The sequence below is a fragment of the Maribacter sp. MS6 genome (assembly GCF_056839185.1).
Map to the genome: position 1 here is coordinate 518,877 of NZ_CM166389.1, position 57,671 is coordinate 576,547.

Below are 57,671 nucleotides of genomic sequence, written 5' to 3' on the forward strand. Positions count from 1 at the left end.
GAGCCCAAAACTCTTGTACCACTACATATTGGCTTTGTGAAACTCCACTAAACCTTCTATTGGGCGTTGTCTAATGACGCCTACAATCAAATCGTTTCGTTCTAATACGGTCACAAGTTCATCACGCAAGTAATGTGCAATACTTCCCACGAAATTAATTGGCACCTTAGTAGCCAATTCAAACTGCATTACGTAATTATTAATAAACTGCTGAAAACCCTTATCTATGACTCCTTTTGAATATGGATGCTCTTTATTCTCGATAAGAAAACGGGCAAACGTGGCCAAATAGGTATTGGGGTTAGGTTGTTTGTACAAGTTCTCTTTTATGTGGTCGGCTTCTAGATTATACTCTTTGGCAAACTTAATACCAAGGTCCTGTGGCATCTTGTGAAAATAATAATCCCGTATCAATTTACGTCCAAAAAAGTTGCCACTACCATCATCCATAGGTATGTAGCCTAGGGATGTTACTTTTTGAAAGAGTTGATGTCCGTCATAATAACTGCAGTTAGACCCAGTTCCTAAAATACAAACAATACCCTGCTTGCCAATTTTAGTAGTGGCAAAAATAGCGGCATAGGTATCCTCTTTTACTTCTGCTTTCGCATTCGGAAAGAAATCTTTAAATATATCTCTCAGGAATACTTTCATTCTAGCCGTTCCGCAACCAGCACCATAAAAATAAAGATGGGTAACATTTTCCCGGTTCTTGGATAGCTCAAAATTATTGGCCAATCGATCTTCTATAACTTCTTTGGTAAGCACCTCTGGACTAAGCCCTAGTGTCTGTGTTAAAAAAAGTTGGTTTCCCTTGTCGTCCAAGGCTATCCAATCGGATTTTGTGGCACCACTATCAACTATTAAAATCATACAGCTATCCATTTAAAAATAATCCTGAAAATAAAGAAAAATACCCTTACTTTCAGGAAAATTTATGTAAAACCTATCCTATTACCTATAAACTGTTTACATGCTGAATAAGATCTACCATTTTGTTGGAAAAACCTGCTTCGTTATCGTACCAGCAAATCAACTTGAAAAACTTAGAATTTAATTCGATACCTGCACCTGCGTCAAAAATACTAGTTCGTGCATCGCCAATAAAATCTTGTGAAACCAAGGCTTCCTCGGTATATCCAAGCACTCCGTTCAACTCCCCTTCAGAAGCATCTTTGAACGCTTTTTTAACCTCCTCGTAGGATGTTTCTTTTTCTAATCTTACCGTTAAATCTACCACCGAAACATCTGCTGTGGGAACTCTAAATGCCATACCGGTAAGCTTTCCTTTTAATTCAGGAATTACTTTGGTAACCGCAACTGCTGCTCCGGTTGATGCCGGTATAATATTCAACATAGCACTTCTACCACCTCTCCAGTCTTTTTTAGAGGGACCGTCAACGGTCATTTGTGTAGCCGTCGTAGCATGAACGGTTGTCATTAATGCCTCTTCGATACCGAAAGCGTCATTAAGAACTTTAGCCATTGGTGCCAAACAGTTCGTTGTACAAGAAGCATTCGAAACAATGGTATCAGAAGCTTTCACATCTTTATGGTTAACACCCATTACAAACATTGGCGCATCTTTGGAAGGCGCAGAAATCACTACCTTTTTAGCCCCGCCATCGATATGGTACTGTGCTGTTTCCAAAGTAGTAAAGATACCAGTACATTCTGCCACGGTGTCTGCTCCAACGGCATCCCATTTAATGTTTTTTGGATCTCTTTCCGCAGTAATACGTACTGTTTTGCCATTCACCACCAAATGACCGTCTTTTACCTCAACAGTCCCATCAAAATGTCCGTGAACGGAATCATATTTTAAAAGGTAGGCCAAGTGCTCTACATCCAACAAATCGTTGATGGCGACTACATCTACATCAGCACGTTTTACAGAGGTTCTAAAAACCAATCTACCAATTCTACCAAATCCGTTAATTCCTATCTTTAAGTTTGACATTTTATCTGTGTTTATAAATTAAAATTATGTTGTCATTATTTCTGAAACCCGAATGAGCTCCTTGTCTATTTTTGTGTGCCCTTTTATCGCCTTATTGATTGGGGTAAGGATTAGCTTATTATCCTGTACGCCTACCATTAGACTGGTTTTGCCCTCAAGAAGTGCCTCCACCGCTTTTACGCCCATTCTACTAGCTAGCACCCTGTCGTAGCATGACGGCGAACCACCACGCTGCATATGCCCAAGTACAGATACTCGAACATCATATATCGGAAGGTGCTCTTCCACATACTCAGCAAGTTCAAATACATTCTTTCCAGATTTATCACCTTCCGCTACGATAACAATACTAGAAGATTTACCAGATTGTTTACTTCTTTTTAAAGAATCCAACAAACGGTCCAAGCCTAAATTTTCCTCAGGTATTAAAATTTCTTCCGCACCGGCACCAACACCAGCGTTTAAAGCTATGTGACCTACATCTCTGCCCATAACCTCCACAAAGAATAGCCTGTTGTGAGAACTAGCCGTATCCCTTATTTTATCAATAGCCTCTACAACGGTATTCAAAGCCGTATCAAAACCTAGGGTAAACGTAGTCCCAAAAATATCGTTGTCTATCGTACCCGGAATTCCAATAACAGGAAAATTATATTCTTGATTAAAAATCATGGCACCCGTAAAACTACCATCACCACCAATAACTACAAAAGCATCAATACCCTCGGTAATTAATTGTGCATAGGCTCTTTTTCTGCCTTCAGGTGTCATAAATTCTTTACACCTAGCAGACTTTAACATGGTTCCACCTTTGTTGATTATGTTATTTACACTACGCGCATCCATGGGCTTAAAATCGCCTTCTATCATTCCTTGGTATCCTCTATAGATTCCTACACAATCCAATTTGAGATATGCACAAGTCCGAACTACCGATCTTATGGCTGCGTTCATACCCGGAGAATCTCCACCAGATGTAAGTACGCCGATTTTTTTAATTTCTGTAGACATTGAAAAATTTAAGCCAACGAAAGTACTAAAAGTTAGTAGAATAATGAAATTGAAAAGCAGGCAATTTCAATTCATTCAACAATAACGTTTTCGTTGTTATATTTTAACCAAAATGCAGCCTTAACCTATCATTTACTAACAATATCTTCGAAATAATAAGCTGTCCAAGGTATAAGAATTGACTTGTGATAAGCTTGCTTAAGTTACCCTTAATTGTATGCAACCTATCCAACAAGCTAGAGTGGATTACTACTTTTAGCTTCGGTTTTGTTAAAGATTTTCCTCAAAAGCTCACTGAATGTATTGAAATCTACTTCGTAGGAAAGTCCTGCGCCCTGTGTAGACCCTTGTTGGTCTGGCAAAAAGGCTTGGATTTCGCGTTGGCGACTAAAGAATTTTGCACTTAGCGTCCCTTCTTCATTTAGCAAGAGTTGAATCTCAAAATCACCGGCAACTAGGTTCTCACTAGAAGCTCCTACGGGAACCCCAACCTTGCCATTGAACAAAACACGGTCACTAATCTGGGTAGAAACTGTAAGTCCAATTCGGTTATCGGTCTCTATATCCGCGTTACGGTCCAAGATTCCTTGCTCATAAGAAAGGCCTACATTTAGTTTATCGTTACCACCACCTAAAATTGAGTTTAATATCCCTGAGGCACTTTGTATTAAGTTACCTGTAATCGCCTGTTGATTAATTCCGCTCTGATCATTTACAAAATTACCTTGCGCCAAAAGAAAAATAGCGTTCTTCTCCTCTACCGTTGGATCCTGCAATCTATACTCTAGCTCTGACTGCACAATAGAATTGGTTCCTGGAAATTCTATACCAAATTCTATGTTGGGACTTTGTAATTCTCCCGTCAACTTAATAACAACATCGGTAGGTATTCTTCGTGCAAAAGCTTGATTATCCAATAGAGGTGCCGGATTAGCATCAATGGAATAGATGGCTTCCATATTTACATCTGCTTCTAACGGTTTTTGGTCCCAGTTTATGGTTCCTCCAGGTTTTACCGCAAAAGTCTTATCTATTATACCCCCGAACTTATAATTAAATTCTCCGGTTACTACAACAAAATCTCCGTACATCTCGAACTTACCGTTGGTATTTATCTGTAAAAGTATAATCCCTACACCTGTACCCTTTAAAGAACTGCCCGTCTTTGTATCCGTGACAATTTCTACTTCGGCCTCTGGCGTAATATCTAAATCAAACTCTAGCTCTAAACCTTGATAGTCCTTTAAACTTCGTTGTTGATCAATATTGTTGATGCCATTTTTTTCAGTGAAATTTATAAAGGAATAGTCGCCAATACTAGTAACGTCACTTAATGGTATTTTAAGAGAGGTCCCTTCTGCTGTTTGTCCGTTAACCTTGATGTTTAATGCGGTTGTTGGACCATAAATGCGACCCGTACCGTTTAGATAGCCTTTACCATAGTACAAATCTCCCTCCTTAAAATCCGTATTCAAAATTAAAAAACGATCGTTCTTGGTATCTACATTTAGGTTTAAAACCCAATCTTTGAAGTAACTATGGCTTATAGTACCATCTAGATTAGCCTTTGTTCCTTTTGCAACATCCGTTAATGCAATATTTTGAAAATTAAAGGTTTGATCGCCAAGTAGCACCTTTGAGCGCATTCCAAAATCATAGTCCACATTTAAGTAAGGTACAGCTATTCCTGCATTATCCAAAGTGAGAACACCGTTAAAACTTGGATTGTCAACAGCACCCAAAATATCTACAGCACCATCCATACTGCCTCTTATACGATCTATTACACCTTCACCTAGGGGACTAAAGGGTTCTAAACTAAAATTACTGAACATAGCCCTTAAATCGGCTTTGGGTATCTTTCCTTTATTTTCGATAGCACCTACGACACTAAACTTTTCTATGTCTTTTTCAGTTAGTTGAGAGTTTACCTGAAACTCGGTTAGGTCCCTGTTTCCAACAATACTAATTGCCAAATCACCTAAACGGGTCTTATTGATTCCAAAATCAACAATATTTAAACTGGAAGACGGCAGGTAAATTCCATCTTTTTGCAAAATATTAAGGTTTCCGTTTACCTCTCCTTCCAACTTAAGGCTATCGATGACTGGAGTAATTTTATCCAAGGATACTATTTTAAACTGTAACTGTAAATCTTTATAGGTTGAATCCGCAATTTGACCTTGCAACCGTATTTGCTCGCGCTCCTCGTTATTCATTACAATTTCCTGAATAGTAATACTATCCAAGGAACGATTTAAAATCACCTTGTTTTTAGAGTTTCCGTCTTTGTTCAAAACCCATTTGTTGCCCTTAAAATTTACATCCGAAGTCTTTAAACCAATTACAGATTTATTATCCTCGTTAAACGTGTGATAAAAATTGAGATTATAACTATCGTTAAGCTCACTTCCTCCCTTAAACTCGGACCTAAAAAACAGGGTGTCTTTTAAGGTAGTGTTGATGAGGTTAAAATCTTTAAAATTATAATAAGGAGTGCTTAACTCCCCGACCGATACAAACGTATTGAATAGAGGGTTTTTGTTATCGATCTTTAGCTCAATATTATCGGCTTCGTTACCAAAAGCGGCGATACTTGGTGACTCAAAATTGAGCTTAAAATCACCTTCATCCGCTACTATTTTTCCTTTTATGAACGTATTGGGATCAAAGCGCACTTCCGGAAAGAAAATATCTACAATCTTATTGTAGATTTTAAAATTGAACGATAGGTTTTGACCACTAGAAATTTCGAATGGACGGAAATTCGTATAAATACTACCCACAGAGTTCTGAAGTAGTTTACCGAGTTCGTTTACTTTAAAATTCCCTTTCATAAAACCAGTTATTATATCTGGTGAATTTATATCTATGGAACGTGCACCTTCCTCATCAAAAGCGGAGGCTATGGAAAAGTCATCAAAGTAATAAATATCGTTTACGTTCTCATAACTGGTCTGGGTAAAGTTAATCTCCCCAACAATATTATCCAGTGTAGTACCCGTAATATCCATGGCGACCTTACCCTTAAAAATAGAAACACTATCATTGATAAAGTTTAAGGTTTTAAGATCAGCATAGGCCACATTTGCTTCAAAATTGAAATTATTCCGGTCTTTGCTAAAATCGGCCAACCCTTGGAAATCAAATCTAAAGTTCCTATCATTACTGGTAAGGGAACCATCGAATAGCTCATCTTTTAGAACCCCCGAAACCTTCAAATCTTTATACGCATATCTATTAAATTCAATGCTATACACTTGACCTGTAACCTCGGTATTTAATTTTTCCTGCACAAAACCCTTGCCCTCAACATTAAAATCCAAGGTGGTCTTTCCTACAGTTGAACTTGCCACAAAATCACCTAAATCAAAATCTATTAGGGATACAAAGCCTTTGTAGGTAGCATCGTCGATATTGTTAAAATTAGTCAAAACAACATCGGCGTAACTACTTCCAACCGCAGTATTGAGGTTCACCTTTGCATCTATGGATGAGTTGGTTATTATCGCATTACCCCTAATTGTAAATTGCCCAAGTTTGCTAAAAGAAGAAGGCAAGGAGTTCCCCACTAAATTAGGTAACAGTGCATTTAATTGGTAATAATTGCTGGTCACATTTTTCATTTTTGCGTCCAGCGCAAAAGGCTTTTGTTTGTTGAATAGATTCTTAAAATTAAAATCTCCACGTATCCCTGTATTATCAGAAAAAAGAAAAAGATCATTGGTATTTAAATCATTAAGCACGCCATTAATATTGGCGCTAAAGGTGGCTTGTTTTCCTTTTCCAAATTCGTTGTACAAAAGGTTTATTTCATCAAAAGCTACGGTAGACTCCTCAAAATTGGCCTCCAAGTTCACTTTGTTCAGAAAATCTATAAAATCTTCTCTATTATAGTTGAAGACAACATTCCCGTTGAGATTGGATAAGGGCGTTTTAATTTGCAAGGAATCAAAACGCATCTGTTCTTTGGTGTACTTAAAACGCGTAGCCATCTGTTCAACCTGAATACCTCGTTCGCTCAAAAAGGACATTTCCTGTATGTCGGTAGATACCTCCGGACCCAAAATCTGAAGGTCATTTCCGATGATATTTAAATTATTGAACAGTAGGGCCTGTTCATTTTCCAGATTCTCATCGATATATTGAAACTTACTCTCCTTAATATCTACCTTCGAGGAAGAAAAGAAAAATGGTGGAGCACCAGGCGCCCTGGGTTTTTTATTATCAAGCTTATCTACAAAAACATTTATGTTGGTGGTTCGCTCACCGGCATAGCTCTTTAATTTAAAATGAAGCTTATTGATATTAATATCCCCAAACTCCAGTCTTCCTTGCATCAAATTTCCCAAACTCAAAACAGAAGTTTTTAACTCATCTACGAAAAACAAGGTGTCTTTTTGGTAGTCTTCTATATAAATCCCTTTTAAGGAGGTATCCCAAGAAATTAAGGAAAACCGTAACCTGTCTATATTTATGTTGGTCCCAAATTCCGTATTCAGGGTTGTGGTTGCGTACTGGGCCAATCTGGTTTGAACCACCGGCAGGGAAAGGACCATGGTTCCCAAAATACATATCAACACCAGAACCAAGATCGTCCTGATCAGTATTTTCCTTAATTTTTTGATAGGGCTTTATGTTTTACCTTTGTCATTCAATTTTTATTCCAAACCCGTTGGATACCGAAACTAATTACATACTTGCCATAGAATCGTCTTGTGACGACACTTCTGCTGCCGTACTAAAGAACAATAGCGTGCTTAGTAATGTAGTCGCCAGTCAGAAAATACATGAAGAATATGGAGGGGTTGTACCGGAGCTTGCCTCCCGTGCACACCAGCAAAATATCGTTCCCGTAGTTGATCAAGCTTTAGCTAAAGCAAATATCGATAAAAAACAGTTATCAGCCATAGCATTTACACGCGGACCTGGTCTTTTGGGTTCACTTTTGGTAGGCACTTCTTTTGCAAAGTCCATAGCCCTTGGTCTCGATATTCCGCTAATAGCGGTAAATCATATGCAAGCGCATATTTTGGCCCATTTTATCAAAGATATTGATATGGCATCTCCTACGTTTCCTTTTTTAGCCTTGACCATTAGTGGAGGGCATACTCAGATTCTGAAGGTGAAGGATTATTTTAAGATGGAGTTACTAGGACAAACCCTGGACGATGCCGTAGGAGAAGCCTTTGACAAGAGTGCAAAAATACTTGGACTACCCTATCCTGGTGGTCCTTTATTAGATACCTATGCACAAAAAGGAAACCCACTTGCATTCGAATTTCCGATACCAAAAGTAAAAGATTTAGATTTTAGCTTTAGCGGCCTAAAGACAAGCATCCTATACTTTGTGCAGCGGAAAACTAAGGAAAATCCGGATTTTATAGCTGAAAATCTTACTGATATCTGTGCATCTATTCAGTACACAATCGTAACCATTTTAATGCGAAAGCTAAAAAAATCTGTTAAACAAACAGGAATAAAAACTGTTGCCATTGGTGGTGGTGTTTCCGCTAATTCCGGTATTAGAGAAGCTTTGTTGGATGCAGAAAAAGAATTAGGATGGAAGGTGCATATACCTAAATTTGAATACTGTACGGACAATGCCGCCATGATCGGTATTGTAGGATATCTAAAATTGAAAAAAGGATACTTTGCGGAACAAAATGTAAGCGCAAAGGCCAGATATAGTTTTTGAAGTAGCACAAAAATTAGCATTGCGCTTTTGCAGGTAGCAAAGTTACGATGTGATTGCTCATTTTAGCTACTATGTATCTGAAACCTGAACCTTAACCTTAACCTTAACCTTTAAAAAGAGAATACTATGCAGCTGTTTTATAATCAAGAATTAGGGAAAGAATCGAAACATTTTACCTTCGACAGTTTTGAAAGCAAACACATTGTAAAGGTATTGCGACGAAAAGTTGGTGACGAGCTGCAAATCACTAACGGAAAAGGGCTTTTTCTGTTTGCCACCATTAGAGATAACAACCCTAAAGCCTGTGCTATTGAAATTACGAAGTATAAAAAAATACACCCCACAAAACACCGATTACATATGGCTGTAGCGCCGACCAAAAATAACGATAGGTTTGAGTGGTTTTTGGAAAAGGCAACCGAAATAGGCGTGCATGAAATAACGCCAATCCTTTGCGAAAGGTCGGAACGGAAAACCATAAAATACGAACGTTACGACAAAGTAATTCAATCTGCCATGAAGCAGTCTTTCCAAGCCTATTTACCCAAGCTAAATCCGTTGACCACATTATCAGATTTTTTAAAAGAAGACACAGAGGGTATGCTGTTCATTGCCCATTGCGAAAATAGCGAAAAGTATGAGCTAAAGCGGACGCTTGCTCCAGACAAACCAACCACTATATTAATTGGGCCCGAAGGCGATTTTACCACAGAAGAAATTAAAAAGGCAAAAGCAAGAGGCTACCTACCCGTGTCTATGGGCAAAACCAGATTACGAACGGAAACTGCTGCTATCGTTGCCTGTACTACGGTTGCCCTGGCCAATAACGGATAGCCCTTCTCATTATCCAAAGAGTAGGATAAGTGGTTTGTTCAGCTTCCCCATTTTAAACAAATTAATAATCAAGCGCTCTGCTTTATGAGTAGACAGGTCTTTTTTAGCGATTCCAAAAAATAAATACTGGACCTATATCAACAATGCCAATGTTGCGCTACTTTTAACTATGTTATTGTGTAAATTTGGTTCTTAGCAAAACCTAGATATATGAATAGGCTTATAATCCTTTTACTTTTTTGTTCTTTTTCGGTCGTTTCTGAAATAACGGCACAAGAAGTAGGAATCCTAAAATACAATGGCGGTGGCGACTGGTATGCCAATCCTACCGCTATTCCCAACCTCATTCGGTTTTGTAACACCAATATTGGAACTCGTTTAAGCGAGAAACCAGCTACGGTAGAAGTGGCTAGTAGTGCCATGTTTCAATATCCGTTCGTACATATGACAGGACATGGCAATGTTGTATTTTCACCCGAAGAATTAGAGAATCTAAGAAGCTATTTACGGTCAGGCGGTTTTTTACATATCGATGACAACTATGGAATGAAACCCTACGTGACTCAACAACTAGAATCCCTTTTTCCAGAAATCTCATTGGAAGAAATTGGTGCAGACCATCCTATCTTTTCTCAAGAATATGAGTTTCCAAAAGGGCTTCCAAAGATACATGAACACGATGGACAACGACCACAGGCATTGGGTATTTTTCACGACCAACGTTTAGTACTTTTATTTACCTATGAATCAGATTTAGGCGATGGTTGGGAAGACCAAGCAGTGCATAACGATTCTGATGAAGTTAGACAACAAGCCTTAAAAATGGGAGCTAACATTATATCCTACGTCTTTAAAAACTAAATTATGACCTCCAAAACCATTTCTAACGGTATCCTAAGGGCTATAGGCATCCTCACTGGAATCCTGATTATCCTCTATTTTTTCTATATTATCCGATCTGTTTTGGCCTATTTGGCCATAGCTGCCGTTATTGCCTTAGTGGGTAGGCCCATTGTTTTTTTTCTTAGGGAACGTTTAAAACTTCCCAATATATTGGCCGTGGTCCTAGCCATGGTACTTATGATCGGGCTTTTAGCCAGTATTTTTGCGCTATTTGTGCCTTTAATCTCGGAGCAGAGCAAAAACCTATCCCTATTGAACATGGAAGAGCTACAAAAAAGCATCAATACGCTCTACAAGGAAATAACGGAATATGTTGGCGTATCCACTAATGTAGTAGGCAATGTAATTCAAGAAAGTCGACTAGAACAGAATATCTTAGAAGGCCTGAATTTAAACTTCATCCCAAATTTTCTAAACTCCTTTTTAGATGTGCTCAGTAGTTTGAGCATAGGCCTTTTTTCCATCCTGTTTATCTCGTTCTTTTTCCTAAAGGATAGTAAACTATTCCAAAACGGGTTATTGATTTTTGTTCCGAATACTAGAGAAAAGGGTACCGTAAATTCTATCAATAAGATAAACGGCCTACTCTCCCGTTATTTTGTTGGATTATTACTACAAATATTCATACTTTTTATCATCTATACCATTGTGCTATTAATAGTTGGGATTGAAAACGCAATTGTCATTGCCTTTTTATGTGCCCTTTTCAACATTATCCCATACATAGGGCCTATTATTGGAGGTGTACTGATGATTCTACTAACAATGACGAGTAATTTGGGTATGGATTTTAGTACGGTTATCCTCCCGAAAGCTGGCTATGTGTTAATAGGTCTTACTATTGGACAGCTCGTGGATAATTTCTTTTCACAGCCCTTTATTTTTTCCAACAGTGTAAAATCGCATCCACTAGAAATTTTCTTGGTCATTATTATTGCAGGTCTATTATTCGGGGTGGTAGGTATGATTATAGCGGTTCCGGGATACACCGCCATTAAGGTAATTCTAAAGGAATTTTTGGCCGACAACAAGATTGTAAAATCCCTGACCAAAAATCTATAAAACAAAAATGAACGATGCTATTTTGCATACCGATGTACAAAAATTCATTAACACAAACCTTAACATCGATATCCCAACATTGCTGTTTCAGAAATCTTCTTTTGAGGATGTTTCCTCAAAAGAACTGGCGGAGCAAATAGAAGCAAAATACAAGTGCAAAAACAAATTACCTACCTGGTTTTCAACAGAAAATATCTATTACCCAAACAAGCTAAATATCTCGCAAACATCATCCGAAATGGCTGCCGGCTACAAGGCCCGTATGGTAACGGGTAGCTCCCTAGCGGACATTACCGCCGGCTTAGGAGTAGACAGCTATTCCTTTAGCAAAAAAATAGAGCGCGTTTACCATGTTGAAAAAGATGAAAATCTATCTAAAATCGCCGACCATAATTTTAAGCAAATAGGGGTATCCAATATTAATTTTGTTTCTAGTGATGGAATTGATTTTATAAGGGAAACCAAAGAAAAATTTGATTGGATTTTTGTTGATCCATCACGGAGGACAAATACAAATAAAAAAGTGTTTTATCTAACGGAATGTGAGCCTGATGTCACGAAACATCTAGACCTACTTTTTACAAAAACCCAAAATATCCTAATCAAAACAGGACCACTTTTAGATTTGAACGCAGGATTAAAACAACTAAAGCATATAAAAGAAATACATATCGTTTCGATTGAAAACGAGGTAAAAGAAGTATTATGGATTCTAAAGGAGGGTTTCACAAAAGAACCGATAATAAAGTCGGTAAATATGAGGAGTGATAGCGAGCATCGTTTCGATTTTCATCTTTCCGAAGAAAGGCTAGCAGCGCCCAAAATTTCACAACCTCAAAACTACCTCTATGAACCAAATGCAGCATTGCTAAAATCAGGTGCTTTTAAACTGATCAGTTGCAGATTATCCGTTTACAAATTACACACCCATTCCCATTTGTACACCTCTGAAACACTGCAAGATTTTCCGGGAAGACGTTTTGAAATCAAACAAGTGTTAAATTATAATAAAAAAGAGGTAAAGAGAATAGGGCTAACAAAGGCAAATATTACCACCCGAAACTTTCCGGATAGCGTTGCCGTAATCCGAAAAAAACTCAAAATAAAAGAAGGAGGAACGGACTATCTGTTTTTTACCAAAAATATGGAGGATAAACCTATAATTATTCATTGTCTTAAGTAAAGCTAACTTACCCAAATCCTAGCACCTTAAAGGATTCGGCTTGTATAATTTTTATTGATCTAAAGCATGCACTTATGATGGCTAAGATTTGGACAAACTAATACAGTACTATGCGCCTATTATTTTGTGAAAATCACAACCAACCCTTAAGAAATCAAATGATATTAGTTGCTATGATAATAAAAACTTCTTAAACATGGTAGCCACCATGGCTTTTATAACTACCTTAGTTGTTACACAGAGAGAAACTCACACTTTAGACACATACGATTATGAAAATTTTTATAATGTTGGTATTTCTTGGAATTGGTTCCTTCCAAAGTAATGCTCAAAAAGAGACACCAAGAATACAATGGGTGAATGGTACCGTATTAAATTCTGAACAGGAACCCGTAAAACGTGCTATCATATATCTAGATTCAGTAAAAACAAAAATTAAGACGAATAAGAAAGGTGAGTTTAAGATAGGTATGAAACCTGACAACAAAACGATTTCCGCATTTTCTTGGAATTATGGTATTGTAACAAAACTGTATGACGGGAATAACGGAATGCTAATTGTCTTCCCTGAAAGTAAATCTGTTGTTTCAGAGGAGGAATTGGAAGAACTAGGTTTTGAGACTAAGGTCAAACGAACTAAAAAAGAACCAAAGGACTACAGTAAATATTTAAATATGTATCAACTTATCGCTACAGAAATTCCTGGAGCAAGAGTTAACGGAAAAACGATTCAATTGGTTCCGGTAAATTCAGTTCAAGCCGGGCAAGATCCTTTGATTATAGTAGACGGTACACCTGTAAGTTCCTTGGAGTTTATCTTTCCTAGGGAGGTTGCTTCGGTTAGGGTGCTACGCGACGATGCTGCTTCCTTTTACGGGTCGCGGGGTGCCAATGGCGTCCTAATTATCAAGATGAAAAACTAATTAGATTAAACCTACGCAGGTCATCATAAAAAAGCTAATCTAAGTCTATCTTCGCATATGAGGTCATAATATGAGGTAAGAGCTCTGAGTAATTCATAGCTAGTACAATGTTGAATATCTATTTTGTAACCTTTTGCATTCATCTTACTTGTAGCCCATGACCACATAATCGGATTGCCATAACCTCTCTTGAATTTATAATCCATCGAAGGATACAACAGCATGTATATTGATTGTTTTACCCACTATCGATACTAGTCTAAGATTGCCTAGTTTTATCTACCTATTCAAAGTGAAGATGTCTACTTTAGGAATTATTCATTACTGTAGCTTAACTCAATACTCGGGATAACAATCTGTTTAAAACGAGGTTTATCATTTTTCAGCAGCTCATCCATAGTAAGCTGGATGAATTGTCTATTGGGCATCTAATTGTAGGGTTGACGTTAAATAAGATGTCGTCAATTCTAAGGTAAACGCCTCACCGATTTGTACCTAAAATGATTTGAAATTTGTGTGGTTCCATATAAAAGGTTGTATTTTTATAATGAATAAAGAAAATCCATTTCTCAAGAATTTATTTTTAAGTTTTATGGATACCAAAAAATTGCTTGCGTGTTAAAGAAATCACTATTCGGGATTTGCCTTTTGGCATTACTCGTGCTTGGCTATTTCTTATATAATTATTACTCGGAGATATCCTTATCCGAATATCAGGATTTAACAGTCGAATTACCCATGCATTACAGCGGCAAGAAATTTGCTGGGTCCACATCCTGTATTCCTTGTCATGAAGAAATATACAAGACGCATATTTCAACTGCGCATTACAATACTTCAGCTCCAGGAGATTCTGAGAATATTCTTGGTAGCTTTAACCGTGGTGAGAATACAGTTAATTTAGCAGGTAGTCTCGTAAGCATGACACAAGAAGAGGGTGAAGGTTATCAAACCTCAAAAACATATCATGGCAAAGTACTTGAAAAATCAAAAATTGATATTACCATTGGCTCTGGTGTTAAAGGTCAATCCTATCTAACATTTGAAGGAGATTCCCTATATCAACTACAAGCCTCCTATTTCACCTTAACGGATAGCTGGATCAATAGCCCTGGATATCCCAACTATAGTTTTAAAAGACCTGTGATGGACAATTGCATTAAATGTCATGTTACTTTTGCGAAAAACGAAAAAATTTCAGGGGAGTCGAACGTTTATGATAAAAATTCCTTCATGTACGGTGTGGACTGTGAACGTTGCCATGGCCCTTCCAAAGACCATGTGGATTTCAGAGTGGGAAATTTAAAGCAATTAGCCTTTGACCCTATAGTACAAGCAGAAACGCTAAACCGTAAACAGCAAATGGATGCCTGCGCGCAATGTCACGCTGGTCTCCGAAACAATCAGATTACTGAGAATCCGTTCTCTTTTCTTATAGGCGATAATCTAGAAGAACATTCTAAAAATTATAATGCCAGCGGAACTAATGTCGATTTAGATGTACATGGGAACCAATATGGTCTTTTAATAAGTAGTCCCTGCTATAAAGAAAGTACTGAGATGAACTGCATCACTTGTCATGACCCTCATAAAAACCAAAGAAGTAATTCACAACATTTTAATTCCAAATGCATATCCTGTCATAACCAGCCAGAAATTTTGCACACAACTAATTCAGGATCTGATATAAAGGACTATACAAACTGTATATCCTGCCATATGCCAGAATCCCCTTCCAACGTTATGAAAGTAAGGTCAACTAAAAATGGCTTTGAAAAATCGGTTAATGTTCGAACCCATCTTATCGGTGTGTATATAGATAGTGTGTTGCAAAAGCAAACACAACCTTAATACGAGACGTACTCAAAAATATACCTTATAAACATGGTAAAAAAGGTAGTACTAGCTTTGTTTAGAATAGTAGTGCTAGCATCTTTAGGTTTACGCCTTTACTCTTTACACACTAGAATTTCCAAACGAGCTGTCATTAGAATTCAAGAATAACTAATTAACATAAGCCATCCCGTATACAAATCTCTACTTTACGGAATTCAAATAGCAACAGCTTCTTTTAATCTCAAGGCAGGATACCTTTGCAAACCAAACCAATACGATAAAACACAACCCTAAACCTTCTATAAACAAGCCTATTAATTGCATAAGGTATAAACTGGATATTGCTGAGATTGGTTATCAAATCCCTATAATCGCATGTATTTTAATATCAAAATAAAGAATTACTGTTAAAATTTTTATGATATTTTGTGTTTCACAAGTTTTAACATAAATTTACAGTTGGGATGTTGCAAAACTTTCTCAACTGAAACTAGAGTAATCTAAATAATTAACTTAACTAAACTAAAACTGAGCGCATGAAAAATCTTTTTTTCAAGAAATTGCCTTTTATAGTTGCCTTATTATTTCTGGGTACTATTCAAGCACAAACAATTACTGGGACCGTCTCCGACGCAACTGGCCCCTTACCAGGAGCCAACGTATTGGTGAAAAACACCACCAATGGAACCCAAACTGATTTCGATGGTAATTATACGATTACAGCAGATAGCGATGCCACCTTGGTATTCAGCTATATTGGCTACAAGTCTGTTACCATTCCTATTAATGGTCAAACCACTATCGACGTTACATTGGAAGAAGACGCTAGTAAGTTAGACGAGGTTGTAGTAACAGGTTATGGTAGTCAAGCCAAAAAGGATTTGACTGGTGCCGTAGCTGTGGTAGATACCGATGAACTACTTTCTGTACCTGCAACTACTTTTGCACAACAACTACAAGGTAGGGCAGCAGGTGTTAACATTGTTAACGATTCTCGAGCAGGTGTTAACATTGTTAACGATTCTCGAGCAGGTGGTGCAGCTACCGTTCGTATCCGTGGTTTTGGATCCGTCGGAAACAACGACCCATTATATATTATTGATGGTGTTCCTACAACAGAGCCAGGAAACATAAATCCAAATGACATTGAGTCATTGCAAGTGTTAAAAGATGCCTCTGCAGCATCTATTTATGGTTCTAGAGCGGCAAACGGGGTTATCATCCTTACAACTAAACAAGGGAAAATGGGAAAACCTTCCATATCCTATAATACGTTTTATGGTTTACAGACTTCCACTACATCGCCTGATGTACTTAACGCGGAAGATCTTGGTACGTATTTATTCTTAGCGGATCGCTATGCTGGTAGAACACCAACGCACGGACAATATGACTATGGTCCTAATGGAGAAATCACAATTCCAGATTTCGTTTTCCCTAGCGGAGCTTTCGAAGGCGATCCAGCAACTAATCCTGATTTGTACGCTCTTCAAGAAGGTAATATTTACGCCATCACGCGTGCAGCGGACACTGACTGGTATGATGAAATTACACGTACGGCACCCATCCAACAGCATAACATTTCAGCATCCGGAGCAACTGAGAGTGCACGTTATGCATTCTCCCTCGGGTATTTCGAACAAGAAGATATTGTCAGATTTGTAGAATACAACAGAGTTTCGTTGAGAGCTAATACAGAGTTTAAAGGTATAAACAACAAGTTGACTATTGGAGAAAACTTTACTGTGTCTCTAGAGAACAGAAAAGGTGTCAACAACCTCGATGAGGAGCAAGGGCCAATAGCTGGTTCGTACAAACACCACCCATTACTACCTGTTCGTGACATTGTAGGTAACTTTGCCGGTAGTAGAGGTGCCAACTTGGGTAATAACTTTAACCCATTCGCGGCATTATCCAGAAATCAAGATGATCGTCAGTACGATTTACGTTTGTTAGGTAATGTATATGCGGCTTATCAATTGGCAGAAAATTTAGAGATTCGTACTAGTTTTGGTGTGGATGCCACTACGCAACGTATTAGAGATATTGGTCGTCCGCAACCCGAATATGTAGAAGGTAACTTCATCAACAGTTCATCGGCACGTTCGCGATATGCGTATGCGTGGACTTGGACAAACGGTTTATCATGGAATAAGACCTTTAACGATGTACACAATGTAAAAGCATATGTTGGTGTTGAATCTATACAGCGATTTGCAGAAGGTTATGATGCTAGTAGACAACGTTTTGCTTTCGACACGAATAACATTATTAGCTATTTGAATCTAGGTGATGCTACTACAGCTCAAAATGCCGGTTTCATTCTTGACGATTTTTCACTATGGTCACAATTTACACAACTCAATTATGATTATGATGGGAAGTACCTAGCACAGTTTACATTAAGAAACGATTCATCTTCTCGTTTTAGAGAAGCTTCCAGAAGTGCGGTATTCCCTGCTTTCAGCTTAGGTTGGAGAATGTCCGATGAAAACTTCATGGACGGTGTAGATTGGATAGATAATTTAATGGTACGTTACGGTTGGGGACAAACAGGTAACCAAGATATTGGTAACTATAATGCCTTTACCACCTACCGATCAGATATCGTAACTGGTGGTTATCCAATTGATGGTTCAACAAGTTCGCCACAAATAGGTTTTCAACCAGGCCAATTTGGAAATCCTAATGCAAAATGGGAAACCACAACATCTAATAACATAGGTATTGACATGGTGATGTTGAATAACAAATTTACTTTTGGTTTAGATCTTTGGGATCGTGTCGTAACTGATATGCTTCTTCCAGCACAGCCTACATTTACTGCGGGCCAGGCTAATCCTCCATCCGTAAACGTTGGTGGTAACACGTCTAAAGGATTTGATATTGCATTGGGCTATAACAGTAAAATAGGCGAAGACTTTACCTTTAGTATAAATGGTAACCTTTCTGCCTACAGAACTGAAGTTGATGCATTAAGTACTCCGGATGAAAGAATCTTCGGTCGTACAGAACGTATACCAGCAATTACCATTACGCAGGCGGGAGATCCTATTTCCTCTTATTTCGGATATGAAGTGTTAGGAATTTTCCAATCAGAGGCTGAAGCACAAGCGGCACCGCAATTTGGTGATTACAACGCACCAGGTAAATTTAGATTTGCAGATACCAATGGTGACGGAGTTATTACTTCGGATGATAGAACCATCATAGGAAGTCCACATCCAGATTTTACATACGGTATTAACTTGGACTTTAATTACAAGGACTTAAGTCTTAACATCTTTGGAAACGGATCGCAGGGTAATGACATCTTTAACTATGTACGTTATTTTGCTGACTTTAATACGTTCCAAGGGAACAGGTCTTCAAGAGCCTTAAACGATGCATGGCAACCGGCAAACCCAACTGCACCAGTTTCGCAGTGGACCGCGGCCAATCCAGGAGCAACATCCCCAATTATGGATGCTGATGATGCTACGAGTAGCCAACCTTCCTCTTATTTAATTGAAGATGGTAGCTTCTTTAGAATCAGAAATATACAACTGACCTATAATTTCCCAGTGGAAACTTTGAAAGATGTAGGTTTGGCCAATGCACAAATTTACATTCAGGCACAAAATGTTGCTACTTTCACCAAGTATTCAGGTTTAAATCCAGAAATCTCCTTAAGAAGAACAGGAGATGCCAATAGAAACCTTACCTTAGGGTATGATGGTGGATTCAACCCGGTACCAGTAACCTTAAGTTTAGGATTGAATATCACGTTACAGTAATAAAAATTGAATATGAAATTTAAAATGAAATGCAAATGAAAACAATCAAAGGAGTATTATTAATTTTCGTCGCCTCACTTTTTTTAGTGACAGGTTGTGCAGACGAATTTTCTTCCAAAGAGCCCCAAGCGGCTTTTGGTGAAGGTGATGTAGCAACAGCCGAAGGTGTAGAAGGAATTCTGTTAGGTTCCTACAATATGTTGCAAGGTGGTGGCCTACAAGGCCAAACCTGGCACAATGAGATTCAAAACTGGGTGTTTAACTTGCCCTCCGATGATGCCCTAAAGGGTACGGATGCAGGAGATCAGCCAGAGCAATCATTTATTGAGCAATACGATTTTCAAAACTTTAACATTCACATTCGTGATAAGTGGAGAGGTTTGTACTTGGGTGTTGCTACTACAAATGATGCCATTACTACATTGGCCAAAGTTGAAGAAGGAATTTCGGATGAGCGACGCGCGCAGATCATTGCAGAAGCACGTTTTCTAAGAGGGATTTTTCACTTCGAAGCACGTAAAATGTGGGAACGACCTGTTTATATAGATGATTCTAATTTTGATTTAGCTGATCTTGGAAGTACTTTAGTTCCAAATGATCGCGAAATATGGCCATTTATAGAAGCTGATTTTGAAGCAGCCGCTGCAGTTCTTCCTGCTACACAAAGTGAAGTAGGTAGACCAACAAGCTGGGCAGCCAAAGCATTTTTAGCTAAGGCTAAAGTGTATCAAGGATTTAACGCTGATGGTTCGGCTAACACGGCCAAACTACAGGAAGCAAAACCTATCCTTGAGGACATCCTTACCAACGGAGGGTTTACTTTAGTACCAAACTTTGAAGATAACTTCTTGGTAGGTACACGTAACAATTCCGAATCTATTTTTGAAGTGCAATATGCAGTTAGCCAAGCAAACGCTGATGTATCCAACCGTGGTGTTGGTTTAGCACATCCATACACCGATCCTTGGGGTTGCTGTGGTTTCTATCAGGTGAGTCAAAACTTGGTAAACGCTTATAAAACTGAAGGAGGGTTACCGTTATTGGATACCTTTAACGATTCAAATGTACCTTCAGATGTAGATGACACCATGGCTTCGGTATATGATGGTCCTTTAGATCCAAGACTAGACCACACTGTGGGTAGACCTGGAATTCTTTACAAGAATTTCAAAATTGCACAAGTAGATTTTGCAAGGGATTTGAATTACGCCGGTCCTTTTGTTTCTAGAAAACATGTTGCCGAGCAAGAATTTTTTGCTGGCGGCGGATGGCAGAACCTTTCTGCCAACAATTACAGGATTATGCGTTTAGGCATGATATACTTGTGGTTAGCAGAAGTAGAAGTAGAATTAGGCAATCTTGAACGAGCCAGAGAATTGGTAAATGTAATCAGAGCAAGGGCTTCTAATCCTGCAGGTTTTGTACCAAGAGCAATACAAGGTGCAGAGCGTAATGATTTTACCATTGTTCCGGATGAGCCAGCTGCAAACTATGAAATTGCACAATATAATGATCCATGGACAGATCCAGCACTTGCTCGTAAAGCGGTTCGTTTTGAAACCCGTTTAGAGTTCGCAATGGAAGGTCATAGATTCTTTGACCTACAACGATGGGGTATTGCTGCTGAAACATTGAACGCTTACGTACAAAGCGAATCTCAGAGCAGAGCTTACCTTGCAGGTAAAACCTTTGTTGAAGGGAAACATGAATATTTCCCTATTCCATTAGAAGCAATAGATCGTTCCGTTAAAGATGGCGCACCAACCTTAACTCAAGATCCTGCATACTAGGGCAGAACAATAAATCTTCCTTGAAGATTTTTAATACCAAAAGCAGTGATTATCTTTGTATAATCACTGCTTTTTTTATTACCCTATACTTAACAAGCTCGCTATCCAATGAGAATAAATGTATTAGTTTTCCTATTAGTAGTTCTTTTAAATTCCTCATGTGAAAAGAAGGAAAAAACGCTCTTCGTTTTAAAATCTGGACAGAACACGAACATCAATTTCAATAACCGTATTACAGAAACGGACACCTTTAATATCCTAACAGAGGAATATATATTTAACGGTGGCGGCGTTGCTATTGCAGACTTTAATAATGATAATCGTAACGACATACTTTTTACAGGCAATCAAGTGTCAAACCAGTTATACCTCAATAAAGGGGAATTTCAATTTGAAAACATATCAGTGGTATCGGGTATAGAGGCCCCACAAAAATGGAGTACCGGAGCGGCCGTTGTTGATATCAACTTAGACGGTTGGATGGATGTTTATATTTGTGTAGCTATGGCAAGTGGCAGTAACGAAAAACGTAATATGCTTTTTGTAAATCAAGGTTTAAATCAAGATGGTGTACCAACATTTAAAGAAATGGCTAAAGCCTATGGAATCGATGATAGTAGAAATAGCATGAACGCTACATTTTTTGATTACGACAAAGATGGCTTCTTAGATCTCTATGTATTAAATAACGAACAGGTACATGAATTACCTACAAATTATCGTGTAAGCGTTAACGATGGTTCTGCAATAAGCAATGATCGGTTATATAGAAACAAAGGTGACGGAACATTTGAAGATGTTACCGTTTCGGCAGGTATTGTTTACGAGGGTTTTGGTCTTGGGCTCGCCGTAGCCGACTTAAATTTTGATGGTTGGCCAGATCTTCATATAAGCAATGATTATCTCACCAACGATATTTTGTATATCAATAATCAAGATGGCACCTTTTCCAATGAAGTTGGATCATATCTAAAGCATCAGAGCAAGTTTTCTATGGGTTCCGACATATCTGATTATGACAACGATGGTTTTTTGGATATTCTAACTTTAGACATGCTCGGTGAGACCAACCATCGTATGAAAACCAATATCGGCAGTACAAATTATGTAGAATACACCTTAAATGAACGATATAATTATCAATATCAATACATGCGCAACATGTTTCATAAAGGAAATGGTTCTGCAGGTAATTTTAACGAAATAGGCCTAATGGCCGGTATATCCAAAACTGATTGGAGCTGGTCGCCATTGTTTATGGATGCGGACAATGATGGTTTTAGAGATCTTTTGATTACCAATGGTTTTCCCCGTGATATAACCGATAAAGATTTTGGGGATTTCGCCATTAGCGTCAACGCATTTTTAAGTCCTTCTAAAATATTGGATTCCATACCGGAAGTCAAAGTAGCTAACTATGGGTATCGCAATAAAGGAGACTGGACCTTTGAAGAGGAGACTCAAAACTGGGGATTAAATATCCCGTCTTTTTCAAACGGCGCGGCTTTTGCCGATCTGGACCAAGACGGCGACCTGGACTATATCGTGAATAACATTAACGATGAAGCGTTCGTGTACGAAAATACCCATGGTGCAACTAAAAGTGAGAAGAACAATTTTTTACGATTGGCACTTAACGGCCCAAATGGAAACCCATTGGGTATTGGAACTAAAATCAAAATCAACTACGGTAAGGATAAAATTCAATACTACGAACATTATTTAACGAGAGGATATATGTCCTCCGTAGAGCCTATTGCTCACTTTGGACTAGGGACGAGCGATACGGTTGTAGAGATTCAAATTCAATGGCCAGATGGAACTTATCAACTTATAGAGAATATTGAAGCCAATCAAACTGTTGCTATCGCCTATGAAAATGGTATCAAGTCAGATAACCTAAATACAATTCATGCTGTTCCCGAATCTTCGAATAATACGTATTTCTCTGATGTCACGGAACAATTAAACCTTGATATCGACCTAAAAGATATAGATTTCATAGATTTTGATTTACAACGTACGCTACTCCGAAAGCTATCTCAAAATGGCCCGTGTCTTGCCGTGGGTGACTTAAATGGAGATTCTCTGGAGGATGTGATCATTGGAAGTACCAACAAACACTCTCCTCTGCTCCTATTCCAAAATAAGGATGGAGGTTTTGAACAAAGAGCATTGTTCACTCTGCCAAATGACATGGAGTTTGAAGAAGAAGCTATTGAACTTTTCGATATTGATAATGACGGTGACCTTGATATGTATTTCGTCTCAGGTAGTAATCAATTTAAAGAAGGCAGTAATAATTACCGAGATCGGTTTTATTTAAACGATGGTTATGGAGATTTTACAGAAGATGCAAATAGAATACCGGAAATCAACACCAGTGGATCTGTTGTAAAAGCAATGGATTTTAACAGTGATGGCCTTATAGATGTGTTTGTTGGCGGAAGAACTCCCATAGGCGAATATCCTATGCCTGAGAAAAGCTTTCTTCTGATGAACGAAAACGGGATATTAAAAGATGTCACAGATATGCTTGCACCCGACTTGCGTTCTTTAGGTATGATAACCGATGCCGTTTGGAGTGACTACAATGCAGATGGTCAACAAGATTTGATCGTTGTTGGTGAACTCATGCCTATTACAATTTTCAAGAATAATAACGCTTCTTTTGAAAAAGTAGAGAATACAGGAATCCAAACATTCTTGGGTTGGTGGGAAAGTATTGCCGCTGCCGATATGGATAATGATGGTGATATTGATTTTGTTGCGGGAAACTTAGGGCGGAATAATTTGTTTCAGCCTTCTACAGAGCGGCCAGTTACTGTTATTGCCAAGGATTTTGACAAGAACGGTAGTATTGACCCCGTTACCTTTGCGTATTTTAAGGACATAAATGGTAATTTTGAGTCCTTTCCTGTCAACTTTTGGGGAGATGTGAATAAACAAAGCACCTTGTTCAGGTCGAAATTCAATTATTACAGAGACTATGCAAAAGCAACCGAAAACACCTTATTTTCTGCCTCTGAATTAGAAAACGCGACGATTTTAAAAGGTAACTACGATAACAGTTGCTTTGTAGAAAATCTTGGAAATGGCTCGTTTAAAATACATTCATTACCTATTGCAGCTCAATTGGCACCACTGAATAGTCTTGTTTTAAAGGATATAGATTCCGATGGGAATTTAGATATTTTAGGAGTTGGAAACGATTTTGGCAATGAAACGTTTATTGGAAAATATGATGCCTTAAACGGCATATTTTTAAAGGGCAATGGCAAGGGCTCTTTTGAAACGGTTCCAAATAGCAAGAGTGGTCTTTTAGCACCAAAAGATGCAAAGTCTATTGCAGAAGTAAAGAGTGCTGCCGGTGGTTCATACTATTTTATAACCCAGAATAAAGAGAAGCTTTTGGTATTTAAGGATTCAAAAAAATAGCTTAGTCCAACTAATTCCTTGATTAGTAAAAATAACCAGTTAAACACAGAAGAAACAATAGCGCTATCTTTTTAACGAAAAATAACCTTGAATCTCTCTATCAAAAACCGAAACGGCTTTAAACCAATAGGTGGAAGAAGGCATAGGCCTGCCATTGTAAGTACCGTCCCAACCAATAGAATCTGGATTAATTTGAGATAGTAATTTCCCATATCGATCAAAAACATAAAGGGCACGTATACTTGGAACATTATCATTTAAAGGAGAAAGTTGCCAGTAATCATTAATACCATCATTATTAGGGGTGAAGAATTTTGGAAAATCGTCTGGCCTCAACGTTTGTACAAACTCATACGTTATGGTTCCACAACCATTCTTGTCCCTAATATAAATTAGGTGGTCACCTTCACTAACGTTTCTAAATACATTACTATCTTGGTAAGGCCCAGTTTCATCATCCAAGGCATACTCATAACTGCCATTCCCAATCACGTTTACCGTTAAATCCAAACCTAAAGCGTTTATTTCCGTTTCAACACTATCAACAACTCCAACATCAGAGCGAACCACTTGGAATTCCCTTATACTTGCACATTCCGTAATTTCGCCTAAAATAGCAACAGAAATATAGGCCTCGTACCTGTACGACCCTATATCCTGGGTAGTAAAAACGTTTGTTTCCGATACTAATTCTTCGGTACCATCCGTGTTTATTCTAAACCATCTAAACCCATCCGCACGATCGTCGCTGACAATAGAAACCTCAGTTTCATCTGCACACAAACCAATAGATTCAGGTATACTAATTTCTGGTCTAAAAACTTCGCAATCAATACTTGAATCACCCGTTACAAATCGCTCTACACGACAAATTCCCGCATCACCATTTTCATTGTAAGGTGTTATCCTAACAAAAATCTCCGTGTTAACAGGAAAGTTATCCATGAAACTATAGGTTAACACATTACCAACATCTGTCTCTGGCAGTAAATCATCATTATTCTCTGAAGTGCCTATCGCCAAACGATAACCGGTAGCTGTAGGGGCATAATCCCAAATAATATTCTCCCCTAATGCCACGCCTTCACTGTTTGGCAACGGATTACTTAAAGTAGTACAGTTAGGTGGGGTGGTGACGTCTACAGTTCTAAAACGCTCGGAAGGGCAGGTTATAAAAGTAAAGCCATCGTCTAAAAATAGACTTATCGTTACAAAGATTTCAGTATTATCTGGTAACCCTACAATGGGAACAAGACTGTTAACTAAGGCTGCAGAACGACTATTGTAAATATCAGAACCTCCAGGGGTGGTCCCCAAGGATACCGAATACCCATCTATACCCGAAACTAATTCCCATACGACCCGGGTATCAACAGGCACATCTACGTCTCCATTAACCGGTAAGGTGATAACAGGACAACTAACTTGTGCACTACAGAATACGCTAAAGAAAATAGATGATAGAAACATCGTTCTCATTAGGTACTTTGTACAAAAATTAGATGGTAACAAACTCATAGTATCACTTAAAGTTACTCCGCTACTCAACGGTCCCAAAAATCAAAACTGACTCACATGCATAAAGTAAAACTAAGAATAAGTTGAAAATATTAACTTTATTAATCTAAATCAAATACCATTATTTTTATTATCGAAAAGCGATATTGCTAAAATAATAAAAGATAGTAATTTTTTAAATAAACATGATGTTCATAGACGATTTAAAGGCAACGCGAATCATCTAAAATCTCTTTTGGGTTTTGACAACAATACAAATCAATTTCTTGAAATAGAAGAAAATCCTTTCAACTTACTATTAATCCTGCAACGTGCATTTTTTCAACGTATTGCGCTACATAATAAGTGGCATATTCCGGACACAATAAACTTTTGAGAATCTACTAATTAGAATGAATAACAAATAAGACCTGGTAGCACGGACCTATGAACAATAACCGTAATGCAAAACAATGGTATCTTTCATTTCAATGTAATGTGCAATTACAAAATCAGTCATCCTAGCCAAAAGATTATTCCATTAAGGTTATAGTCTTTCCTTTCTTCGAACTTTGAACCGCGGCATCCAAAATTTCCATGGTAATCATATTATTTTCCAAGCTATAAGGGTCAAAAGGCTCTAGTTGCAATTCCCCTAATATCACAGCGGCAAATAAAGCAAACGGATCGTCAAAAGGAGGTGTTCGTTCCTCCAAATCATAAGTTTCTTCCTTAAACCCATCGTATCCTTCAGCAATGCGCAAACGGAGCTGGTTTCGTGAATCTGCATAAACAGCGCCTAAGGTTCCATATAATTCCATGTCCTTTCGCCCAATAGGCCAGTTCCAGGAGGGCTGCAGTATGGCCATGGATTCATCATATGTAAGTATTATCGTTGCATCGTCATCTACCTTTGGGTTATTTTCAGATTGAAGTTGCTGTGTGACAGCAGTAATTGAATTCGGTTTTTTTCCTTTCTGTAGCCATGTTAAAAGATTAGCTCCATAACATCCAAAATCTATTATTGCTCCACCCCCATTAAGTACAGGGTCCGTTAACCATGCTAAAAACTCTTTGTTTACTCCAATTTTTTTTGGCCCTCGATGACCATTGCGAACAATCACCTTTCTTAGGGCACCAATAGTACCTTCTTTAAGTATGTCATTAGCCTTAACGTTGGTGGGGTACCAAGATGTCTCATAATTGGTGAGTAAGTGAATTTTATGTTCATTAGCCAAAGCTTCCATCTTTTGTGCATGCGCTAAACTTACAGCTAAAGGTTTTTCTACCATAACATGAATACCCTTTGGTGCACAAACTTCAACCACCTTCAAATGATCATATATTGTACCGAATGCAGCAACGGCCTCCGGATTTTTGGCGGCTATCATCTCCTCAATGGTACCAAATACCAAATCCATTGAAAAATTATATTCACGAGATAACCGTTTAGCCAACTCCATATCTGTCTCTACGATGCCCACCATGGTAACATCACTAGCATCCTCAAGGCCTAAAATCCAGCCTACATGACCATGACTAAGTCCTATTACACCCAATCTTACTTGTTTTTTTTGCGCAATAAATGAATTTGAAATCATAAAGATGAATAGGGTGATAATATAAATATTTTTCATTTTGTTTTACTTTTTGTCAGTATTGAAAGGTACTATTTATTCTGAAATCAGTCTCTGGTAAAATAAAATACGGTTCATAAAATTCATATAAAACATTAATTAGTAAGTAAAGTTTCTTTAATCCGATTCCTTTCTTTGCTCCACAAACCAATCATAAAGTGCCTCGGTATTATAAGCCTGTATCCATGAATTATGACCGACCCCAGGGTATTTTGTATACTGAATATCATAGCCCATTTGCTTAAGTTTCGCTACCATGTTATCCGATTCGGAAACAGGAATAGATTTATCGTCTTCACCGTGAAATACCCAAATAGGCATTTCTTTATTAATCCACGAGGCATAAGGCAATGGAGCCATACCACATACCACCGCCATAGCAGCGAAGCTTTGTGGATACTGCACGGCCATTTCCCAAGCAGCTCCTCCTCCCCTGCTTAATCCTGTAAGGTACACCCTACTGTTATCAACGTTATACGTGGTAACAATACTATCCAAAAGTTGTTTCACTGCACGGGTGTTCCACCATTTATTTTGATATGGATTTTGTGGCGCCAAAATTAGAAATGGGAATTTCTTCCCCTGAGTAATCAATTTTGGAGGACCATTCCGTTTTACGGCAACCAAACTATCACCAGATTCACCACCACCATGTAAAAAGAGTAATAAGGGATATTCTTCTTCACTATCTGGCTTGTAGTTATCTGGTAAGTACAGATAGTAATTTAGCTTTTCCTTTACCGTTGTTTCCATTTGGTCATCCAAAAGAAGTGCCTGGTTTTGGGCCGAACATCCGTTCACAAAAAGAACAACACAAAGCAAAAACGCTTTTGAGCTATTTGAACGTTTAGCTGTACGTATACGTTCCAAAACATAAAGAAAACACGTGTTTACCATACCGGAAATCTACAAAATTTTCAAGCTATTTATATGCTTGAGACATGAAAAACAAAAAAGACACTTAATAAGTGTCTTTTTATATTGTGTTTTTATTTATGGGAATTACCTATAGAGTGTAAAATGACCAACATAGCGCTGTTTACTCTTATCATTGGCATTTATCACATACCAATAATCACCTGTTGGCACCTCTTTTCCATCATACGTTCCATCCCAACCAATTACTTCTGTAAGATTGGCTACTACCCTTCCATAACGATCGTAAATTCTAACCTCTATATCGGGGAAGAACTCCCTATTTTTCACAGACCAAATATCGTTTTGATTGTCACCATCTGGTGTAAAAAAGTTTGGAATATCTAGCATACCGGTAAATTCGAAAGGGATAGCAACATCTACAATACAGCCATTGGCATCTATCACCCTGGCATTAACTATCATACTTTCATTAGTAGTAAATACATTTACATCTCCAAAAGAGTCCCCATTAAAGAAGTATTCATAACCTCCATACCCACCTTCTGCGGTTACTTCCATTTCATTTGGACCTGTTTTTACTGCTGTTAAGGTCAATGGATCGTAAGCATCTACAGTAAACTCAACAAATATGGTACATCCGTTTTGATGATATATATAAACCGTATGATCACCAGGAGTTAGATTTCCCCACACATTGTCCACTCCTGCCAAAGCAGTAATGGCATCAGTAGGATCAACAGGATCTAACGCAAACATAACGTCGTTCATTAGACTGCTATCCTCCAACCTAACGGTTACGGTGCTATTCGGAAAAATACCCTCACAACCATATTCGACTATGGGCTCTGCGGTAAGGTTCACACCTATACCGATTGTAAACAGTTCTGTGGTGGTACAGAAATTTCCATCTTGAACAGTAATAAGATAGGAAGCTCCTCCTTGCAAATTCTCCAATAGTTCTCCAGTATAGGCTTCAAACGTACCTGTACCCGATTCATCAATAGGATCGATCATTTCTACCTTATACTCAAAGTATGGGTTAGGACTTACCAAGGGGTCATTGAACGGTGTACCACCAGTAATTTCAAACATAGCTGTTCCATCATTTGCTCCTATACAAAGTTCAGGAGTTGTCTGTATATTAACCACCTGTAATTCGTTAGGTTCAGATACGGTTATAAAGTCTTTTTCAAAGCATCCGTTCTCATCCTGTATAAGAATTTCATACGTACCAGCAGCTAAATCTTCGAACGTATACTCGCCAGGAGTTGCTGCATCGCTGAAGAACTCGTTAAAATTTGGTGCGATGGCAAACTGGATTAGACCAACACCACCGGAAAGTACCTCAACAGTTATGGTACCATCTTGCTCTCCATTACAAGTAACCGGAGTAGGGTTGGCATCAAAAACAATAGGTTCTGGTCTTTCAATAACAAAAGGTCCTGCAATATCCATACAGCTTGCACCACTCGTTACAGCGATGTAATAATCTGTTCCTTGCGGAAGCGCCTCAAAAGTACCATCTGCTTGCGGACCTCTAACTCTAGTCGCTGTAGCAACCGGATTAAAAGCATCTACGGGATTTCCCGTATAGAGGTAGAATAAATCATCGCCCACACCTCCGTTTACAAAGGATTCTATTCTTCCGTCCAATTCAGATGCACATGAAATATCATCGGGAAGATTAGGTAAAATCGTAATACCTGTTGCATCGGTCATCGTTATTCCGTTGGAACGCACTGGAAGACAAGTACTGGAGGCTGTTGTTTTCCTAACATCAAATTGATAAGTGATACCCTGTACACCCGGTAGTAAAACCGAAGTTCCCGTCATACTTGTGTAGGATCCTATAGCAACACCGTTTTCAATTCTTAAATATTCGTATGTAAACAAGGGTTCTGGATTCTCAATGCTCAAACGCATTTCCCCGTCACCGCCACAACCTGGTACACGTGTTTGAACTAATAATGGCTGAATTGGTGGTGGTGGATCAACAAAGTATGGAGCGGTTATAAAAAGACAATCAAAACTAGAGGAAACCTCTATGGCATACCAGCCCGCACTTATGAAGCCTCCACTGGTTCCTATAAATGTAGGAGAATTTTGAAGTCCACTGGTAGATTGAATATCCGTATTGTCATTTCCTCCCAAATATAACAATCTGTAGTTATAGCCTGCACCTGCAAAGCCACCTGTTGCACCGGGAATTGCTGTAACAGCATCTCCAGATGAAGGGTCAAAAGCTTCCAGAACAGCATTGTTCCCATTAGGACAGTCCAACCCTATCGGCTGCCTGATACCTGCATCAATTTGCGGTACTTCGTCCAATTCTATATCAAAACTATTGGTACAACCTTCTTCATCCTGTATTTGTACTTGATAGAAACCAAAAGCAAGTCCCGTAAACGCATTACTAGCCGCAAACGGTGCTATTTCTGATGTATAGGTTAAACCGCCATCGCTACTTTGCATCAATCTATATTCGTACGGGAAGGCGTCCCACCCGCCTTGACCTGTAGCTTCTATTTCTCCACTCATATTAGTACAACCTACATTACCTACTGGTACGGCAGACACCATTAAAGGTCCATTTGGTGTTCTGATGTTCGCGACATTGCTATCGTTGGAACAGTAGGGTACATCCGTAGAAACCACCTCAACAATTAAATTACCACCGGGCAACCCAGTAATTCTTGCCTCATCTCCATTAACATCGGGAAAATTGGCAGTATCAAAAGTTCCCGTTGCTATCGGAGTAGCTCTCGCAACATCATCAGCCATGTATACCGTATAGTCATAAGTTCCTATATAATCAGTTACTTGGATAAAAAGTTCTCCGTCGTCGGCACCAAAACAGCTAACTGGCTTGGCTTCGCTAATTATGGCAATGGGCTGTACGGGTTCGTTAACGGTATGTGTTGGCATTGGATAAACACAACCCCCAATATTATCCGTAATCTCGAACAGGTAATCCCCTGATGCCGGTAAAAAGACATCGGCAAAAGTATTACCCGCACTATTTGAAACCGAAGCTACAGGAGTAGCGGATATCACAGAAACCGTAAAACTAGTAGTTCCCAAAACTTGTATTCGCACACGCTCGTCGTCCCTACAGTTCAGGGGATCAACATCTATGATAGAGGGCACAACGTCCGTAGGCGGATTAATAGCCGGAACATCAAATGTAGTTTGACATCCATTACCATCTATAGCATAAACCGTAATATTCTGCGTTGATCCATTATCTACAATTTCAAACGTAGGTGCTGTTTGGAAATTAGAAAATCCGGTAATACTATACTGATAACCAGAGCCAACAGTTCCGGGGTCTACAATACTAACTGTAACTATCGTTGAACTGAACCTATTTGCACCAACTTCACATGTAAAATCCGGTGCCGAGGCCGTAATAGAAAATGCGGAAGGATTATTAACGGTGTGTATGGCAGAAGTTACTTCACAACCACGAGCCGTTTGCACTTGAACTTGATAATCTCCGGCAGGCAAGTTCGCAAAGGAGCCGGTACCGTTTCGGTCTTGTTCCAAGGAAGTCGTTAAATTGTTAAGTATAAACACTATAGGATTATCCTCTGAAGTGAAAGGAACCAAGGCATTTGCTGGCCCAATAGCCACCTCTAGGGTACCATCATTTACATCCCTACAACTAATATCCGTTACGACCTCTGAGGTAATGACCGGCTGGGCGGCTTGGTTTAAGTTAATATCGGATACGGTGAATTCACAAAAACCGCTACCATCGTTCACAATTCTGTCGGTAACCACCACCTGATAATTGCCTGGTTCCAATCCTGTAAAAAGGGCATTATTTATTTGGGAGATTGGGCCAACAGCACCTGAATTGTAGTCGATACCTGTAAGTACAAAACTAAAATCCCCACTACCACCAAACGTTGTGATTGAAATTTCTCCATCCGCATTGTTACATGTTGAATCTGTAGTAAAATCACCAGAAGCAGAAAGAAAATTATACACTGTGGCCGTTCCTTGACTTGTACAACCATTAGCATCTATAACATCTACTATATAATCCCCAGGGCTACTTACCGTATACGTATATTCCCAAAAGCTTCCAACCAAAGAAGGAAGTTGTTCGTTACCCCCTAAGGTAAATCTTGGTGTATTAATCGTATCGGGCATACGAACGGTAATATCAAAAGCCGTGGATGTAGGATCGCACTGATTTACAACGGTAATGGTTGGTGCAACCAAATCTGGGTCTAATTGTATTACTGTAGCAATATCAAATGATGTACACCCACTGGCATCCCTAACGTAAATATCGTAATCACCTGCAGCGGCCACATACGTTGTTTGATCCGAATAATCCAATGGATATACCGGTTCGGGAGCTCCATTCGTTACAAAAGCATATTCATAAGGCCCTCCAGAACCGCCACGTCCCTGTACCGTAATTTGCCCTAGGGCATTACAATTGGCCGGAACATCTGAGATGACATCTATTGCCGGTAAATTTTGATCAATGACAACACCAACGGCATCCCTACAAGTATCCGTTAAATTGACTACGATTATTTGATAATCACCGGGCAATTCTGGATAACTACCTGTATAGGGTAAAGCCACGGTGGTAACGGACGGAACTAAAACCGTAGTTGTATTCGTATCATTATTTAACAATTCTATCCGCAGCTCATTGCCTATCGTATAACCTGTAACCTCATACGTTATCTCCCCGTTCCTGTTCACATCGCAGGCTCCTGGGGTAGAACTGGCAGTAATATCTAAAGTAGAAGGTGCTTCGATCGGAGGGATTTCTTGTTCATAGATACACCCGGTGCCGGTATCCCTCACTTGAACCGTATAGGCAATACCGAATTGAATGCCGTCAGACACGTTACTGAAAGTGTGGTCATTAACACCAGGAGTGTTATTTAAAGGATAGAAGGAAGGCTGTTGAAGCAGTTTAATCTCGTAAGAACCTGAGCCACCGCTAACACTTACGGCATAGGTAAAGCCACTATCATCACAGGTTGGCGGAAGTGGCGGTGGTATTGGAGTGATAACTACTTCGTTGGAAGTAATGGTCACCATATCAATATCGGTACAACCATTGGCATCAAGTGTAATAACCGTATAGTCACCCGGAATTAAATCTACATCCAAAACTGTCAACGGAAATAATGAAGCATCTACGTTCTCCTGCCTAACGATTTCAGTTCCGGTATTATCCTCAATTCTAAAGTCAAAATTAGCAAGACCATTGGTGACACCGTTAATTACAATTCCCCCACTTAAAGTACCACTACCATCACATAAAGCTGGTTGCTCGGACACATTAGCGTCTGGCGGTAGTGTAGTATCTAGCGATATCGTTACATTATCCGCTACAGTCTCACAACCCCTGGCATCTCTAACCAAATAAGGGTAGGTACCTACTGGCAGGTTAGAATATACGGTTTGTGCACTCCAACCCGTTCCGTTAAAATTAATTTCATAAGGTGGTACACCACTGGTCGCGTCAGGAGTAATAGTTACAACACCATTCGTAGTTTCTCCGCAACTTACCGGTCTTGTAGCAACGGAAGCAGCAGCTATATTAACAGGAGGGTTTAAAACTAACGGAGCAGAAATTGCTTCACAGCCAGAACTTGTAACATTATTATCGGTAATACGAAAAACGTAAGTTCCATCAACAGCGGTATCATAGAAAAACACACCCGAAGTGTAAGGCGTTGGCGCTCCAAAAGTAGTTCCATTGTCAGAACTCACCTCATAACTTCCTGTACCAGAAGCATATCCGCCACTTACTTCTACACGGATTTGTCCTAAAGCCGCCCCGCAAGGAATTTCGGTTACAATACTTGTGTTGACCCTGAGTTGCTGTTCAATGGTTATGGAAACAGCGTCACTACAATTATTACCGTCTACTACTTCTACGGTATAGTTACCAGGAGTAAGGTTTGTAAAGGTTCCCGATGTTTGCAATGTACCACCGTTTATTCTATACTGATGGGTTCCCAATGCCGCAGTACCAGCATTTGAGGTCACAACAGCAGTGGCACCAGTACCGGGTACATAACAGAAATCAGAAGCCGCATTATCCAAACTGAGTACTGGGGCATCTACTGGAATTAAATCAAAACTAAACGTATCAGTACACCCCTCCGCATCCTCAACGGAAAGCGTATAGGTACCAGCAACGGTAAGATTATTAAAAGTTCGGCCCGATTTAGGACCTTGAACAGGACCAGAAGGCGGGGTAAGGGTATAGCGATACGCTCCCCATCCCCCGGAAGTATTAGCCCTAACCCTACCTACGTTTCCGTTTGCGCAGCTCATAAGCGTAACATCACTGGTACTAATATCCAATACAGCTGCTTCCTGAATATCAAAAGAAGCAGAATCCGTACATCCTGTGTCTACATCCGTTATGGTTATAGTATATGTTCCAACGCCAGATAATGGCAAGGTTACTTCTGTATCATTCTGTGGACCTATCACTGCCCCACCGTTTATCTGGTAGGTATAATTTGTTGCAAAGCCATCTATAAGGAAAGTACCAGTGCCATCAGTTGCACCATTACAGACCCTCAAGTCTCCTCCAGATTTTACCCTAGCACGGACAGAACTAACTACCGCCGGACTAAATCCTTCTGTGTAGATACAACCGTTAACATCCGTTATTTGAAAAATATAGGAGGTATTGGTACTAAGACCGGTGATAACGGTATTCGTATTGTCACCATCCCCATCAAAACCAGGTGTAGGGCTAAGCACTTCATATCGGGCAATTGAAGCGTTTGAAGTTGCTGTTAAGGTTACATCTGATGTACCCGCGGCACAATTAATATTACTTTGGACAAATGAGATATCAGTAGGTGGGTCAACATCTAAAATAGTGATGGGCGTTAGCTCTAATCTACAACCGCCTCCATCTCTGATAATAGGTGTATATGTTCCGGCAGCCAAACCGGTGTAGGATGTAACTCCCGTAAAATTTACCCCATCTACACTAAACACATAACCACTTCCCGAACCACCGCTAAAGGGGCCTACAAAGTCTATTTGGCCGCCAATGGTTCCGCCACTACCATTACAGGTAGCATCGGCTACTTTAGCTGCAACACCTGAAATAACTCCAACATTAGTTACTGCAACGGTTGGTAAGGGCAACACACATTCAAAACCACCTTGTTGATATCGCACTTCAATATTTGGGTAACTTCCAGAAGGAACGGAAATTTGTGGTGTAGTGACCCAAGGGTCGCCGGAATTAACGCGATACGACAAATTATATCCTCGTGCATCGTTTACCGTAAAATCGATTTGGGCTCCACCATTACTACAAGTACCGTCCAAACCACTAACAGTAATATCAGGTGGCAGTAATTCTTCTACATTAGATGATGCCGTTATGGTACAGCCATTGCTATCGGTAATTACAAAATCATAAGTACCTGCCGCAGTGACATTAAATGTTGTAGTTCCTGTATTACTAATTACATCTCCGAAAGAAGGCTGAACAGCTCCTCCATTAACGGTAAATGTGTAAGGTGCGGAACCTCCATTGGTATTCAAAATGATATCTACATCGCTAATAGTGGCACATCCAAAACTACTATTTACCTCGGTAGAAGCATCCAAAGCATTTAAGCCGGCTCCTATTAGTATTGCATTCCCAGAGGTATCAAAAGCTTGCCTAGGAGGATTAATGCCATTTAAGGGATCACCGGTACATTGTTGGGTTTCAACTTGAACGATATACGTTCCAAAACCTACTGCAGAGAATGTATACGGATTATCGGGAATGAAAGCGGTAAACTCTTGGGCTACGCCACTAGAATTAAGCAAGGTATATTTATAGGGTCCGGGTACATTATTTGCGGTAACCGTTATACTACCTGTATCTCCGCTACACTGAGCATCTATAAATGTGGCTTCAATATCAAGATCTAATTGATTTATTACAATGGGTGTATATGGATACTCACAGGTATTAGCAGTGTTTCGCAGTCTTGCGCGTATGTTATAGGTTCCAGCGCCTAGATTAGGAAAAATAGGGCCTTGCCAAGAACTACCGCCATCAATACTAAATTCATATGCACTAGACAGATTTGTAATTTGTATCCTGCCCGGCACACCACAAATATTGTCTTGTTTTACAAATGTTTGCGTAATGGTACTCTTTTTTACCTTATAGTAAAAAGTTTGGCCATCTGCAACTACTCTAAACTCCGACCCGGTAGTAGCCGGTATGGTACTGGCATCCAAATTAAAAGTAGCTCCTGTAGCTACTTGAGTATAGCAAGAGCCTGTATTAGGGCAATCTTCATTAATATCCGGTGTACACGAACCTCCAAGTATCTGCCAAGACACACTACTATATGGGCCTCCTGAAAGACTTATAGTACGATCATCAAAGTCGCCGCAAAGGTTAAACCTTGCTACGGTAAACCCTTGGACACTACAACCAACTTCCTCGTCAGCTCCTTGTATAATCGTGGAGAACATGGGTGACAAAAATGCATCTGCACCATTGCCTTTATGCACTACCCTATTTTTAATATATAAGGAGGATGTACTTTCCAATTCAGCAATTCCGCTTACCACATCGGCACTACCAACAGCATTTACCAACACAACAACCGCTTCTTCAAAAATTACAAGGGCTTTGGAATTGGCTATGGCAGAGGAACCGATCGCAGATAATACTATCAGCAACAGGGCATACAGTGTATACCGCGGTTTTTTTGAGGACATAGGTTAATTGCGTTTTGCAAGAATTTTACAGATTTGGGATCTTTAAGATTCTTTGGTGTAATTGTTTATACTTATAAATTCTGTTTATCTTTAAAAAATATTTCTAGTACCTTATAACATATCTCTAACGTTGGCTTATGAAAAATAGTATGCTTTCCCTCTGTATATTCGTTGTAACGCTTAATTTATCGTGCGCACAAAATCCTGAAAACAAAGCGATTACTGCAGAAAATATTCCTTTTACCGCAGAGTTGTTCGTCGATGAGCTTCAGATTCCATGGGGCTTTACATTCCTCCCGGACGGTAGTGTTTTAATTACAGAAAAATCTGGCGAATTAATTCATTTTTCTAATGGAAAAAAATCGATAATAGGTAATACACCCGAAGTTTATCAACGTGGTCAAGGCGGACTTCTAGATGTGGTATTGCATCCAAATTATGTTGAAAACGGATGGATTTATCTTACCTACAGTTCAGAAAAAGGGGACGAAAAAGGGGGGAATACTACCCTCATGCGAGCAAAGTTAAAAGACGGTGCTTTAGTAAAAAATCAAATGTTGTATAAGGCAGGTCCCAATACGACCAAAGGTCAACATTTTGGATCGAGAATTACATTTGATAATGAGGGTTATATCTACTTCTCGGTTGGAGACCGAGGGGCACGGGACGAAAATCCACAGGATATTACCCGTGACGGCGGCAAAATTTACCGTCTAATGGATGATGGAAGCATTCCAAAAGACAATCCTTTTGTGGGGAAAGATGGAGCAAAAACAGCAATTTATAGCTACGGGCACAGAAATCCACAAGGATTAATAACCCACCCTGAAACTGGTGAAATCTGGGACCATGAACACGGACCTAGAGGAGGAGATGAAATCAACATTATTAAGAAAGGTGCCAATTTTGGATGGCCATTAATTACCTATGGTATCAACTATAGTGGTACAGAGATTACAGATAAAACCCAAATGGATGGAATGGAGCAACCTATACACTATTGGGTTCCTTCTATAGCTCCTAGCGGTATGGCTTTTGTAACCTCAGATAATTATGCTAATTGGAAAGGAAGCGTTTTGGTTGGCTCCCTTGCCTTTCAATATTTAGAACGTTTGGAAATGGATGGGAATAAAGTTGTTTCTCGCGAAAAACTAATGGAAGGAGAAGGCCGTGTGAGAGACGTAAGAGAAGGGCCAGACGGACTCATTTACGTGGCCATAGAAGGTAAGGGAATTTATAAGCTAGTTCCTAAAACGAACTAATAAATGAAAATTTCAATAAGCATCTATTTTCTTGCACTTTTTCTTATCAATCTATTTCTATTTCAAGACACAGAATTGAAGCAAAGTATGGAGCGCGGAAATGAAATCTATACCGACTTTTGCGTAACCTGTCATTTACAAAAAGGAGAAGGGGTACCATATACTTTCCCTCCTTTGGCCAAATCCGATTACCTCATGGCAAACCGGGAAAATAGCATTAAAGCAATTAAATATGGCCTACAGGGTGAAATTACCGTAAACGGAGTTACCTACAACAGTGCCATGGCAGGTTTAGGACTAGAGGATGAGGAAGTTGCCGATGTCATGAACTACATCTCCAACTCATGGGGAAATACATCCAAAAGCATTGTTACGGTAGAAGAAGTAGCAAGTATCAAAAAGTAAATAAACTTTAAAAAAAGCAGGCGGTTTTTTGACATATTAGCATGCGCTCTTACACCCTAGTTATCACTCGCTTCCAACGCATTCTTCACGGAGCCATGAAGTTTAAGTAATTCTTCCGCTTCGCTATAGGTAACTCCTAATCCTTCTGCGATGTAACGGGTACCGCGATCTACCAACTTATCATTGGTGAGCTGCATGTTTACCATTTTATTTCCCTTCACCCGTCCTATTTTTATCATTAAAGCCGTTGAAATCATATTCAACACTAATTTTTGGGAGGTACCACTTTTCATTCGGGTACTACCAGTCAAAAACTCCGGACCTACATTTACTGCGATAGGAAAATCACAAACTTTGGTCAATGGCGAACCAGGATTATTGGTAATACAACCCGTTCCTATATTATGCTCCCTAGCTGTTTTTAAGCCCCCAATAACATAAGGTGTGGTGCCCGAAGCTGCAATACCAACCACAAAATCGCGGCTACTAATATCGTGTTTTTCTAAATCAACCCACGCTTGTTCGGTGTCGTCCTCTGCATTTTCAACCGCTTTGCGAATAGCGGTATCCCCACCAGCAATTAGCCCAATTACACGTTCATGCGGTATGCCAAAAGTAGGCGGAATCTCAGAGGCATCCAAGATGCCCAATCTACCACTGGTGCCTGCTCCAATATAAAATAACCGCCCTCCCTTTTCAAAGAGCTCAAACAACGCATCAACAAGCTGTGCGACCTCTGGAATGACTTCTTCTACAGCCTTGGCCACTTTCTTATCCTCCTCGTTCATAGCCTTAAGAATAGTTTTCGTATTCATTTGCTCTAAGTCGTTGTAATGTGACGGAGTCTCGGTAATTTTTTTGTATTCCATAGGTTCACTATAATATTTTTATATCGTGATTCATAAAAGGACGTAATAATTGATTTTCGGGATCTAGTTCAGTAATCATGGTATTTATAGCATTGATGTCGCAGGTTTTATACCGATGTTGTGAGTTAAGCTTTTCCGAGATAGATAATAATACGGTTTTTTTAGATGCCTTTATCACTGCTTTTTTTATCTGAACGATATCCCAATCAAACTCTGTAAGCCCGTACATCGCATCTACATAACCGGTACCTATAAAACTAAAGTCTACCCTAATTTCGGCTAAATTATGAATCGTATTGGCTCCGATGGCAATTTGAGATTCCTTTGCAATTTGACCACCCACCATAATTACGGTAACATTAGGTTTATTGGATAATTCCATGGCCACTGGTAGACTGATAGTAAAACAGGTAAGTTCTAAATTTTCGGGAATAAGCTGTGCCAGTTCTAAACAGGTTGTACCTCCGTCAATAAAAACTACGGCACCGTCCTTAAGCATAGCCGCCGCCTTTTGTGCAATTACCCTTTTCTGTGCTAAAGCATAGATATTCTGGTTCTTGGCACTATTCGTCGTAAAACCTAAAGAAATAGCGCCACCATGCACCTTTCTAAGCTTCTTTTCAGCATCCAGTTCTTTAACATCCCTGCGTATGGTATCTATGGAGACGTCTAACGTTTCCGCAATATCGGTCAGTAGAATCCGGTTATGAAGCTCTACCTCGCTTAAAATGGTTTGTTGTCTTTCCTCTTTTAACATAATACATTACTAGATATCAGCCAAAGATAATCAAAATATAATTTTGCCGTTTTATTCTATAATATAAAACAGAATCAACTTAAAATATTATTTTATTGCAAAAAACAGCAAAATAAAGAGCAAAAAACAGCAAATAATAAAATTCTTGCTTATATTTGCCCGATTCAAAATTACATTCGAAACTTATCTTTTATGAAAACCACTACTGCCAAGTCCAATGTTGACATCTCCTACAAACCTGTAGGTCAGTTTGAAGAAACGCGCTATGAAAAAATTCATAATGTCATTTTTACAGATTCTAATCAAGCTTCTGTTAAGGTCGCCGAAGAAATTGCAGAATTAATTCGCAAGAAAGAATCTCAAAAGAAAACTTGTGTTTTAGGTTTGGCTACAGGTTCCTCCCCTATTCGTGTCTATGAGGAATTGGTCAGACAGCACAAGGAAGAAGGACTCAGTTTTAAAAATGTGGTCACCTTTAATCTGGACGAGTATTTACCCATGGAAAAAAGTAATATCCAGAGTTACCATTATTTCATGCACGAACACCTGTTCAACCACATAGATATACCATCGGAAAACATACATATTCCAGACGGTACGGTATCTCCTGAGGATACAGTAGCCTATTGTTTGGCCTATGACAAAAAAATAATGAAATATGGCGGACTTGATTTTCAGCTCTTAGGAATTGGACGAACGGGACATGTGGGCTTTAACGAACCTGGCTCGCACTACAATTCTGGCACCCGTGTAATTACATTAGATCATATTACACGTGTTGATGCTGCACCAGCCTTTTTAGGAATCGACAATGTGCCTAGAAAAGCAATTACCATGGGAATAGCGACATTACGCAAATCCAAACGTATTGTTTTACTCGGCTGGGGACAGAACAAAGCTGACATTCTCAGACAAACCATAGAAGGGGACATCACCTCTCATGTACCTGCTACCTACCTACAAAATCATGATAATTGTACTTTTGTATTGGATACGGGAGCAGGCAGTGAGCTTACAAGAAATAAAACTCCATGGCTAGTTGGGGCCTGTAAATGGACAGAAGAATTAAAGGCAAAAGCAATCATTTGGCTTTGTGAAAACACCGGTAAAACCATTTTAAGCTTAACCGATAAGGATTATAATGATAACGGTATGGCAGAACTTCTATTGGAAGAAGACTCCTACGACCTTAACATTGCCATGTTCAACAAATTACAACATAGTATTACGGGTTGGCCCGGAGGAAAACCAAATGCCGACGATACCTATAGACCTGAGCGGGCGACCCCAGCCAAGAAACGAGTGATTATTTTCAGTCCACATCCGGATGATGATGTTATATCCATGGGTGGCACTTTTGATAGGCTGGTAGAACAAGGACATGAAGTTCATATAGTATATCAAACTTCCGGAAATATTGCCGTATCTGATACGGATGCCAGAAAATATGCGGAAATAGCAATCCAAATAGAACCATCGGATAAGGCAGAGCAAATCATTGCCTCCATTTCCCAAAAAAGTGAAAGTGAAGTTGATTCTCTGTTGGTACGAAATCTTAAAGGCAGTATCAGAAGAGGAGAATCGTACGCAGCAACTCGTTACGTTGGTCTGGACGATAGCCATGTACACTTTTTAGACCTTCCGTTTTACGAAACAGGCACCATTAAAAAGAATAATCTTTCTGACGATGACATCGAAATAATGAAAAACATCATTACAAAAGTTAAGCCACATCAGATTTATGCAGCTGGTGATCTCGCAGATCCTCATGGTACACACAAGGTGTGTCTAGATGCCGTTTTTGCCGCTTTAGACGAGCTTAAGTCAGAACCGTTTTTAAAGGACTGTTGGCTTTGGCTGTATCGTGGCGCATGGCACGAGTGGGATATACATGAAATTGAAATGTGCGTACCCATGAGTCCCGCACAAGTATTAAAAAAGAGGAATGCGATATTCTGTCATCAATCCCAAAAAGATGGTGTCATGTTTCAAGGAGATGATGCTCGCGAATTCTGGATGCGCGCAGAAGAGCGGAATAGGGACACTGCCAATAAGTACAAAGCACTTGGAATGTCTGCTTATGCAGCAATGGAAGCTTTTGTAAGATACAAGTTCAATTAAACTAATTAAATACTATAAAAAGGTCTATTTTAGTACAGAATAGACCTTTTTTATATTACGCATGCGACACTTCCTGCTCCTTTTGTCATTTTTATTCCTATTTAATTCCTGCGGAATACTGCAACCTATAATTCCGCAGCCCAAAAGAGAGTTTAGAGGGGTGTGGGTCGCTACTGTTGTCAATATCGACTGGCCAAAAAACGGGACAGATACCCCAGAAAAACAGCAAAAGGATTTTTTGGATATTTTAGATTTTTATGATGATCTCAACTATAATGCAATTATAGTTCAGGTGCGTGCGGCAGGAGATGCTTTCTACAAATCCGATTTTGCTCCATGGTCGCGATTCTTAACGGGAGAAGAAGGCAAGCCCGCAGATTGGGGCGAAGACAACTTAGCATGGATGATACGACAAACGCATGAAAGGGGAATGGAGTTCCACGCATGGTTAAACCCTTATAGGGCTACGTTTGATATGAATATTGACATCCTTAGCAATACCCATGATTATTGTACAAATCCTGAGTGGATGTTACCCTATGGTAAAAAGTACTATTACGATCCGGGGCTTCCAGAGGTTCGGAACCACTTTTCCGATGTAATAGCAGAACTAGTTCAAGGGTATGATATAGATGCCGTCCATTTTGACGATTATTTCTATCCTTACAAAATCAAAGATTTGGAATTTCAAGATTCTATATCCTATGAAACCTACGCACAACCAAATCAATCTTTAGATGACTGGCGCAGAAGCAATATAGACTCTCTTGTACGAGATGTAAACAACACAATTAAATCAATAAAACCATGGGTGCAATTTGGTATCAGTCCGTTTGGGGTTTGGAAAAACAGTTCTACCGACCCTCGTGGTTCGGATACCCAAGCGGGACAGACCACCTATGAAGATTTATATGCGGACCCACTGCTTTGGATGCAAAACGATTGGATAGACTACTTAGCCCCTCAAGTCTACTGGAGCATGGAATTACCCGTAGCCTCACATAGAAAAATTGTGGATTGGTGGTCTAAGAACAGTTACAACACTAATCTTTATATAGGTAACGGCGCGTATAAGGTAAGGAACAATAGTGATGCGGCATGGGAAGGCAAAAAAGAACTACCTAACCAAATGACTCTGGCACGCAAAACTCCTGAAATTTCCGGAAATATTCTTTTTAGCGCAAAATCCTTGATGAACAATAATCCAGATGTGGTAGACTACTTAAAAAAGAAATACTATCGTTTACCTGCGCTAACGCCTACGGCTATTAACAATACCAAAACTGATAACGGCAATTTAAAATTAATTTCAAGCTCCAAAAATGGGAAAATCCTAGAGCTTTTATTTAATGGTATAGACGAGATGTCCTATGCCCTTATTTACACCGCAGGTAGGAAAGTAAAAATGGGGTACCCAATGAAGAAATTGGAAGAAAAAGTAAATATCAAAGGTAGCTCCGGACAACTCACTATTAGCGAAAACATAGCTTCTAATCGTTATCTTGCCATCACATTTTTAGATAGGTATGGCATTGAAAGTACTCCAATACTAATCCAGCCAAACAAAATCAACTAAACATGATAAAAAAAAACAAATGGGCCTGGGCTTGGGTACCCACACTCTATTTTGCTCAAGGTTTACCTTATGCACTGGTAGTTACCGTATCGGTAATCATGTATAAGCGATTAGGGTTTAGCAATTCTGACTTAGGCCTGTATACCAGCTTATTATACTTGCCTTGGGTAATAAAACCGTTATGGAGTCCATTTGTTGATTTAAAGAGTACTAAGCGTAATTGGTTTTTGGGCATGCAGTTACTCGCATCCGTAGCCCTGTTGGCAATTGGGTTAAGCTTGCCAACGAACATTTTTTTTGTAACCAGTCTTGCTTGCTTCTGGATGGTAGCTTTTGCCTCTGCCACCAATGACATTGCTACCGATGGTTACTACATGATAGGTCTTACAGAAGACAAACAGTCCTTTTTTGTGGGAATGCGCAGTGTATTTTACAAACTCGCTAACGTCACCGGCCAAGGGTTATTGGTGGTGCTCGCAGGATTTCTAGAAAATAAGTACGGCGACAATACCAAAGCTTGGTCATATACCATGATTTGCGCAGGTACAATTATGCTGTTGATGACGCTAACCAACTTTTTCGTAACACCAAAATTCGAAAGTTCCGAAGCGATTTTTCTTGAAAAGCCAAAAGGCTTTTTAGAAGTTTTTGTCTCCTTCTTTAAAAAACCGGGAATGGTTATGGCCATCACCTTCATCCTCTTTTTTAGATTGGGTGAATCGCAATTGGTAAAAATGGCGTCACCCTTCTTGCTAGACCCCACATCTGTTGGTGGGCTTGGATATAGCACATCCGAAGTTGGTACTATATACGGTACGATTGGTGTCGTATTTTTGACTATTGGAGGTATTTTAGGTGGCATATTAATCTCTAAGGACGGATTAAAAAAATGGATGTTACCCATGCTTATTTCACTAAATGCCCCGAACGCTCTGTACGCCTTGTTAGCCATTACGGGAAGTACCGAGGCATGGGCAGTAATCGGTACCGTCGTTGTAGAACAATTTGGATATGGTTTTGGCATAGCAGGATTTATGGTATACCTAATTTACATTGCAGAAGGAAATTCTAAAACGTCTCACTATGCATTGGCTACCGGGTTTATGGCTTTAGGCATGATGTTACCTGGCTTGATTAGTGGTTTTATGCAAGAATGGCTAGGTTACGACGGTTTCTTTATCTGGGTTGTTTTAGCAGCATTACCAGCATTTATTTTACTGAGATACATTGAATACCCTGCAGATTTTGGAAAGGGAAAAGAGAAAGACGAATAGTATGAAAGATTTCGCTTCCATTAAGGAAACACTCACGATACGGGAAAAAATTGGGCAGCTTTTTATGCCGGCTGCCTTTATAAACGATACCGAGGTTGAAATACGAAGATTGGAAAAACTGATAGCGACCCACAACATAGGTAGCCTTTGCTTTTTCCACTCCCGGGCCAGTGCGGCCACCAATTATGAGGGCAAGAAAAAAGTCGTTTATAACGAAAATAGCTTTGATACATTGAAAAATCTAATTGAACGGTATCAAGCGGTTGCGAAGTTTCCATTACTAATTGCCATAGATGCAGAATGGGGCCTAGCCATGCGTATTGAAAACACACCGCAATATCCTTACGCCATTACCTTAGGTGCAATTCAAAATGCTGATGAATTATTATTTGAAGTAGGTGTAAATATTGCAAAAGACTGCAAAGCCGCTGGTATACATTGGAATTTGGCTCCTGTTGTGGATATTAACAATAATCCCGACAATCCTGTAATCGGTTATCGTTCTTTTGGCGAGAACCGGGAACTCGTTTACAAAAAAGCAAAAGCGTTTATAAAAGGAATGGAAAGCGAGGGTATACTTACCAGCATAAAACATTTTCCTGGTCATGGAGATACGGATACAGATTCACATCTAGGGCTTCCTATTATCGGAAAATCAAAAGAAGAGCTATTAGAAAACGAGTTGTTTCCGTTTCAGCTACTCATAAACGAAGGGGTCGATTCCGTAATGGCAGGGCATCTGTCCGTACCCAATCTAACTAGAAATGACAACCGGCCTTCTAGTATTAATAAGGAAATTATCACCGACCTGCTTAGAAACGAGATGGGTTATACCGGTGTGGTAATTTCGGACGCCCTGAATATGCATGCGGTTTCTAAACATTATCCTGAAAAAGGAATGTTAGAATGGTTGGCTTTCGATGCCGGAAACGATGTACTTTGTTTCGCAGAACATACAGCCGAAGGTATTGAATCAATTTTTAAAAATACAAGGGTAGAACAAATAGATGAGAGTTTTGAACGCATTTGGAAATTAAAGGAAAAAGCGTTTAAGCAAGTACAGGTGAGCTCAGAATTAGGTTTCCAAAATTGCTCGCTCCTCAATCGTAAATTGGCAGAAAAAAGCCTGACATTACTCCATGGTACTGCGGCTAAGATTGCAGCATTCAGAAAAACCGATTACTGTACGTTAACGATAAAGCGGTTTTCAGAAGCAACAGAACCAAAAGACATACGTAACGCATTAGAAACTACGAAAAAAGAAGTACATGAAGAGACGAATATTTTGTTGCTCCTCACACCGCCAACAGTAAAACCTACGAACAATTTTGGGTTTCTAGATGAAGAACTTAACTATATTAATCAGTTAATCACTACTAAAAATGTCATACTCTATCATTTTGGAAACCCTTTGGCCTTGAGAGAAATAAAAACACAAGAGACCTTAGCTACCGTTATTGCCTACCAAGATTTTAAGGAATTCCAAGATGTGGCTACGGCACATTTTTTAGGGCAAATGGAAGCTGTGGGCAAAACACCTGTATCATTATAAATCCGCTAAACAAAAAGGTATGAAAATTTATAAAATTTTAGGATTGATGTCCGGCACCTCCTTAGACGGTTTAGATTTGGCATATTGCCATTTTAGCGAAGAAAATGAAGTCTGGACTTTTGATATTCAACATACTAAAAGCATTGCCTATCCTAGCTCTCAACAAAATGAGCTAAAAGATGCAATACGGTTGGGCGTAGAAGACCTGTTTCAATTGCATAATAATTACGGTACCTGGTTAGGAGAACAAGCACATGATTTTATCGAAGAACATCAACTCTCGGTAGACTATATTGCTAGTCACGGCCATACGACACATCACAGGCCGGAACTTGGTTTTACAATTCAAATTGGTTCTGGACAACATCTAGCAAACGCAAGCCAGCAAAAGGTAATCAGTGATTTTAGAACAAATGACATAGCCCTTGGTGGACAAGGTGCTCCCCTAGTCCCTATTGGGGATCATTTATTGTTTAATGAATATGATTTTTGCTTGAATTTAGGCGGAATAAGCAATATATCCTTTGAAGTTAAGGGGAAACGAATTGCCTACGATATCGGGTTGGCAAATATGATTCTCAATTATATTACACGAAAAATTGATTTGGAATTTGATAAAGGCGGTGCATTGGCGCGATCAGGAAGTAGCCATCCAGAAATGCTTCAAAAACTAAATGCATTACAATACTACCTCCTACCCCATCCAAAATCTATTGGATATGAGTGGTTTTTGGAAGAGGTAGTTCCCATAGTAGAAGGTACGGATGCAAAGACAGAAGATTTACTTCACACAGCTGTTCATCATATTTGTAAAAAAATAGCGCAACAGATACAGCAGAATAGCATAAAAGCGGGTCAAAAAGTTTTGGTTACCGGTGGCGGTGCCCTAAATACATTTCTAATTGAAACGCTAATGAAAAAACTAGGCTCGGAAACCCAGGTGGTTGTGCCCGGCAAAGAGCTTATTAATTTTAAAGAAGCAATGGTTTTCGCCTTCATGGGAGCACTTAGAGCAGAAAAACTCACAAATATTTTAAGTTCGGTAACCGGGGCAGGGCGAGATTCTTCTAGCGGCACCCTTTATCTTCCTAGTTAGGCTCTAAAAGGTTACACTACGAACTTGTACGGGATGTGTTCGGAATAAAAGGAAAATGATAACGGATAATAATCCACATGTACCCAAACCTACAAACAATGGCAATACCGTATCCTGGACAAAACTACCTACATAAAGGGAAATGGGTATGGATAGTATGGTTGAAATAAACCCTGTGATGGCCGCACCAATGCCCGCAATATGGCCAATAGGCTGCATGGCTATAGAACGCATATTCCCCCAAATGAAACCTAAACAAAAAAATAAGGACGCCAAGAAAACTAGCAAAATAGGCAAACCAGGATTTGGACTTCCAAAAAACAAAACCGCATATGACAGGGCTACCGCGGTAAAAAGCACCAACGCATACAGCGCTAGTTTTCGCATACCAAAGCGTATCACCAACGTACCGTTCAAGAACGTAGAGCATCCTATGGATATGGCCAATCCTGCAAAAATATAGGGAAAGGAATCCTTTAAATTATACTGATCTTCAAAAACATGTTGGGCAGAACTCAGGTATACCAGAAAAGAACCGGTAATAAACCCCGAGATCATAGTACAGGCTACCGTTTCCTTAAATTTAAAAATCTCCCTTGTTCCCTGTATGAATATTGATAGGGAGAAGGGAACTTTATACTGAGGTTTTAAGGTTTCTACCTGTCGTTTCCAAAACCATAATCCCACGACCAACGCAAAAAAGAGCTGCATATAAAATATAGCCTCCCAGCCCATGGTTTCTAAAATAAGCTTGCCTATGGCTGGCGCTACAACTGGAACCAAAATAAAAAAGGCGGTAACAAAAGACATAATCTTAGCCATATAGTCTCCTGTATAAGTATCCCGTATGATAGAAATACTAACAGTTCTTGGGGCAGAAAGTCCAATACCCTGCAGGATTCTTCCAATAACCATCCACTCCAGGGAGGGCGCCAGAACACATAGTACACTGGCCAATGCAAAAAGGACAAAACCTATATAGACCACAGGTTTTCTACCATAACTATCGGAAAGAGGCCCAAAAAAAAGCTGTCCGAAACCTAGCCCCAAAAAAATCATAACGATTAAAAGCTGATTGTCCGTTGGGTCCAAACTGTTAATACTTACTCCTATTTCCGCTATGGCAGGCAGCAATGCATCTATTGCCAGGGCAACAATAGACATAAGCGATGCCATTAGGGCGATAAATTCAAAATTTGGTTTTACCTGCTGGTCTTGCATAGCGTAAAAGTACTTCTATTTCCACCTCTATTAATCTTCTTGCAGCTTGATTTTTAACTTTCCGTGTAAATTGGCATTCAAATATGTATTTTTGAATCAAATTTTTCGAAGTATGCTTATTATTGGAATCGCAGGTGGTACCGGGTGCGGAAAAACTACCGTAGTGAATCAAATCATCAACGAACTCCCGAATCAAGAAGTAGGGGTTATTTCACAGGATTCCTACTACAACGACCTTTCCCACTTGACCTTGGAAGAACGTAGAAAAACGAATTTTGACCATCCTAACTCTATAGATTTCAAATTATTAGAACGTCATTTAACCGCCTTAAAATCGGGAGAATCAATAGAACAACCGGTTTATTCTTTTTTGGAATGTAACCGAACCGAGAAAACAGTACCTACACATCCTACCAAAGTGATGATTGTTGAAGGAATTTTGATTATGGCGAATCCTGACATACGTAAAATGTTCGATATTAAAATATTTGTTCATGCAGATAGTGATGAGCGACTGATTAGAAGAGTAAAACGGGATGTAAACGAACGTGGCTGGAATTTAGACGAGACCTTGGAAAAATATCAAACCGTTATAAAACCCATGCACGACCAGTTTATAGAACCTACCAAGGAATACGCCGATATTATTATCCCGAACAACAAATACAATACGGTTGCCGTTGACATCGTAAGAAGCATTATCAACGAAAGGTTAGCAGAAAACTAATGAGACTCAAAACACTGAGACAACAGAAATGGTTTAAAATCATGACGAATATGTACGTTATGGTTTTGACGGTATTCTTAATCTGGATGATATTTTTTGACACCAATTCTCTTCTTATTCACAACGAACTAAGAAAAGAAATAGAAAAGCTTGAAAAAACTCAGGATTTTTTAAAGAAAGAGATTGCAAAGGACAAAGAGATAATTAATAAACTATCCAATAAGGACGAGTTGGAAAAGTTTGCCAGAGAGGAATATTATCTTAAAAAAAAGAATGAGGAAATTTATCTCATCGAATATGAGGACAGTTTAAAAACCGACACTCATAAATAGGCTATTTAACGATAGTTACCTTATAGCCATAAAACGCGAAGAACTTAAAAACTGGGTAACATAGATACCTAAAAAACGATTAAGCGCCGGTTGACCGATAATGTATTGGTTATTCACCTAGTGTTAACAAAATCCTTTCATTAGCGCCATAAATAATTGTATTTTTGCGGCTTAATGTATGATGTTTATGGGTAAGATTATTGCTATTGCTAATCAAAAAGGAGGGGTAGGAAAAACAACGACCTCTGTAAACTTGGCGGCAGCGCTAGGCGTACTAGAACAAAAGGTTCTCTTGATTGATGCAGATCCCCAAGCAAATGCTACCTCTGGCTTAGGAATTAATGTAGAAGAGGTCGAAATTGGAAGCTACCAGCTTTTGGAGCATACTAAAACGGCCAAAGAAGCAATTATAGCTACATCATCTCCCAATGTAGATTTAATTCCGGCACATATAGATCTTGTAGCCATAGAGATTGAGTTGGTTGATAAGAACGAGCGGGAGTATATGATGAAAAAGGCTATTACAGACCTTAAAAAAGATTATGATTTTATTTTAATAGATTGTGCACCGTCCTTGGGCCTAATTACCTTGAACGCCTTAACAGCAGCGGATTCTGTAATTATTCCAATACAATGTGAGTATTTTGCCTTAGAAGGTCTGGGCAAATTATTGAATACGATTAAAAGTGTTCAACGCATACACAATGAAAATCTGGACATTGAAGGTATGCTGTTAACGATGTACGATTCTAGGTTACGACTATCCAACCAAGTCGTTGAGGAGGTTAAAAAACATTTTGGCGACATGGTCTTTGAAACGATTATCCAACGAAACGTAAGACTTAGCGAGGCCCCTAGTTATGGCGAGAGTATTATTAAGTATGATGCTTCAAGCAAAGGAGCAACGAACTACTTAAACTTAGCAAGCGAGGTAGTGAAGAAAAACAAGCAGACAGTTTAAAATGGCAAAAGCGGTAAAAAAACAAGCATTGGGAAGAGGTCTTTCTGCATTACTGAATGACCCTGAAAACGATATTAAATCTGCATCCGATAAAAATGCGGACAAGGTTGTTGGGAATATTATTGAGCTTGATTTAAAATTTATAGAAGTCAACCCATTTCAACCAAGATCCAATTTCAACGATGAATCTTTACAGGAATTGGCCACCTCTATTCGCGAGCTGGGCGTCATACAGCCCATTACAGTGCGTAAACTGGGATTCAACAACTATCAACTTGTTTCTGGCGAAAGACGTTTTAGGGCTTCAAAGCTACTTCAACTAAAAACCATACCTGCCTATATACGAATAGCGAACGATCAGGAGTCGCTAGAAATGGCTCTGGTAGAAAATATACAACGACAAGATCTTGACCCTATTGAGATTGCACTTTCCTATCAGCGGCTTATAGACGAGATCAACCTTACCCAAGAGAAATTGAGTGACCGTGTCGGAAAAAAGAGATCTACCATTGCCAACTATATGAGGTTGTTAAAACTAGATCCCATTATTCAAACAGGAATGCGTGATGGATTTTTGAGTATGGGACATGGTAGGGCATTGGTGAATATTGAAAACAGGGATGATCAGATTGCCTTATACGAAAAAATTGTTGGCCAAAGTCTTTCCGTGCGGGCAACTGAAAATGCGGTAAAAGCGTTTAAAGAAGCAACAACGGAAAAACCTGCTAATCAAAAGACCAAGGAAACGCCCAAATTTATAAACGATGGGGCACAGGAATTGTTAGAGCGACTTTCCGTTAAAGTAGCCATTAGCACTACAGGAAAATCAAAGGGTAAAATCACCATTCCATTTCATTCTGAAGAAGAATTCAAGCGAATTAAAAAGCTGATTACCGGTGCATAAACTCCATCCGTTTTTTTTTATCTGCATGTTTTCCATCTGCTTATGTAAAGCACAGGAAACGCAAGAACCTGCTAATCAAGAGGTAGACAGTTTATCAAAAAACCTACAGAAAGAGAATATTGTCATTCTAGATTCCCTAATAGCTGGCAAGGAAGCCATAAATCCACTTGCTCCAAGCAAAGCAGCCTTCTACTCGGCAGTATTACCAGGTTTAGGACAGATTTACAATAAAAAGTATTGGAAAGCGCCCATTGTTTGGGGTGCGCTAGGCGGAAGTATTTATGCCTATTCTTGGAACAATGACAACTATCAAAGATTCCGAACTGCTTTCAAAAGAAGGCAGGCTGGTTTTACAGATGATGAATTTTATGACCTAAATGATGATAACGCACCAGGTTCCGCGCCAGATTTGGACATAGGAGATCTAGAAAGTCAACAAGAACGATTTCAAGAAAGCAGAGACTTGATGTTAGTTCTTACAATTGCCGTATACGCATTAAACATAATAGATGCGAATGTAACGGCACACCTAAAACAATTTAACGTAGATGACAATCTAAGCTTTGATTTTGAACCTTATTTGGACTTAAATCCAATCACGAATAATCCTAACTATGGTATGGCCTTAACCATTAAATTTTAAACATGAAGATTGCACTTTTTGGTTACGGTAAAATGGGACAGCTAATTGAGCAAATAGCGTTGTATAAAAACCATGAAATCGTAGCAAAAATTGATGCGGATACCCAAGAAATAGACTTTGGGAGCATTGATGTGGCTATTGATTTCAGTATGCCAGAAGCCGCCTTCGGTAACATTTCGAAGTGTTTAAAAAATAACACACCTGTTATCTCAGGAACCACAGGATGGCTAGACAAATATGATGATGCCGTAGCACTTTGCAAAGAAACGCAGGGCGCTTTTATATACGCTTCTAATTTTAGCTTGGGCGTAAACATTTTTTTTGAACTCAATGCCCATCTTGCCAAAATGATGAAAGGTTTAGCTACGTACGAAGTAGCCATTGAAGAAATACATCACACACAAAAATTAGATGCACCAAGCGGTACAGCGATTACCTTGGCTGAGGGTATTATTACAAATTCGGATTTTGAAGCATGGAAACTAAATGAAGAAGCACCGGGTCATATTCCCGTTACTTCCAAAAGAATTGGAACGACACCAGGAACCCACACAGTGGAATATTCCAGTATGGTAGATAATATCAGCATAAAACATACCGCACACAACAGAGAAGGATTTGCCAATGGTGCTGTCGTTGCCGCCGAATGGATCATTGGAAAAACAGGTGTTTTCACCATGCGAGATGTGTTAAACCTTGGTTAAAAAAAGTAACAATTGAAAGATTAAACTACTAATGGCACGTAGAGCGTATGTAAGACACAATACGCGAACATCATTAGTTTAAATAAAAAATAATAGCACTATGAACGGGACACAATGGATTCTTTTTATACTCCTGGTACAGGTCGTCCATTTTTTAGGAACTTGGAAGCTATACGTGAAGGCAGGAAGGAAATCTTGGGAAGCTGCTATCCCCATTTATAATGCTGTTGTTTTGATGCAAATTATCAATAGGCCTAAATGGTGGGTGATACTACTTTTTATTCCTATTATCAACTTACTCATGTTTCCGGTGATTTGGGTAGAAACCATCCGTAGTTATGGCAGAAATAGCACCTTGGAATCTTGGTTAGTGATTTTTACATTGGGCTTTTACATCTATTATGTCAATTATGCCTTGGACGTTACTTATATAGAAGATAGAAGCTTGCACCCAAAGACAGCTATGGGAGAGTGGGTCAGTTCTATTGTATTTGCCGTGGTAGCAGCTACCTTAGTGCATACCTATTTTATTCAACCTTATGTCATCCCAACAGGGTCTTTGGAACGAACGTTAAGGGTAGGTGATTTCCTTTTTGTTAGTAAATTCCATTACGGAGCCAGAACACCGATGACTACGGTTGCAGCTCCTATGGTACATGATACCTTGCCCGTTGTTGGTGTACCTTCTTACCTTAACAAACCGCAACTACCTTATTTTAGGCTTCCAGGTTTTACCAAGGTAGACCGCAAAGATATTGTAGTTTTTAGTTGGCCTGCCGATACGGTTCGGCGCTTCTTTAAACGGGAAGCTGGGGTCAAAAAACCCATAGACAAAAAATCCAATTATGTAAAACGTTGTGTAGGGATTCCCGGCGATTCGTTAGAAGTGCGTAATGGCTATGTCTTTGTGAACGGAAAACAATTGGAGCTGCCCGGAAGCGCCAAACCGCAGTTTGACTATACAATTTACAGTAATAAGGGCGTTTCTTCTCGATTATTGGATAAAATCGGAGTAACCGATTTTACCAGAAAATACCTATCCAACCCATTAAATCAACAACAGGCACAAGTAATAAATCAGTATCTACTTGGCTATAATCAAGGAGAAAATGGCCAGTTAGAATTGTATACAAAAAGTTCAGGTATTCCTCCTGCAACTATCAAAAAATTCGGACTCTCGTTACGAGAGGTAACAGATAGAGAACGCGTTGCGCCATTAACATCGGACATGGTGACTCTTTTAAGAAATGATTCAAGTATTGATTCGGTAGTTCAAAACATAACACCAAAAGGCATGCGTGGCACCAACTTATTTCCACAAAGTCCTGATTACCCTTGGAACTATAGTCAACTTGGCCCAATTTACATTCCTAAAAAAGGAACTACGGTAGACCTGAACCTAAAGACGCTGCCGCTCTACAAAAAAATTATCAGAGAGTATGAAGGGAACACGGTTAGCGTTTCCGGAAACCAAATTAAGATAAATGATGAAGTAGTTAATTCCTATACCTTTAAACAGGACTACTATTGGATGATGGGAGACAACCGAGACCACTCAGAAGACAGCAGGGCTTGGGGCTACGTGCCAGAAAATCATATTGTTGGTACGCCTATATTTATATGGATGAGTTTTGACAACTTTACGGAAAGTATTACCAATTGGAGACCACGTTGGAACCGAATCTTCACCACCGTTAACGGCGAAGGTGAACCACAATCCTACTTCAAATACTTTTTGATACTACTGGTAGCTTACTTTGTAGGAAGCTGGCTTTGGAAGCGTAAAAAATCCAACGAAGCGTAATTATGACCATCCTGTATCCTGCCTATTTTCCCAATATTGCATTCTTTACCGCTTTCGTACAAAGCGATGAGATTGTATGGGAAATACAAGGTAATTATCAAAAACAGACGTTTAGAAACAGGACATATATCTGCAACGACAGAGGAAAACATATACTCAGTGTTCCCATTTCACATGTTGGTCAAAGCAATGGAAAACAACGTAACAAGGAAGTACAAATAGATAACAGCTATCCATGGCAACGTCAACACTGGCGAACGCTAGAAACTGCTTATAGAACGTCTCCCTTCTTTGAGTTTTATGAAGATGAAATACAACCACTGTACAACACCAATTTTGAATACCTGATGGACTTTAACTTAAAAACCATCGAGACCATTTGCGATTGTCTTCAGTTAGAGATGCCTACTGCACAAACCGAAACCTTTACGCTTGGTAATGAAACCGAAATAGACTACCGACACTTAATTAGTGTAAAGAATACCATAACGTTAACGCAAGCAGAATATGTACAAGTTTTTGGAGACAGACACGGTTTTATATCTAATTTAAGTATCCTAGATCTTTTATTCAACTTAGGCCCACAAGCTATCACCTATTTAAAAGAGGCAAAACTCGTACTAGCTAATGCTTAGGGTTCTATTCCATTATGGCATTCACTTTGTTGTTCCGTTATTCATTGCCTTTTTCTTTTTTAAAGAATACCGACTAAAAGCTGCATTGATCTTATTGGCAGGGATAATTCTAGACATAGACCATATACTAGCTACGCCTATTTTTGATTCTATGCGTTGTAGTATCAATTTTCATCCCTTGCACTCTTATTGGGCCATAGGCCTTTATGTCGTGTTAACCATGGTGAAAAAAACGCGTATTTGGGGCATCACTTTCCTTATTCATATGGTTGCGGACATAGTAGATTGTTTATTTATCAGAAGTAATTTTAATTGAAGCCATAATTGGCTCATGATCAGAAAGGTTGATATTATAATTTTGATGAGAGAGGACTTCAAAAGAGGGGTCAACCAAAATATAGTCGATACGGAAAGAAAATCGCCAAAAATTAATGGTACTACCAAAACCATTTCCTTTTTCAAGAAAGGTATCCTTGTAATCGCCTTTCACCTTAAAATATACACTAGAAAATTGATTGTTATTAAAATCGCCAGATACGATATTCTTATATGGACTAGAATCCATATGTGCTCGAACAATTTCCGATTGCTCTTGTTGCCCTTTAAAAGATTTTCGCAACCTTACGAACAACTTATCCGATCGCTCCCGTTTTATGCTTCCTGGCCTAATACTTAAAGACTGCAAGTGCAGATTATAAATTCTTATGGTATCCGTTTGATAAACGATATCACTATAAATGGCGGTATTGGAACTATTTGGAAAAGCCAGCACTCCTGAATCAATAATCGGATATTTAGAATAAATAGCCTGTAAGACCCCCGTTTTTGGCATACCGGAAACATGGTCAATAAATCGATATGGAAATTGTTTAAAGTAATCTTCGCCAATTTTCCGGTAATCAAACTCCTGAAAAGAAACGATATCAGGCCCTTGTTTATTTACGAACTTCACAATACTATCACCTGCGGAACTTCCCCATACATCTTCTTTGCTTCTAAAAAACAACGTATTATAAGTCATTACCTTAAGCGCGTTCTCATGAACCCTGGGGCTGGCTTTGCTTTCAAACTTCACAAAAGAGCCCATAGTAAAATATCCATATATTAACACCACAATGGATACTAATAGCCTTGCACGTCTATTAATCCCCCAGTATATCACAAACATTAAGTTAGCCACCACCAATAAAGGAACAGATAAACTTAAGAACGCCAGACTTGCAGAATCTGTATATGGTGCTAGACAGGCCAGTAGGAGGGCCAAAGCAGAAACTAAATTCAAATAAAATATGGCACGGTTTAAAGAAGAGAATTTCCTCATAGATGCTAATCCTCCTTTCCGGCTTGGAACAAGAAATCCTTTTCACCTTTAGACAAACTTTCATAACCAGATTTGCTTATTTTATCTAAGATTGCATCGATTTTCTTTTGATTTGTTTGCTTGTCATATTGCGCTTTGGAAGCTATGGTAGCACTACCTTTTTTACTCTTGTAAACGGTTTTTAAGGGCGCCTTCTTTTCACTGCGTTTAAACATGTTTACCGTTGCATCTAAAAATCTTGAAAATCCAGCTCCTATATCCGTACCGTTCACCAACTGTCTTGCATACCAGTAACCCAACAACGCACCACCCAAATGAGCCAAATGTCCGCCTGCATT

Annotated in this window: 39 protein-coding genes (1 of these 39 only partly in view); 26 read left to right on the top strand and 13 right to left on the bottom strand. The window is 39.2% G+C overall.

Features of this window, described 5'->3' with window-relative positions:
• Window positions 1-21: 21 nt before the first annotated feature.
• The 4 genes from MS6x_RS02360 to MS6x_RS02375 all read right to left on the bottom strand — a co-directional run bounded on the left by MS6x_RS02360 (window position 22) and on the right by MS6x_RS02375 (window position 7,530).
• On the bottom strand, window positions 22-873 hold the full coding sequence (locus tag MS6x_RS02360; protein ID WP_482605174.1) for an N-acetylglucosamine kinase: 852 nt from the start codon (window positions 871-873) through the stop codon (window positions 22-24).
• A gap of 85 nt (window positions 874-958) precedes the next feature.
• Entirely contained in the window at window positions 959-1,960 is a 1,002-nt protein-coding gene (gene gap, locus MS6x_RS02365) for a type I glyceraldehyde-3-phosphate dehydrogenase (RefSeq protein ID WP_482605175.1), read from the bottom strand.
• Window positions 1,961-1,984: 24 nt separating this feature from the next.
• Window positions 1,985-2,971, bottom strand: a complete 987-nt coding sequence (gene pfkA, locus MS6x_RS02370) for a 6-phosphofructokinase (RefSeq protein ID WP_482605176.1) — start codon at window positions 2,969-2,971, stop codon at window positions 1,985-1,987.
• Window positions 2,972-3,207: 236 nt separating this feature from the next.
• Window positions 3,208-7,530: a translocation/assembly module TamB domain-containing protein gene (locus MS6x_RS02375; protein ID WP_482607129.1), complete on the bottom strand. Its 4,323-nt coding sequence runs from the start codon at window positions 7,528-7,530 to the stop codon at window positions 3,208-3,210.
• Window positions 7,531-7,607: 77 nt separating this feature from the next.
• Here MS6x_RS02375 and tsaD point away from each other — a divergent pair, with 77 nt between their 5' ends.
• The 10 genes from tsaD (at window position 7,608) to MS6x_RS02425 (ending at window position 24,414) form a co-directional block, all read left to right on the top strand.
• Window positions 7,608-8,669, top strand: a complete 1,062-nt coding sequence (gene tsaD, locus MS6x_RS02380) for a tRNA (adenosine(37)-N6)-threonylcarbamoyltransferase complex transferase subunit TsaD (protein ID WP_482605177.1) — start codon at window positions 7,608-7,610, stop codon at window positions 8,667-8,669.
• 126 nt (window positions 8,670-8,795) lie between these two features.
• Window positions 8,796-9,503 carry a 16S rRNA (uracil(1498)-N(3))-methyltransferase gene (locus tag MS6x_RS02385; RefSeq protein WP_482605178.1) on the top strand — a complete coding sequence of 236 codons (708 nt, stop codon included), beginning with the start codon at window positions 8,796-8,798 and terminating at the stop codon, window positions 9,501-9,503.
• A 210-nt stretch (window positions 9,504-9,713) separates the two neighbouring features.
• Entirely contained in the window at window positions 9,714-10,364 is a 651-nt protein-coding gene (locus MS6x_RS02390) for a DUF4159 domain-containing protein (RefSeq protein ID WP_482605179.1), read from the top strand.
• Window positions 10,365-10,367: 3 nt separating this feature from the next.
• Complete coding sequence (locus tag MS6x_RS02395; protein WP_482605180.1) at window positions 10,368-11,468, top strand: AI-2E family transporter; 1,101 nt, start codon at window positions 10,368-10,370, stop codon at window positions 11,466-11,468.
• Window positions 11,469-11,475: 7 nt separating this feature from the next.
• Window positions 11,476-12,651 carry a class I SAM-dependent methyltransferase gene (locus MS6x_RS02400; protein WP_482605181.1) on the top strand — a complete coding sequence of 392 codons (1,176 nt, stop codon included), beginning with the start codon at window positions 11,476-11,478 and terminating at the stop codon, window positions 12,649-12,651.
• Window positions 12,652-12,923: 272 nt separating this feature from the next.
• A complete protein-coding gene (locus tag MS6x_RS02405; protein ID WP_482605182.1) occupies window positions 12,924-13,574 on the top strand; it encodes a TonB-dependent receptor plug domain-containing protein in 651 nt (216 codons plus the stop codon).
• A 615-nt stretch (window positions 13,575-14,189) separates the two neighbouring features.
• Window positions 14,190-15,425: a multiheme c-type cytochrome gene (locus tag MS6x_RS02410; protein ID WP_482605183.1), complete on the top strand. Its 1,236-nt coding sequence runs from the start codon at window positions 14,190-14,192 to the stop codon at window positions 15,423-15,425.
• 521 nt (window positions 15,426-15,946) lie between these two features.
• The gene (locus MS6x_RS02415; RefSeq protein ID WP_482605184.1) at window positions 15,947-19,186 is read left to right on the top strand and encodes a SusC/RagA family TonB-linked outer membrane protein; all 3,240 of its coding nucleotides are present in this window, start codon (window positions 15,947-15,949) and stop codon (window positions 19,184-19,186) included.
• 35 nt (window positions 19,187-19,221) lie between these two features.
• Window positions 19,222-20,976, top strand: a complete 1,755-nt coding sequence (locus MS6x_RS02420; protein ID WP_482605185.1) for a RagB/SusD family nutrient uptake outer membrane protein — start codon at window positions 19,222-19,224, stop codon at window positions 20,974-20,976.
• Between the two features lie 108 nt (window positions 20,977-21,084).
• Complete coding sequence (locus MS6x_RS02425) at window positions 21,085-24,414, top strand: VCBS repeat-containing protein (protein WP_482605186.1); 3,330 nt, start codon at window positions 21,085-21,087, stop codon at window positions 24,412-24,414.
• 63 nt (window positions 24,415-24,477) lie between these two features.
• On the opposite strand, the gene MS6x_RS02430 is transcribed toward MS6x_RS02425, so the two are convergent.
• The 4 genes from MS6x_RS02430 to MS6x_RS02445 all read right to left on the bottom strand — a co-directional run bounded on the left by MS6x_RS02430 (window position 24,478) and on the right by MS6x_RS02445 (window position 37,169).
• Window positions 24,478-25,893 (bottom strand): T9SS type B sorting domain-containing protein, encoded by a 1,416-nt coding sequence (locus MS6x_RS02430; RefSeq protein WP_482605187.1) that lies wholly within the window; start codon window positions 25,891-25,893, stop codon window positions 24,478-24,480.
• A 551-nt stretch (window positions 25,894-26,444) separates the two neighbouring features.
• Window positions 26,445-27,548: a Gfo/Idh/MocA family protein gene (locus tag MS6x_RS02435; protein WP_482605188.1), complete on the bottom strand. Its 1,104-nt coding sequence runs from the start codon at window positions 27,546-27,548 to the stop codon at window positions 26,445-26,447.
• A 117-nt stretch (window positions 27,549-27,665) separates the two neighbouring features.
• On the bottom strand, window positions 27,666-28,445 hold the full coding sequence (locus tag MS6x_RS02440) for a carboxylesterase family protein (protein ID WP_482605189.1): 780 nt from the start codon (window positions 28,443-28,445) through the stop codon (window positions 27,666-27,668).
• Window positions 28,446-28,550: 105 nt separating this feature from the next.
• Window positions 28,551-37,169: a T9SS type B sorting domain-containing protein gene (locus MS6x_RS02445; RefSeq protein WP_482605190.1), complete on the bottom strand. Its 8,619-nt coding sequence runs from the start codon at window positions 37,167-37,169 to the stop codon at window positions 28,551-28,553.
• 137 nt (window positions 37,170-37,306) lie between these two features.
• Between MS6x_RS02445 and MS6x_RS02450 the strand changes: the two genes are divergently transcribed.
• Window positions 37,307-38,431, top strand: a complete 1,125-nt coding sequence (locus MS6x_RS02450) for a PQQ-dependent sugar dehydrogenase (RefSeq protein ID WP_482605191.1) — start codon at window positions 37,307-37,309, stop codon at window positions 38,429-38,431.
• 3 nt (window positions 38,432-38,434) lie between these two features.
• Window positions 38,435-38,836, top strand: a complete 402-nt coding sequence (locus MS6x_RS02455; protein WP_482605192.1) for a c-type cytochrome — start codon at window positions 38,435-38,437, stop codon at window positions 38,834-38,836.
• Window positions 38,837-38,892: 56 nt separating this feature from the next.
• Here the strand turns inward: MS6x_RS02455 and murQ are convergent, their stop codons facing one another.
• On the bottom strand, window positions 38,893-39,705 hold the full coding sequence (gene murQ, locus MS6x_RS02460) for an N-acetylmuramic acid 6-phosphate etherase (protein ID WP_482605193.1): 813 nt from the start codon (window positions 39,703-39,705) through the stop codon (window positions 38,893-38,895).
• A 7-nt stretch (window positions 39,706-39,712) separates the two neighbouring features.
• Window positions 39,713-40,462 carry a DeoR/GlpR family DNA-binding transcription regulator gene (locus MS6x_RS02465; RefSeq protein WP_482605194.1) on the bottom strand — a complete coding sequence of 250 codons (750 nt, stop codon included), beginning with the start codon at window positions 40,460-40,462 and terminating at the stop codon, window positions 39,713-39,715.
• Between the two features lie 192 nt (window positions 40,463-40,654).
• Here MS6x_RS02465 and nagB point away from each other — a divergent pair, with 192 nt between their 5' ends.
• The 5 genes from nagB to MS6x_RS02490 all read left to right on the top strand — a co-directional run bounded on the left by nagB (window position 40,655) and on the right by MS6x_RS02490 (window position 48,081).
• Entirely contained in the window at window positions 40,655-42,583 is a 1,929-nt protein-coding gene (nagB, locus tag MS6x_RS02470) for a glucosamine-6-phosphate deaminase (protein WP_482605195.1), read from the top strand.
• 61 nt (window positions 42,584-42,644) lie between these two features.
• A complete protein-coding gene (locus MS6x_RS02475) occupies window positions 42,645-44,159 on the top strand; it encodes a glycoside hydrolase family 10-like protein (protein ID WP_482605196.1) in 1,515 nt (504 codons plus the stop codon).
• 2 nt (window positions 44,160-44,161) lie between these two features.
• The gene (locus MS6x_RS02480) at window positions 44,162-45,433 is read left to right on the top strand and encodes an MFS transporter (RefSeq protein ID WP_482605197.1); all 1,272 of its coding nucleotides are present in this window, start codon (window positions 44,162-44,164) and stop codon (window positions 45,431-45,433) included.
• A gap of 1 nt (window position 45,434) precedes the next feature.
• Window positions 45,435-46,985, top strand: a complete 1,551-nt coding sequence (locus MS6x_RS02485) for a glycoside hydrolase family 3 protein (RefSeq protein WP_482605198.1) — start codon at window positions 45,435-45,437, stop codon at window positions 46,983-46,985.
• Between the two features lie 19 nt (window positions 46,986-47,004).
• Complete coding sequence (locus MS6x_RS02490) at window positions 47,005-48,081, top strand: anhydro-N-acetylmuramic acid kinase (protein ID WP_482605199.1); 1,077 nt, start codon at window positions 47,005-47,007, stop codon at window positions 48,079-48,081.
• A 3-nt stretch (window positions 48,082-48,084) separates the two neighbouring features.
• Here MS6x_RS02490 and MS6x_RS02495 read toward each other — a convergent pair whose 3' ends face one another.
• The gene (locus MS6x_RS02495) at window positions 48,085-49,302 is read right to left on the bottom strand and encodes a multidrug effflux MFS transporter (protein ID WP_482605200.1); all 1,218 of its coding nucleotides are present in this window, start codon (window positions 49,300-49,302) and stop codon (window positions 48,085-48,087) included.
• Window positions 49,303-49,414: 112 nt separating this feature from the next.
• Here MS6x_RS02495 and udk point away from each other — a divergent pair, with 112 nt between their 5' ends.
• From udk to MS6x_RS02540, 9 genes are all read left to right on the top strand, one after another.
• Entirely contained in the window at window positions 49,415-50,029 is a 615-nt protein-coding gene (gene udk / locus MS6x_RS02500) for a uridine kinase (protein WP_482607130.1), read from the top strand.
• A complete protein-coding gene (locus MS6x_RS02505; RefSeq protein ID WP_482605201.1) occupies window positions 50,029-50,361 on the top strand; it encodes an FtsB family cell division protein in 333 nt (110 codons plus the stop codon). The genes udk and MS6x_RS02505 overlap by 1 nt, the downstream gene beginning before the upstream one ends.
• A 187-nt stretch (window positions 50,362-50,548) precedes the next feature.
• The gene (locus tag MS6x_RS02510) at window positions 50,549-51,322 is read left to right on the top strand and encodes a ParA family protein (RefSeq protein ID WP_482605202.1); all 774 of its coding nucleotides are present in this window, start codon (window positions 50,549-50,551) and stop codon (window positions 51,320-51,322) included.
• Between the two features lies 1 nt (window position 51,323).
• Window positions 51,324-52,226 carry a ParB/RepB/Spo0J family partition protein gene (locus MS6x_RS02515; RefSeq protein WP_482605203.1) on the top strand — a complete coding sequence of 301 codons (903 nt, stop codon included), beginning with the start codon at window positions 51,324-51,326 and terminating at the stop codon, window positions 52,224-52,226.
• A 25-nt stretch (window positions 52,227-52,251) separates the two neighbouring features.
• Window positions 52,252-52,869 (top strand): DUF5683 domain-containing protein, encoded by a 618-nt coding sequence (locus MS6x_RS02520; protein ID WP_482605204.1) that lies wholly within the window; start codon window positions 52,252-52,254, stop codon window positions 52,867-52,869.
• A gap of 2 nt (window positions 52,870-52,871) precedes the next feature.
• The gene (gene dapB, locus MS6x_RS02525) at window positions 52,872-53,573 is read left to right on the top strand and encodes a 4-hydroxy-tetrahydrodipicolinate reductase (protein WP_482605205.1); all 702 of its coding nucleotides are present in this window, start codon (window positions 52,872-52,874) and stop codon (window positions 53,571-53,573) included.
• A 100-nt stretch (window positions 53,574-53,673) separates the two neighbouring features.
• Window positions 53,674-55,377: a signal peptidase I gene (gene lepB / locus MS6x_RS02530; RefSeq protein ID WP_482605206.1), complete on the top strand. Its 1,704-nt coding sequence runs from the start codon at window positions 53,674-53,676 to the stop codon at window positions 55,375-55,377.
• A gap of 2 nt (window positions 55,378-55,379) precedes the next feature.
• Window positions 55,380-56,012, top strand: a complete 633-nt coding sequence (locus MS6x_RS02535; RefSeq protein WP_482605207.1) for a WbqC family protein — start codon at window positions 55,380-55,382, stop codon at window positions 56,010-56,012.
• The gene (locus tag MS6x_RS02540; protein WP_482605208.1) at window positions 56,005-56,328 is read left to right on the top strand and encodes a DUF6122 family protein; all 324 of its coding nucleotides are present in this window, start codon (window positions 56,005-56,007) and stop codon (window positions 56,326-56,328) included. The genes MS6x_RS02535 and MS6x_RS02540 overlap by 8 nt, the downstream gene beginning before the upstream one ends.
• On the opposite strand, the gene MS6x_RS02545 is transcribed toward MS6x_RS02540, so the two are convergent.
• Together MS6x_RS02545 and MS6x_RS02550 are read right to left on the bottom strand one after the other, a co-directional pair.
• Window positions 56,302-57,333 carry an endonuclease/exonuclease/phosphatase family protein gene (locus MS6x_RS02545; protein WP_482605209.1) on the bottom strand — a complete coding sequence of 344 codons (1,032 nt, stop codon included), beginning with the start codon at window positions 57,331-57,333 and terminating at the stop codon, window positions 56,302-56,304. The genes MS6x_RS02540 and MS6x_RS02545 overlap by 27 nt on opposite strands.
• A gap of 5 nt (window positions 57,334-57,338) precedes the next feature.
• Window positions 57,339-57,671, bottom strand: the 3' portion of a protein-coding gene (locus tag MS6x_RS02550; protein WP_482605210.1) for a rhomboid family intramembrane serine protease. It continues 549 nt past the right edge of the window; the window shows 333 of its 882 coding nt (coding positions 550-882); the start codon falls outside the window, past its right edge — the gene reads right to left on this strand; it ends in the stop codon at window positions 57,339-57,341.

Coding starts and splice junctions, on each gene's coding strand:
- MS6x_RS02360 (WP_482605174.1), bottom strand. CDS start 873: ATGATTTTAATAGTTGATAGTGGTGCCACAAAATCCGATTGGATAGCC.
- gap (WP_482605175.1), bottom strand. CDS start 1,960: ATGTCAAACTTAAAGATAGGAATTAACGGATTTGGTAGAATTGGTAGA.
- pfkA (WP_482605176.1), bottom strand. CDS start 2,971: ATGTCTACAGAAATTAAAAAAATCGGCGTACTTACATCTGGTGGAGAT.
- MS6x_RS02375 (WP_482607129.1), bottom strand. CDS start 7,530: ATGGTCCTTTCCCTGCCGGTGGTTCAAACCAGATTGGCCCAGTACGCA.
- tsaD (WP_482605177.1), top strand. CDS start 7,608: ATGTTTTACCTTTGTCATTCAATTTTTATTCCAAACCCGTTGGATACC.
- MS6x_RS02385 (WP_482605178.1), top strand. CDS start 8,796: ATGCAGCTGTTTTATAATCAAGAATTAGGGAAAGAATCGAAACATTTT.
- MS6x_RS02390 (WP_482605179.1), top strand. CDS start 9,714: ATGAATAGGCTTATAATCCTTTTACTTTTTTGTTCTTTTTCGGTCGTT.
- MS6x_RS02395 (WP_482605180.1), top strand. CDS start 10,368: ATGACCTCCAAAACCATTTCTAACGGTATCCTAAGGGCTATAGGCATC.
- MS6x_RS02400 (WP_482605181.1), top strand. CDS start 11,476: ATGAACGATGCTATTTTGCATACCGATGTACAAAAATTCATTAACACA.
- MS6x_RS02405 (WP_482605182.1), top strand. CDS start 12,924: ATGAAAATTTTTATAATGTTGGTATTTCTTGGAATTGGTTCCTTCCAA.
- MS6x_RS02415 (WP_482605184.1), top strand. CDS start 15,947: ATGAAAAATCTTTTTTTCAAGAAATTGCCTTTTATAGTTGCCTTATTA.
- MS6x_RS02420 (WP_482605185.1), top strand. CDS start 19,222: ATGAAAACAATCAAAGGAGTATTATTAATTTTCGTCGCCTCACTTTTT.
- MS6x_RS02425 (WP_482605186.1), top strand. CDS start 21,085: ATGAGAATAAATGTATTAGTTTTCCTATTAGTAGTTCTTTTAAATTCC.
- MS6x_RS02430 (WP_482605187.1), bottom strand. CDS start 25,893: ATGAGAACGATGTTTCTATCATCTATTTTCTTTAGCGTATTCTGTAGT.
- MS6x_RS02435 (WP_482605188.1), bottom strand. CDS start 27,548: ATGAAAAATATTTATATTATCACCCTATTCATCTTTATGATTTCAAAT.
- MS6x_RS02440 (WP_482605189.1), bottom strand. CDS start 28,445: ATGGTAAACACGTGTTTTCTTTATGTTTTGGAACGTATACGTACAGCT.
- MS6x_RS02445 (WP_482605190.1), bottom strand. CDS start 37,169: ATGTCCTCAAAAAAACCGCGGTATACACTGTATGCCCTGTTGCTGATA.
- MS6x_RS02450 (WP_482605191.1), top strand. CDS start 37,307: ATGAAAAATAGTATGCTTTCCCTCTGTATATTCGTTGTAACGCTTAAT.
- MS6x_RS02455 (WP_482605192.1), top strand. CDS start 38,435: ATGAAAATTTCAATAAGCATCTATTTTCTTGCACTTTTTCTTATCAAT.
- murQ (WP_482605193.1), bottom strand. CDS start 39,705: ATGGAATACAAAAAAATTACCGAGACTCCGTCACATTACAACGACTTA.
- MS6x_RS02465 (WP_482605194.1), bottom strand. CDS start 40,462: ATGTTAAAAGAGGAAAGACAACAAACCATTTTAAGCGAGGTAGAGCTT.
- nagB (WP_482605195.1), top strand. CDS start 40,655: ATGAAAACCACTACTGCCAAGTCCAATGTTGACATCTCCTACAAACCT.
- MS6x_RS02475 (WP_482605196.1), top strand. CDS start 42,645: ATGCGACACTTCCTGCTCCTTTTGTCATTTTTATTCCTATTTAATTCC.
- MS6x_RS02480 (WP_482605197.1), top strand. CDS start 44,162: ATGATAAAAAAAAACAAATGGGCCTGGGCTTGGGTACCCACACTCTAT.
- MS6x_RS02485 (WP_482605198.1), top strand. CDS start 45,435: ATGAAAGATTTCGCTTCCATTAAGGAAACACTCACGATACGGGAAAAA.
- MS6x_RS02490 (WP_482605199.1), top strand. CDS start 47,005: ATGAAAATTTATAAAATTTTAGGATTGATGTCCGGCACCTCCTTAGAC.
- MS6x_RS02495 (WP_482605200.1), bottom strand. CDS start 49,302: ATGCAAGACCAGCAGGTAAAACCAAATTTTGAATTTATCGCCCTAATG.
- udk (WP_482607130.1), top strand. CDS start 49,415: ATGCTTATTATTGGAATCGCAGGTGGTACCGGGTGCGGAAAAACTACC.
- MS6x_RS02505 (WP_482605201.1), top strand. CDS start 50,029: ATGAGACTCAAAACACTGAGACAACAGAAATGGTTTAAAATCATGACG.
- MS6x_RS02510 (WP_482605202.1), top strand. CDS start 50,549: ATGGGTAAGATTATTGCTATTGCTAATCAAAAAGGAGGGGTAGGAAAA.
- MS6x_RS02515 (WP_482605203.1), top strand. CDS start 51,324: ATGGCAAAAGCGGTAAAAAAACAAGCATTGGGAAGAGGTCTTTCTGCA.
- MS6x_RS02520 (WP_482605204.1), top strand. CDS start 52,252: ATGTTTTCCATCTGCTTATGTAAAGCACAGGAAACGCAAGAACCTGCT.
- dapB (WP_482605205.1), top strand. CDS start 52,872: ATGAAGATTGCACTTTTTGGTTACGGTAAAATGGGACAGCTAATTGAG.
- lepB (WP_482605206.1), top strand. CDS start 53,674: ATGAACGGGACACAATGGATTCTTTTTATACTCCTGGTACAGGTCGTC.
- MS6x_RS02535 (WP_482605207.1), top strand. CDS start 55,380: ATGACCATCCTGTATCCTGCCTATTTTCCCAATATTGCATTCTTTACC.
- MS6x_RS02540 (WP_482605208.1), top strand. CDS start 56,005: ATGCTTAGGGTTCTATTCCATTATGGCATTCACTTTGTTGTTCCGTTA.
- MS6x_RS02545 (WP_482605209.1), bottom strand. CDS start 57,333: ATGAGGAAATTCTCTTCTTTAAACCGTGCCATATTTTATTTGAATTTA.